At 74.7% G+C, this 54939-nt stretch carries 46 protein-coding genes; 23 read left to right on the top strand and 23 right to left on the bottom strand.

Going from position 1 to position 54939, the window contains the following annotated elements; all coding sequences use genetic code 11:
• Window positions 1–209 precede the first annotated feature (209 nt).
• Entirely contained in the window at window positions 210–827 is a 618-nt protein-coding gene (locus tag O4U47_RS21720) for an AAA family ATPase (protein ID WP_270679769.1), read from the top strand.
• A 259-nt stretch (window positions 828–1086) separates the two neighbouring features.
• Here O4U47_RS21720 and O4U47_RS21715 read toward each other — a convergent pair whose 3' ends face one another.
• Complete coding sequence (locus O4U47_RS21715) at window positions 1087–1410, bottom strand: hypothetical protein (protein WP_270679768.1); 324 nt, start codon at window positions 1408–1410, stop codon at window positions 1087–1089.
• Window positions 1411–1539: 129 nt separating this feature from the next.
• On the bottom strand, window positions 1540–3120 hold the full coding sequence (locus O4U47_RS21710; protein ID WP_270679767.1) for a molybdopterin-dependent oxidoreductase: 1581 nt from the start codon (window positions 3118–3120) through the stop codon (window positions 1540–1542).
• A 183-nt stretch (window positions 3121–3303) separates the two neighbouring features.
• Between O4U47_RS21710 and sigK the strand changes: the two genes are divergently transcribed.
• Together sigK and O4U47_RS21700 are read left to right on the top strand one after the other, a co-directional pair.
• A complete protein-coding gene (sigK, locus tag O4U47_RS21705) occupies window positions 3304–3894 on the top strand; it encodes an ECF RNA polymerase sigma factor SigK (protein WP_270679766.1) in 591 nt (196 codons plus the stop codon).
• The gene (locus O4U47_RS21700) at window positions 3891–4721 is read left to right on the top strand and encodes an anti-sigma factor (protein WP_270679765.1); all 831 of its coding nucleotides are present in this window, start codon (window positions 3891–3893) and stop codon (window positions 4719–4721) included. The genes sigK and O4U47_RS21700 overlap by 4 nt, the downstream gene beginning before the upstream one ends.
• Window positions 4722–4847: 126 nt before the next feature.
• Here O4U47_RS21700 and O4U47_RS21695 read toward each other — a convergent pair whose 3' ends face one another.
• The 7 genes from O4U47_RS21695 to O4U47_RS21665 form a co-directional block, all read right to left on the bottom strand.
• The gene (locus O4U47_RS21695) at window positions 4848–5009 is read right to left on the bottom strand and encodes a hypothetical protein (RefSeq protein ID WP_270679764.1); all 162 of its coding nucleotides are present in this window, start codon (window positions 5007–5009) and stop codon (window positions 4848–4850) included.
• Between the two features lie 270 nt (window positions 5010–5279).
• Complete coding sequence (locus O4U47_RS21690; RefSeq protein ID WP_270679763.1) at window positions 5280–7184, bottom strand: S9 family peptidase; 1905 nt, start codon at window positions 7182–7184, stop codon at window positions 5280–5282.
• 93 nt (window positions 7185–7277) lie between these two features.
• Window positions 7278–7670 (bottom strand): VOC family protein, encoded by a 393-nt coding sequence (locus tag O4U47_RS21685; protein WP_270679762.1) that lies wholly within the window; start codon window positions 7668–7670, stop codon window positions 7278–7280.
• Window positions 7671–8128: 458 nt separating this feature from the next.
• The gene (locus O4U47_RS21680) at window positions 8129–9445 is read right to left on the bottom strand and encodes a hypothetical protein (RefSeq protein WP_270679761.1); all 1317 of its coding nucleotides are present in this window, start codon (window positions 9443–9445) and stop codon (window positions 8129–8131) included.
• A complete protein-coding gene (locus O4U47_RS21675) occupies window positions 9435–11549 on the bottom strand; it encodes a hypothetical protein (RefSeq protein WP_270679760.1) in 2115 nt (704 codons plus the stop codon). Before O4U47_RS21675 ends, O4U47_RS21680 begins: the two co-directional genes overlap by 11 nt.
• A 121-nt stretch (window positions 11550–11670) precedes the next feature.
• Complete coding sequence (gene acnA / locus O4U47_RS21670) at window positions 11671–14403, bottom strand: aconitate hydratase AcnA (protein WP_270679759.1); 2733 nt, start codon at window positions 14401–14403, stop codon at window positions 11671–11673.
• A 307-nt stretch (window positions 14404–14710) separates the two neighbouring features.
• Window positions 14711–15643 carry an LLM class F420-dependent oxidoreductase gene (locus O4U47_RS21665; protein ID WP_270679758.1) on the bottom strand — a complete coding sequence of 311 codons (933 nt, stop codon included), beginning with the start codon at window positions 15641–15643 and terminating at the stop codon, window positions 14711–14713.
• A gap of 179 nt (window positions 15644–15822) precedes the next feature.
• Between O4U47_RS21665 and O4U47_RS21660 the strand changes: the two genes are divergently transcribed.
• From O4U47_RS21660 to O4U47_RS21640, 5 genes are all read left to right on the top strand, one after another.
• The gene (locus tag O4U47_RS21660; protein WP_270679757.1) at window positions 15823–16179 is read left to right on the top strand and encodes a hypothetical protein; all 357 of its coding nucleotides are present in this window, start codon (window positions 15823–15825) and stop codon (window positions 16177–16179) included.
• Between the two features lie 78 nt (window positions 16180–16257).
• Window positions 16258–16842, top strand: coding sequence for an RNA polymerase sigma factor (locus O4U47_RS21655; protein ID WP_270679756.1), 585 nt, complete (start codon window positions 16258–16260; stop codon window positions 16840–16842).
• Window positions 16839–17642 carry a zf-HC2 domain-containing protein gene (locus tag O4U47_RS21650; protein WP_270679755.1) on the top strand — a complete coding sequence of 268 codons (804 nt, stop codon included), beginning with the start codon at window positions 16839–16841 and terminating at the stop codon, window positions 17640–17642. The genes O4U47_RS21655 and O4U47_RS21650 overlap by 4 nt, the downstream gene beginning before the upstream one ends.
• Window positions 17639–18556, top strand: a complete 918-nt coding sequence (locus O4U47_RS21645; protein ID WP_270679754.1) for an ATP-binding cassette domain-containing protein — start codon at window positions 17639–17641, stop codon at window positions 18554–18556. The genes O4U47_RS21650 and O4U47_RS21645 overlap by 4 nt, the downstream gene beginning before the upstream one ends.
• Window positions 18553–20148: a hypothetical protein gene (locus tag O4U47_RS21640; protein WP_270679753.1), complete on the top strand. Its 1596-nt coding sequence runs from the start codon at window positions 18553–18555 to the stop codon at window positions 20146–20148. The genes O4U47_RS21645 and O4U47_RS21640 overlap by 4 nt, the downstream gene beginning before the upstream one ends.
• 234 nt (window positions 20149–20382) lie before the next feature.
• On the opposite strand, the gene O4U47_RS21635 is transcribed toward O4U47_RS21640, so the two are convergent.
• On the bottom strand, window positions 20383–21078 hold the full coding sequence (locus tag O4U47_RS21635; protein ID WP_270679752.1) for a potassium channel family protein: 696 nt from the start codon (window positions 21076–21078) through the stop codon (window positions 20383–20385).
• A 2-nt stretch (window positions 21079–21080) separates the two neighbouring features.
• Window positions 21081–21749 (bottom strand): potassium channel family protein, encoded by a 669-nt coding sequence (locus O4U47_RS21630; RefSeq protein WP_270679751.1) that lies wholly within the window; start codon window positions 21747–21749, stop codon window positions 21081–21083.
• Window positions 21750–21980: 231 nt separating this feature from the next.
• Between O4U47_RS21630 and O4U47_RS21625 the strand changes: the two genes are divergently transcribed.
• The 10 genes from O4U47_RS21625 to O4U47_RS21580 all read left to right on the top strand — a co-directional run bounded on the left by O4U47_RS21625 (window position 21981) and on the right by O4U47_RS21580 (window position 34328).
• Window positions 21981–23222 carry a class I SAM-dependent RNA methyltransferase gene (locus tag O4U47_RS21625; RefSeq protein WP_408639009.1) on the top strand — a complete coding sequence of 414 codons (1242 nt, stop codon included), beginning with the start codon at window positions 21981–21983 and terminating at the stop codon, window positions 23220–23222.
• A gap of 52 nt (window positions 23223–23274) precedes the next feature.
• A complete protein-coding gene (locus O4U47_RS21620; protein WP_270679750.1) occupies window positions 23275–24222 on the top strand; it encodes a GNAT family N-acetyltransferase in 948 nt (315 codons plus the stop codon).
• Window positions 24223–24513: 291 nt separating this feature from the next.
• The gene (locus O4U47_RS21615; protein ID WP_270679749.1) at window positions 24514–25512 is read left to right on the top strand and encodes a glycosyltransferase family 2 protein; all 999 of its coding nucleotides are present in this window, start codon (window positions 24514–24516) and stop codon (window positions 25510–25512) included.
• Window positions 25509–26906: an NAD(P)/FAD-dependent oxidoreductase gene (locus tag O4U47_RS21610; RefSeq protein WP_270679748.1), complete on the top strand. Its 1398-nt coding sequence runs from the start codon at window positions 25509–25511 to the stop codon at window positions 26904–26906. Before O4U47_RS21615 ends, O4U47_RS21610 begins: the two co-directional genes overlap by 4 nt.
• Window positions 26899–28353 carry an aspartate aminotransferase family protein gene (locus O4U47_RS21605; protein WP_270679747.1) on the top strand — a complete coding sequence of 485 codons (1455 nt, stop codon included), beginning with the start codon at window positions 26899–26901 and terminating at the stop codon, window positions 28351–28353. Before O4U47_RS21610 ends, O4U47_RS21605 begins: the two co-directional genes overlap by 8 nt.
• On the top strand, window positions 28350–28688 hold the full coding sequence (locus O4U47_RS21600) for a hypothetical protein (RefSeq protein ID WP_270679746.1): 339 nt from the start codon (window positions 28350–28352) through the stop codon (window positions 28686–28688). The genes O4U47_RS21605 and O4U47_RS21600 overlap by 4 nt, the downstream gene beginning before the upstream one ends.
• Window positions 28685–30172: a GMC family oxidoreductase gene (locus O4U47_RS21595; protein WP_270679745.1), complete on the top strand. Its 1488-nt coding sequence runs from the start codon at window positions 28685–28687 to the stop codon at window positions 30170–30172. The genes O4U47_RS21600 and O4U47_RS21595 overlap by 4 nt, the downstream gene beginning before the upstream one ends.
• On the top strand, window positions 30169–31359 hold the full coding sequence (locus tag O4U47_RS21590) for an MFS transporter (RefSeq protein ID WP_270679744.1): 1191 nt from the start codon (window positions 30169–30171) through the stop codon (window positions 31357–31359). The genes O4U47_RS21595 and O4U47_RS21590 overlap by 4 nt, the downstream gene beginning before the upstream one ends.
• Window positions 31360–31376: 17 nt before the next feature.
• Window positions 31377–33149, top strand: coding sequence for a glycoside hydrolase family 35 protein (locus tag O4U47_RS21585; protein ID WP_270679743.1), 1773 nt, complete (start codon window positions 31377–31379; stop codon window positions 33147–33149).
• 90 nt (window positions 33150–33239) lie between these two features.
• Entirely contained in the window at window positions 33240–34328 is a 1089-nt protein-coding gene (locus O4U47_RS21580) for a LacI family DNA-binding transcriptional regulator (protein ID WP_270679742.1), read from the top strand.
• Window positions 34329–34451: 123 nt separating this feature from the next.
• On the opposite strand, the gene O4U47_RS21575 is transcribed toward O4U47_RS21580, so the two are convergent.
• Window positions 34452–35249: a DUF3159 domain-containing protein gene (locus O4U47_RS21575; RefSeq protein WP_270679741.1), complete on the bottom strand. Its 798-nt coding sequence runs from the start codon at window positions 35247–35249 to the stop codon at window positions 34452–34454.
• A gap of 211 nt (window positions 35250–35460) precedes the next feature.
• Here O4U47_RS21575 and O4U47_RS21570 point away from each other — a divergent pair, with 211 nt between their 5' ends.
• Window positions 35461–36579, top strand: coding sequence for a serpin family protein (locus O4U47_RS21570; RefSeq protein ID WP_270679740.1), 1119 nt, complete (start codon window positions 35461–35463; stop codon window positions 36577–36579).
• 62 nt (window positions 36580–36641) lie between these two features.
• Here O4U47_RS21570 and O4U47_RS21565 read toward each other — a convergent pair whose 3' ends face one another.
• Genes O4U47_RS21565 through valS form a run of 3 tightly spaced genes read right to left on the bottom strand, consistent with a single transcriptional unit; the run spans window position 36642 to window position 40461 of the window.
• Window positions 36642–37361 (bottom strand): DUF3710 domain-containing protein, encoded by a 720-nt coding sequence (locus O4U47_RS21565; protein ID WP_270679739.1) that lies wholly within the window; start codon window positions 37359–37361, stop codon window positions 36642–36644.
• A 17-nt stretch (window positions 37362–37378) separates the two neighbouring features.
• Window positions 37379–37876 carry a dUTP diphosphatase gene (gene dut / locus O4U47_RS21560; protein ID WP_270679738.1) on the bottom strand — a complete coding sequence of 166 codons (498 nt, stop codon included), beginning with the start codon at window positions 37874–37876 and terminating at the stop codon, window positions 37379–37381.
• Between the two features lie 11 nt (window positions 37877–37887).
• Complete coding sequence (gene valS / locus O4U47_RS21555) at window positions 37888–40461, bottom strand: valine--tRNA ligase (RefSeq protein WP_270679737.1); 2574 nt, start codon at window positions 40459–40461, stop codon at window positions 37888–37890.
• A gap of 177 nt (window positions 40462–40638) precedes the next feature.
• Here valS and O4U47_RS21550 point away from each other — a divergent pair, with 177 nt between their 5' ends.
• Window positions 40639–40920: a DUF4235 domain-containing protein gene (locus tag O4U47_RS21550; protein ID WP_270679736.1), complete on the top strand. Its 282-nt coding sequence runs from the start codon at window positions 40639–40641 to the stop codon at window positions 40918–40920.
• A 57-nt stretch (window positions 40921–40977) separates the two neighbouring features.
• On the opposite strand, the gene O4U47_RS21545 is transcribed toward O4U47_RS21550, so the two are convergent.
• From O4U47_RS21545 to O4U47_RS21530, 4 genes are all read right to left on the bottom strand, one after another.
• Window positions 40978–41823, bottom strand: a complete 846-nt coding sequence (locus tag O4U47_RS21545) for a hypothetical protein (protein ID WP_270679735.1) — start codon at window positions 41821–41823, stop codon at window positions 40978–40980.
• Between the two features lie 170 nt (window positions 41824–41993).
• Entirely contained in the window at window positions 41994–42290 is a 297-nt protein-coding gene (locus tag O4U47_RS21540; RefSeq protein WP_270679734.1) for a DUF4193 domain-containing protein, read from the bottom strand.
• A gap of 438 nt (window positions 42291–42728) precedes the next feature.
• On the bottom strand, window positions 42729–43883 hold the full coding sequence (locus O4U47_RS21535) for a sensor histidine kinase (RefSeq protein ID WP_408639008.1): 1155 nt from the start codon (window positions 43881–43883) through the stop codon (window positions 42729–42731).
• A gap of 158 nt (window positions 43884–44041) precedes the next feature.
• Entirely contained in the window at window positions 44042–44695 is a 654-nt protein-coding gene (locus O4U47_RS21530; protein WP_270679733.1) for a response regulator transcription factor, read from the bottom strand.
• Between the two features lie 773 nt (window positions 44696–45468).
• On the opposite strand from O4U47_RS21530, the gene O4U47_RS21525 reads away from it, so the two are divergent.
• The gene (locus tag O4U47_RS21525; RefSeq protein ID WP_270679732.1) at window positions 45469–45636 is read left to right on the top strand and encodes a hypothetical protein; all 168 of its coding nucleotides are present in this window, start codon (window positions 45469–45471) and stop codon (window positions 45634–45636) included.
• Window positions 45637–45712: 76 nt separating this feature from the next.
• On the opposite strand, the gene O4U47_RS21520 is transcribed toward O4U47_RS21525, so the two are convergent.
• From O4U47_RS21520 to O4U47_RS21510, 3 genes are all read right to left on the bottom strand, one after another.
• The gene (locus O4U47_RS21520) at window positions 45713–46543 is read right to left on the bottom strand and encodes an inositol monophosphatase family protein (RefSeq protein ID WP_270679731.1); all 831 of its coding nucleotides are present in this window, start codon (window positions 46541–46543) and stop codon (window positions 45713–45715) included.
• 37 nt (window positions 46544–46580) lie between these two features.
• Window positions 46581–48602 carry a S9 family peptidase gene (locus O4U47_RS21515; RefSeq protein WP_270679730.1) on the bottom strand — a complete coding sequence of 674 codons (2022 nt, stop codon included), beginning with the start codon at window positions 48600–48602 and terminating at the stop codon, window positions 46581–46583.
• 167 nt (window positions 48603–48769) lie between these two features.
• Complete coding sequence (locus tag O4U47_RS21510; protein WP_270679729.1) at window positions 48770–49804, bottom strand: ferrochelatase; 1035 nt, start codon at window positions 49802–49804, stop codon at window positions 48770–48772.
• A gap of 95 nt (window positions 49805–49899) precedes the next feature.
• On the opposite strand from O4U47_RS21510, the gene O4U47_RS21505 reads away from it, so the two are divergent.
• A complete protein-coding gene (locus tag O4U47_RS21505; protein ID WP_270679770.1) occupies window positions 49900–51189 on the top strand; it encodes a D-arabinono-1,4-lactone oxidase in 1290 nt (429 codons plus the stop codon).
• Window positions 51190–51297: 108 nt separating this feature from the next.
• On the opposite strand, the gene O4U47_RS21500 is transcribed toward O4U47_RS21505, so the two are convergent.
• Window positions 51298–52455: a hypothetical protein gene (locus tag O4U47_RS21500; protein WP_270679728.1), complete on the bottom strand. Its 1158-nt coding sequence runs from the start codon at window positions 52453–52455 to the stop codon at window positions 51298–51300.
• Window positions 52456–52950: 495 nt separating this feature from the next.
• Between O4U47_RS21500 and sepH the strand changes: the two genes are divergently transcribed.
• Window positions 52951–54576, top strand: a complete 1626-nt coding sequence (gene sepH, locus O4U47_RS21495) for a septation protein SepH (RefSeq protein WP_270679727.1) — start codon at window positions 52951–52953, stop codon at window positions 54574–54576.
• Window positions 54577–54939: the final 363 nt, after the last annotated feature.

Raw genomic sequence — 54939 nt, 5'->3', positions numbered from 1 at the left:
GGGGCGGTGTCGGGGGGACGGGGTGGGGAGGTGGGGGTCTGCACGCTTTCGTCGAGCCGGTGGTCAGGCAGCTTACAAGTCGTGAACGCAGTCTCGGAGCCCGGCACCGGCGGAGAAGGGGTCCGGAAGCGGCCACCCGCCTTTCGGCTCGGCCGACCGCCGCGCCCCGCTCCCGGCCGATCACCCAGATCAGCGGTAGGCTGCCGCGCGTGCCCGAGCCCGAGTTCCCCACGCGTTCCATTTCCACACGGTCGGCCGCTTGGCGCGACCGCACCACCGACCTCCTGCAGCGCTCACCCGCACGGGCCGGGAGGTGCCGGGTGCTCGCGCTGGAGGGGCGATCGGGTGCGGGCAAGACGGCGTTGGCGGAGGCGTTGGCGGCGCGGCTGCGGTGCCCGGTGGTGCACATGGACGACCTGTATCCCGGGTGGGAGGGGTTGGAGGCGGTCGCCCCGCTGGTGCGGGAGTGGGTGCTGGAGCCGCTGGTGGAGGGGCGCGACCCGCGGTGGCGCCGCTGGGATTGGGAGAACGGCGACTGGGCTCCCGACGACGCGGGCGGCTGGGACGGCGCCGAAGTGGCCGACACGCTGGTCATCGAGGGCTGCGGCTGCGGAGCCGAGGAGCTGCGCGAGTTCCTGTCACTGCTGGTGTGGGTGGAGGCGCCGGAAGAGGTACGCCACCAGAGGTTGAACGCGCGGTGGGACGCGGAGCTCTACGCACCGTGGCGCCCGGTGTGGGCGGCCCAGGAAGAGGCCTTCGCCACCCGTCACCAGCCCAGAAAGCACGCGGATCTGGTGCTGGACAACTCGGCCGAGTCCTGGGGTTAGACGCCGGGGCGGCTCCAGGACCGTCTCCGCCTATGCGGAGCGCACGCTTTCCCGAGCTGGGCTAATGCTGGACGTTATCGGAAAGCGACCGGATTCGCATCTCCTGCGGTCCTGAAGTGTCCTCAATCAACGACCACTGGTCGCCCTGGCCCCGAGTACCCCCATGAACACAACGGTGCTCCTGAGAGCCACGAACCGCAGCGCTCAGGAGCCGCCAGGAGTCACACGCCTCCGAGAGGGCGCGAAGGAACCCAGGCCGTCAGCCCTCGTCCTCCTGCATTTCCTCGTCGCCCATCTCCTCGTCCTGCATGCCGCCCTCTTCGCCCTCCATCTCCTCGTCCATGGAGCCGCCGCTCTCCTCGCCGTCCTCCATCCCTTCGCCTTCCATGCCCTCGTCCTCCATGGAGTCGCCTTCCTCCATGTCCTCGGACATCTCGTCGCCTTCCTGCGACTCTTCCTGGCCCGTGTTCTCCGCTCCATCGCCCGAGTTGTCACAGGCGGCGGCACCGGACAGCAGCACCACCGACGCGATGCCACCGGCGGCGACCAGGCGGCGCAGAAGGCTCAGGGGACGCTCGCTCATCGTTCTCTCCTTCTCTCGATTTCTCTCGATCACTCGGTATTCCGAAGCCGATCGGTCTGATCGCTCCATCGCACGGCGCCCCGCTTCCCAGGGCGCCCGGTCTCGTGCGGGCCGGTTCCGCTCTCCCCGCTACCCCACCGAGACCGAGATCGTGTGGTGCCCGGTCGCACCGTCGGGCGCCGGGGGCGCCTCGTCGGCGGTCTGCACCTCGCCGTCCCGGCCCATCGCGCGCACGCTCACCGTGTGCTCGCCGGGTTCGGCGTCCTCCCAGTCGAAGACCCACTGGCGCCAGGTGTCCTCGGTCGCCTCCTCCGCCAAGCGCGCGTCGCGCCACTCGCCGCCGTCGATGCGCACCTGCACCCCGTCGACGCCCACGTGCTGCGCCCAGGCCACCCCGGCGATGGTCACCCCCGCACCGCCCTCGCCGACGGACGCGCCGTCGCGCGGGGTGTCGATGCGCGACTGGAGTTTGATCGGCGCCTTGGCGGCCCACCCGCGCGGCACCCAGTAGGCGTCGAACGCGTCGAACGTGGTCAGCTCGATCTCGGTGATCCACTTGCACGCCGACACGTACCCGTACAGGCCGGGCACCACCATCCGCACCGGGAAGCCGTGCTCGGGCGCCAGCGGGCGCCCGTTCATGCCCAGGGCGAGCATGGCGTCGCGCCCGTCCATGACCGTCTCGACCGGGGTGCCGATGGTCATGCCGTCGTCGGACCGGGACACGAGCTGGTCGGCCGGCCCGCCCTCGGAGGGCGGCCGCACCCCGGCCTCGCGCAGGAGCTCGGCCAGCGGCACGCCGATCCAGCGCGCGTTGCCGATGTAGCCGCCGCCGACCTGGTTGGACACGCACGCCAGGGTGACGTCGCGCTCGACGATGTCGCCCCGCTCCAGCAACTGGGGGAACGTGTACTCGCGCTCCTCCACCCCGGCGCCGTGCACGCGCAGGCGCCAGGTCGTGGCGTCGACGCGCGGGACCGACAGGGCGGTGTCGATCCGGTAGAACTCCCCGGGCGGAGTGAAGAAGGACTCCAGGCCCTCGATCTCCAGGTCGGCCCCGTCGGGGACGGGCGGCGCCGGGGATGCGGGCTTGGGCAGGGCGAAGTCCCTGCTCTGCGCCGCGCTGCCCGCGCTCGTCCTGCTGTAGACCCCGGCCCCCGTGCCGACCGCCGCCGACGCGGCTGCGGCCGCGCCCGCGATGAGGACGAAGCGCCGACGGTCGAAGCCCCGGCGTTCCGCGGTCTCCTCGGGGGCCGGTGCCTGAGGGGCGTCCGGGGCGTCGCCGGCGGCGTTCATCAGCATCACCAGCGCCACATAGGCCACCACCCCGCCGACGAGCGCGGGCAGGATGTCCAGGGGTCCGGCGTCGGGCCGGGTGAAGGCGGCCACCGCACCGACCAGCGCCAGTACCCCGGCCCCCGCGCCCGCCGCCCACCGGCGGCCGCGCGCCGCGATGCCCAGCGCCGCCGCGAACACGGCCAGCACCACACCGATGCCCACCAGCAGCACGGCCTTGTCGGCGGTGCCGAAGGCCGCCACCGCGAACTCCTTCAGCGGCCGCGGGGCCAGGTCGATCGTCGCGGCGCCCACCGCCTGCACGGGCGAGGCCCTCGGGCCGAAGGGCACCGCGGCCGCCTCCGCCGCCGCCAGTCCCGCGCCGCCGGCCACCAGGCCGCACGCCGCCGCCGCCCACCGGGGAATCTGTTTCATCGCTTCCGACACACCCCTCCTTCGGAGCGGGGCCGCCGCGGGCGACCGCCCCGTCCGAAGTTCTCCGAAGTTTTTTCCCGCACCGGTCGGCGCGGCTTTCCACAGGTGCGGCGTCGCCTCCCCGCCGCCCGCTCCGAATGGCAGGATGACGGAGCCGAAGACGTGAGGGACGGGAGAGGTCGGGTGGACGAAGCGCTGCCGTCGCGGGCATCGGGCCGCACGGGCGCCGACGGGCTCGGCGAGCTGCTGGCCAGGGCCTCGCTGGGCGATATGGAGGCGTTCGAGGGGGTGTACCGGGAGCTGGCCGGTCCCGTGTTCGGGACCGCGGCACGGGTGCTGCTCGACCACGCCCAGGCCGAGGAGGTCGCGCAGGAGGTGTTCGTGGAGGTGTGGCGCCAGGCCGCGCGGTACGACGCCGCGGCCGGGGGCGTGCGGTCGTGGGTGCTGACCATCGCCCACCGGCGGGCGGTCGACCGGGTCCGCTCGGAGCAGGCGTCGGCCGACCGGACCTCGCGCGTGGGCCGGGCCGAGCCGCAGCAGACGCCGGCCGACGAGGTGCCCGAGGCGGTCGAGCACCGCTTGGAGCGCGAGCGGGTCCGGCGGTGCCTGGGGCGGCTGACCGGCCTGCAGCGCGAGGCGGTGCGGCTGACCTACTACGCCGGGTACACCCAGCGCCAGGCGGCCGCCGCGCTGAAGGTCCCGCTGACCACGGTCAAGGGCAGGCTCCGGGACGGGCTGATCCGGCTGCGCGACTGCTTGGGGGTGGAGGCGTGAGCCCGCGGGGGTACGACGTGCACGGCCTGACGGCGGCGTACGCGCTGGACGCGCTGGAGGGCGACGAGCGGGCCGAGGTCGAGGCGCACCTGGAGGAGTGCGAGGACTGCCGCCGCGACCTGCGGGACTTCCGGGAGACGGCGGCACGGCTGGGCACCGCGGAGGCGGTCGGCCCGCCGGAGGGCCTGTGGGGGAAGGTGAAGGCGGAGGCCGCGCGCACCCGCCAGCTCCCGCCGAAGGCCGCCGAGGCCGGTTCCGAAGCCGGGACCGGCGCCCGGTCCGGCGGCAGCGCCTCCGACGGCGACGGCCGCCCCTCCGACGGAGACGGCGACGGCGGTGGCCCCGGCGCGACCGTGATCCCGTTCCGGTCCCGGGTGGTGCGCGGCCTGCCGTGGGCCGTGGCGGCCGCCGCGGTCGCGGTCGCCGTCGCGCTGGGCGCGGTCACGGTCGACCAGGCGCGGCGCATGGACGACCTTCAGGCGCACACGGCCGAGGTGGAGGCGCTGCTGGCGGCGCCGGGCACCGAGAGGATGGACCGGCCCGTCTCCGAGAGCGAGGCCAACGCCACCGTGTTCGCCTCCGGGGACCACGACACGATGATGATCATGGTCAAGGGGCTGCCGCCCGCCCCCGAAGGCAAGGCCTACCAGCTCTGGTACGTCGATGGGGACGGCATGCGCTCGGCCGGGATGCTGGAGGAGGACGGCCAGGGCATGCTGACCGGCATGGTCAAGGGGATGTCCGGCGCGACCCAGCTCGGCATCACCATGGAGCCGGACACGGGCATGCCCGAGCCCAGCAAGGAGCCGATGAAGGTCGACGTATAGGCGAGGCGGGGCCCATCGGCCCCGGGCATGCGTCGGCGAGGGCGGCCCCATGGCCGCCCTCGCCGAAGCCGTTCGACGGGAACGAAGGGGTGTCCAGGCGCGTGTGCGCCGACGGGCGCCCCTCCCTCACTTCTGGCCGCTGAACGCCTTCTTCACCGCCATCGCGCCCAGGACCACCAGGCCGACGAAGAGCACCCACTTGAACAGGCCGAGCAGTATCCCGAAGAGCCAGCTCGCCGCGAAGAAGGCCAAGAAGATCACGAGCGCGATGAGAAAGATCCGTCCCATGCCTTCACGGTATGCGCCGGAACGGCCGCCGGTAACCCGTCCCAGGGGTCGTTGGGGGAACGTTCAGGGTCGCCCCTGAGGGCGACCGCCCGGCCTCGGGGCCCGCCTGAGGGGGCGTTCCGGGCCCAGCGAGCACGAGATCGGCGGATCGAGCATCCGGCGTGGCGAAGGACCCCGAGGCCGCCAAAGGTGAGACACGGGCGGGCCGCCCGGCCTGAAGTCACACCGCTCCAGGAGGCATGCCCCGCTCCCCTGAGAGCGGGCTCCCTCTCACAGGTGGCGCTTCCACCAGTCCAGGATCGCCTCGAACCTCGCCACGCGGTGGCTGGGCAGGCCGCTTCTCGACATCTCGTGGCCCTCGCCCGGGAAGAGCAGCATCTCCACCTCGGCCCGGCGCGCCCGCAGGGCCACGAACAGGCGCTGGGCCTGCTCGACCGGGCACCGCCAGTCCTCCTCCGAGTGGATGATCAGCATCGGGATACCGATCTTGTGCGCCCGCTCCAGGGGGCTCTGCTCGGCCCAGGTCGACGGGTCGCCGTACAGCTGCTCGGCGAACACCCACCCGATGTCGCTGCTGCCGTAGTGGCTGTCGATCGCGTTGACCGCGCGCTCGCTGATCGCCGCGCGGAACCGGTCGCCGTGCTCGGCCGCCATCCAGGTGGTCATGAACCCGCCGTGGGAGCCGCCCAGCACCCCCACCCGCCCGGGGTCCAGCCCGTCGCGCTTGAGCGCCTCGTCCAGCAGGGCCAGGAGGTCGGCGGCGCTCACCCGGCCCACGTCCCCGCGGATCGCCCTGCCGTGCGCCTCACCGTATCCGGAGGACCCGCGCGGGTTGCCCATGACGACCGCGTACCCCGCCTCGGCGTACACCTGCGCCTCGTCGAAGACCTGCCACCCGTACTGGGCGAACGGCCCTCCGTGGATCATCAGCAGCACGGGGTGCGGGCCGGGCCCCTCCGGGCGCAGCAGCCAGCCGTGCACGGGGTACCCGTCCGGGGCGGTGCCGTCGACCTCCTCCATCGGGATCCACTCGCGCGTGGTGGCGAACGAGGTGAGCCGCCGCTCCCCCTCCGCGCCGAGGGCCACCAGCTCCCCCGGGCTCGCCCCGTCGCCGACCGGCAGGACGGTCACCCCGCCCGCGCGCGCCGCGGTGCCCGCCTGACGGGGCCCGTCCATGAGGACGCGGGGCTCGCCCCCGTCGTAGGGCACGAGGAGCAGGTCCACGGCGCCGCGGTTCTCGTTGCAGAACAGGACGCCGTCCTCGACGGGGGTGACCTCGGTGCCGCGCGCCATGGTGAAGCGCTCCGCGTCCGTGAGGCGCACCGGGCCCGCCGAGGCGTCGGCGGGGACCGCCCACACCCCGGTGTTCTCGGTGGTGCACCCCCGCCGATCGGGGCCCGTGTCGGAGCCCGCGTAGACCACGGTGGCCCCGTCCGGCGAGAAGCGGGCATGGACGATGCCCTCGCTGGTGCGGGTCAGCTTGCGCACGCCCGACCCGTCGGGCGCGCACACCCACACGTCCTCGGCGTAGATGCGGTCGCGGTCGGCGTGCCGCGCGGTCACGAAGCACAGCAGGTCGCCGCGCGGGCTCCAGTCCAGGCCCCAGTGGTCGAACCCGCCGTCGGTCACCTGCACCGGTTCGGGCAGCGACCCGTCGTCACCGGGCTCGGCGGCCTCGACGGTGAAGACGTGGGCGGGCCGGTCCGCGGTGAACCCGTCGCCGTCGAAGCGGTACTCGAAGGTGGTGATGCGGCGCGGCGCCTCCTTGGCGGGCTCGCCCTCGTACCGCCCCTCGTCGGGGACGCGGGAGACGAAGGCGAGCCGCCGCGAGTCGGGGCTCCAGACCGGTGCGCCCGCCCCCTGCGGGAGGTCGGTGAGCCGCCAGGGCTCCCCGCCGTCGGCGGGCATGAGGTGCAGCTGCGGGCGCCCGCCGTCGGCGGCGCGCAGGAAGGCGATGTGGCGCCCGTCCGGGGAGTAGGCGGGGGCGCTGTCGCGCCCGCCGCGGGTGAGCCGCCGCTCGGGGGCCGAACCGTCGGTGGGGACGGCCCACAGCTCGCCCCGGTAGGAGTCGGTGTCGAGGTGGGGGCGGCTGGTGGCCGCCACGGCCGTGCGCCCGTCGGGGGACGGCGCGGGGGCTCCGAGGGTGTGGAAGCGCTCAAGGTCGACTGAACTCATCCGATGACCCTAGCGCCGCGCATGTGGCCCGCACCACGGGAATCCCGCGCGCCCCCGGCGGCCGGAAGCGGCCGCCGGGAACATCGGCCGACGCTAGTTCCAGCACAGGCAGAACGGGTGGCCCGCCGGGTCGGTGAAGACCCGGAAGCCGCCGCGTCCCACCGGGCGCAGCCCTTTCGCCTCCTCTTGCGCCGAGTCCCAGTCCAGCCGGGTCGCGCCCAGGGACAGGGCCAGCGCCTCGGACGCTTCGATGTCCTCCACCTCGATGTCCAGGTGCATCTGCATCGGCGAGGCCCCGTCGGGCCAGTCGGGCGGCCGGTGCCCCGGGGCGTGCTGGAAGCTCAGGCGCGTCGTGGAGGCGTCGCCGATGTCGACCCAGTCGCCGTCCGCTCTCGTGATCTCCAGTCCCAGCAGTTCGGAGTAGAAGCGCGCCAGCGCGTGCGGTTCGCGGGCCTCCAGCACGACCGTTTGCAAGCGGTTGCCCATGCTCTCCTCCTCACCGGATCTCCTCCATGGAGCATGCGGCACCGATGATGCCGCACGGGTACGACACGATCGATTGAATCCTCCCCCAGCTGAAGCAGGGGGATTCCTGGCTCAGGAAGCCCCGCAGGTCAGCGACCTGAAAGGTCTTACTCCCTCAACACCAGCCGGGTTGAAACCAGCCCGGGGTCCTGAAGCAGGATCGTTGGTGCGCTGTCCTGGTTCTCGACCAGCGCGTGTGCGGAGCTTGGTTCTCGCACCGCACGCCGGGCAGCCTACCCGGTTACCCGATCGTGTGGGCGCCCTTTCGCCCTGGGGGCGAAACCCCGTTCCTGCCCTGCTCCGCAGCGGTTCGATCCCTCCCCCGGCTGAAGCCGGGGCATCCTCGAAGGAGACCCGGTGACACCGCCGTCGCCGTCGGCTCCGCTTCTGCCATCACCGTCCGAGGCCCGCGACGGCGCTCAGCCGCCCCTCGTGTGCTCACCCCGCTGGACCCTCGCGACCAGGTCGCCGGTCAGCGTCCCGAAGCCGGTCGCGGCCCAGACGCTCTCCTCGGCGGGGACGTCGTAGTACGGCACGGTCCGGCCCTCGTGCTCCACCAGCAGGGGGTCCGGCCGCATCCGGGTGCGCACCGACTTGGCGCACGCCTTGCACAGGGGCACGCGCACCGTCCGGTCGGCGCCCATCGCCCGCCAGTCGGTGTCGGCGGTCGCCGTGCCGTGCAGCGGATTGGCGTAGCAGTGGCGGCGCTCCCGGCCCCGGCCCCCGGCTCCGGCGCGCGCCATCGCGTCCTCGGCCTTGTCCAGCAGGACGAGGACCCCTGCCAGGTCGGCGAGGCCCGCGTCGCCCTCGGGCGCCGAGTCCAGCACCGACCGGGCCGCCGCGTGCGCGTCCAGGGCCGTCGCCATCGCCGTGGCCGAGTCCTCCCCCGGGCCGGCCTCCTGGCCGCTGATCCGCTCGCCGACCTCGACGAGCTCGCGCTCGGCGCGCTCCTGCAGGACTTCGCGGCGGGCCCGGTCCACGTTGTCGAAGGCGGCGTGCCGCGGGGGCTCGGGCAGGCGCCGGGGGCGGTACAGCAGGTAGGCGCCGCCGCCCGCGGCCAGAAGCAGGACCGCGGCCCCCGCCGCCCACGGCCACACCCCGGGCCCACCGCCGCCGGACGGCGCCTCTGCGGAGCCCCCGTCGGCGGAGCCGTCCGACGTGTCCGCTCCCCCGCCGCCGGAGCCGGGAACGTCCGCGGCCTCCTTCTGCTCGTTGAAGACGGCCTCGGGGTCGTCCGCCAAGGCGAACTCCACCGCCTTCTCCGCCTGCTCGGCCATGGGCGCCGAGAAGTCGGTGGCGTAGGACGCCGCCAGCGCGGCGTGGAAGGCACGGCTCCCCTCGCCCTCGCCGGAGCCCGGCGGCGGGTAGTCGACGCCGTCGGGCCCGTCGTCGTCGATGACGAGGAAGTGCCCCGGCTCCCCCATGCGGTCGTGGACCGCGGCCGCCAGGGCCTGGGAGTCGCCGCCCCACTGGTCCCCTTCCACCAGCGGCACCACGACGACCTTCAGGGGGATGCCGCTCTCCTCGATGTCCGCCTCCAGCCCGCTGCGCACCTCCTGGGGCAGCGCGCTGTCGAAGGCCGGGTCCACGTAGACCGGGGACTCCTCCAGTCCGGCGGCGATGGTCTGGGCCGGGCTGGACTCCTGCACGGCGGCACCGGCGGCAGGGGCCGGTCCCAGCGCGGCCGCGCAGGCGGCGAGCAGGGCGGTCAGGGCGGCCCCGGTCTCAACGCGCACGGGCTTCCTCCTCCAGAGGATCGTCGGGAATGGGCTGGGCGCCGTATTCGCGGCGGACCCAGATGCGGTCGAGGGCCAGGTGCGGCACGCGCGCTCCGCCCGTGCCGGTGCGCACCCGCAGGGGGTACAGCCGGGAGCCGCTCCGGTCCAGGCAGTCCTGGCACATGGGGAGCGCGGCCTTCACCCCCTTGGGCTTCTTCTCGTCCCCCTGGCCCGTGCTCCGCCCCAGCGTGGAGCGGCCGAGTCCGGCCGAGGGCCCGTGGAGGGGGTTGACCATGCACACCTTCCGGTCCGCGGTGTCCGCGGTGGCCGGATCGAGCCTGAGGGCCGCGCGCCGGGCGAGGACGACCGCGGCGGCCAGGTCGAGTTCGTCGGCGCGCCCGTCGCGCAGCACCCGCAGGGCGATGTCGGCCTCGCGTGTGGCGTCGGCGACCTCGGGGCCGTCCGACGCGGCCTCCTCCAGGGCCTTCAGCGCGCGCTGGACTTCGCGGTGGGCCATCGGGCGCAGGCGCCTCCCGGGGGCAGCGGCCATGACCTGCACCCAGAACCGTCCGACGCGTCCGAGGTAGACGACGGCGAAGTACAGCAGGGCGCCGAGGACGGGCCCGACCACCAGCAGACCGGGGAAGAACCCCTCGGCGAAGAAGGCGGCGGTGCGGGACTCCTCGCTCTCCGCCTCCTCGTCCATCTGCAGCGACCGGAAGGCCCACGGCACGCTGTCCTCTGCCTCGGGGGCGAGTGCGGCCTCCTGCGCCGCATCGACGGCGGGCGCCAGGAGCTCGGCCACGGACGCCTCCGTCTGGGCCTCGTCCCCCGCCGCCTCTTGCACGCCCTCCGTCAAGTCCGACCGTGCGCTCGTCGGCAGCTCAACGCCGCGTGTGGCGAACCCGGGCCTGGACAGCCGGGGGTCGACGACCACGTACAGGCCGTCCTCGCCCACGGTGTGCGCCAAGGCGTGCGCGAGCACCTCAGTGTCGCCCCCGGACTCGTCGTGGCTGTCGGTGAGGACCGACGCCATGTACACCGGCACCGGGGCCCGGGCGGCCCGCTCCTGGAGACCGGCGAGGTCGCCGCGCTCACCGGGCCAGAGCGGGTCGACGGGGATGCTCCCGTCCTCCATCTCGGCGGCGACCCGGTCCACCCGGTCGGTCTCGGCGACGTACGGCGGCGCCGCCAGGGCCTCCTCCGGCGGTACCTCCTCGCGGGCCTGGGCCGGGTCCCCGGATCCGGTGCCGGACGCCTCCGGCGGCGTTTCCGAGGGCGGCTCCGGGTTCGTCGCGGCGTAGCCCGCCCCCGCTCCCAGCACGAGGACGGCCCCGGTCAGGTAGGCGACCGCGGTCAGGACGGGCCGTCCCTTGCCGCGGCGCCGAAAGGCCGCGACGCCGCCCGCGCCGAGGAGCGCCCCGGCCGCGGTCGCCGATACGAATCCCAGGTTGCCCAGGCCGACCGTGTCGTCCGGCCGCATCTCGTCCAGGAATTCCGAGAAAGCGGACTCCTCGTCGGAGTCCGAACCGTCCTCGACCGGATCCCCGGACTCTCCGTAGTCCTCCCGGACGTCCTCGGCCTTGCGCTCGATCTCCGGGTCGAGCAGGGCGTCGACGTAGTGCTCCGCGATCAGCGCCGGCGAGGAGTCGTAATCCAGGCCCGTGTCACCGAGCATGGCGGTGTCGGCATCGTCCATCGGCAGGCGCACGCCGGGGGTGGCCGCAGTGGAGGGTGTGGTCCTTCCGGCCTCCAGGTGGACGTACAGCCCTTCCTCACCGATGCGGTCCCGCAGGGCGGCGACGAGGTCGTCGCCGTCGAGCGCCCCCGGCACCGGCGGGGTGACGACGGCGTAGAAGGGGGTGTCGGTGCGGGAGAACTCCGCGCGCACCTGCTCGGCGAGCGCATCGGTGTCGTAGGCGCCCGCGAGCAGGTCGCTGACCACGACCGCCTCCCCTGCGGGTTCTTCCTCCAGTAGCCCGGCCAGGTAGGCCGCGGGGCTGGGCGGGTCGGCGGGCTCGGCCGCGGCCGCGGCGGGCGCCGCGAGGGCGGCGGCCGCGGCGAGGAGGCACGCCGCCAGGGATCTCAGCGGCCCGGAACGGCGTCGGGGGAGGTCACGCATGGGGAAGAGGGTATCGGTGGTGCGGATCGCCCGGTTCACGAGGTCTCGGCCCCGCACACCGCCGAAAAGGCCGCCGCCGTCCAGGAGACGGCGGCGGCCTTCACCTCTGGTGCGGTGCGGACTACTTCGCGATGAGCTGGCGCAGCACGAACTGCAGGATGCCGCCGTTGCGGTAGTAGTCGGCCTCCCCGGGGGTGTCGATGCGCACCACGGCGTCGAACTCGACACCGGTGTCGGTGGTCACCTTCACCGTGGCCGGGATGCGGCCCTCGTTGAGCTCGGTGACGCCGGAGATGGAGAAGCTCTCCTCACCGGTCAGGCCCAGCGAGTCGGCGGACTGGCCCTCGGGGAACTGCAGCGGCAGCACGCCCATGCCGATCAGGTTGGAGCGGTGGATGCGCTCGAACGACTCGGCGATGACCGACTGCACGCCCAGCAGGCGGGTGCCCTTGGCGGCCCAGTCCCGGGACGACCCCGAGCCGTACTCCTTGCCGCCCAGCACCACCAGCGGGGTGCCCTGCGCCGCGTAGTTCTGCGCGGCGTCGTAGATGAACGTCACCGGCGCGTCGGCGGCGTTCTCGGCCTGGGTGAAGTCGCGGGTGTAGCCGCCCTCGGTGCCCGGCGCGATCTGGTTGCGCAGGCGGATGTTGGCGAACGTGCCGCGGATCATCACCTCGTGGTTGCCGCGGCGCGACCCGTAGGAGTTGAAGTCCTTGCGCTCGACCCCGTTGGCCTCCAGGTACTGCGCGGCCGGGGTGCCCGGCTTGATGGCGCCGGCCGGGGAGATGTGGTCGGTGGTGACCGAGTCGCCCAGCTTGGCCAGCACGCGCGCGCCGGAGATGTCGCCGACCGGCTCCGGCACGGTGCCCATGCCCTCGAAGTACGGGGGCTTGCGCACGTAGGTGGAGGCGTCCTCCCACTCGAAGGTGCTGCCGGTCGGGGTGGGCAGGGAGCGCCACCGGTCGTCGCCGGCGAACACGTCGGAGTAGGCCGAGGTGTACATGTCCGAGGCGATCGCCGAGTCGATGACCTCCTGGATCTCCTCGGGCGAGGGCCAGATCTCGCTGAGGTACACCGGCTTGCCCCCGCTGTCGGTGCCCAGCGGCTCGGTGGTGATGTCCACGTCCATGGACCCGGCCAGGGCGTAGGCCACCACCAGCGGCGGGGAGGCCAGGTAGTTCATCTTGACGTCGGGGTTGATGCGGCCCTCGAAGTTGCGGTTGCCCGAGAGCACCGAGGTGACCGCCAGGTCCCCGTCCTGCACCGCCTTGGAGATCTCCTCCGGCAGCGGGCCGGAGTTGCCGATGCAGGTGGTGCAGCCGTAGCCGACCAGGTTGAACCCGAGCTTGTCGAGGTAGGGCGTCAGGCCCGAGCGCTCGAAGTAGTCGGTGACGACCTTGGAGCCGGGCGCCAGCGACGTCTTGACCCAGGGCTTGCGGTTCAGGCCGCGCTCCACCGCCTTCTTGGCCAGCAGGGCGGCGCCCAGCATGACCGAGGGGTTGGAGGTGTTGGTGCAGGAGGTGATCGCGGCGATCACCACGGCGCCGTGGTCGACCTCGGTCTCGGTGCCGTCGGCCATGGTGACCTTGACCGGGCGGTGCGGGCGGCCGTTGGCGGCCTGCGCCGGGGCGTCGGAGGCCGGGAAGGACTCCTCGCCCGCCTCGTCGGTGGCGTCCTGGACGAAGTTCTGCACGTCGCGGCGCCAGGTGGGCTTGGCCTTCGACAGCGAGATGCGGTCCTGCGGGCGCTTGGGGCCGGCGATGGACGGCACGACGTCGCCCAGGTCCAGCTCCAGGTACTCGGAGAACTCCGGCTCGTGCGCCGGGTCCAGCCACAGCCCCTGCTCCTTGGCGTAGGCCTCGACCAGCGCGGTCTGGGCCTCGGGGCGGCCGGTGAGCCGCATGTAGCGGATGGTCTCGGCGTCGATGGGGAAGATCGCCGCGGTGGAGCCGAACTCCGGGCTCATGTTGCCGATGGTGGCGCGGTTGGCCAGCGGCACCGAGGCCACGCCCTCGCCGTAGAACTCGACGAACTTGCCGACCACCCCGTGCTCGCGGAGCATCTCGGTGATGGTGAGCACCAGGTCGGTGGCGGTGGTGCCGGGGTTGAGGCGCCCGGTGAGCTTGAAGCCGACCACGCGCGGGATGAGCATGGAGATCGGCTGGCCGAGCATGGCGGCCTCGGCCTCGATGCCGCCGACGCCCCACCCCAGGATGCCCAGGCCGTTCTGCATCGTGGTGTGGGAGTCGGTGCCCACGCAGGTGTCCGGGTAGGCCTGGCCGTTGCGGTTCATCGTGACGCGGGCCAGGTGCTCGATGTTGGCCTGGTGCACGATGCCGGTGCCGGGCGGGACGACCTTGAACTCGTCGAAGGCGGTCTGGCCCCAGCGCAGGAACTTGTAGCGCTCGCCGTTGCGCTGGTACTCGATCTCGACGTTGCGCTCGAAGGCGTCGGGACGCCCGAACAGGTCGACGACGACGGAGTGGTCGATCACCAGCTCGGCCGGGGCCAGCGGGTTGATCTTGTCGGTGTCGCCGCCCATCTCCTTGACGGCCTCGCGCATGGTGGCCAGGTCGACGACGCAGGGCACGCCGGTGAAGTCCTGCATGATCACCCGCGCGGGGGTGAACTGGATCTCCTGGCTCGGCTTGGCCTTGGGGTCCCACTCGCCGAGCGCGCGGATGTGCTCGGCCGTGACGTTGGCCCCGTCCTCGGTGCGCAGGAGGTTCTCCAGGAGAACCTTCAGGCTGTAGGGGAGCCGCCCGGAGCCCTTGACGGCGTCCAGACGGAAGATCTCGTACGACTCGCCGCCGACACTGAGCGTGTCACGGCTGCCGAAGCTGTTCGCGGACACGGATTCTGCCTCCTGATCTCGCCACTTTCTCCCGCCCATCCTCCCGCACGGGAGGGCCGGGAGATCACTGAGGCCGCCCCCGGCTCCGCGCCCCTGGTGCGGAGGCGTATTCGCCGTGGGCCCCTCCGAGACACACCGTCCCACCGGCGCCGACACCCCGGCCCGCTCCCCCGCCGGCGGGCGCGGCCCCCGCGCGCCGCCGCGGCTCGGATGCGACGGTTATCTCGACGTCAAGGTATCGAACGGTTATCTCGATATCAAGTTACCTGGGCGGGGCGCCGCCCTCGCGGACCGCCCCGCCCCCCGCTCAGGCCACCTGCGGGGCGACCTTCGCGGCCACCAGCTCCAGGTGGTCCAGGTCGGACAGGTCCAGGACCTGAAGGTACATCCGCTCGGCGCCGATCCCGGCGAACCGGCCGAGCTTCTCGACGACCTCCTCCGGGGTCCCGGCCAGCCCGTTGGCCTTCAGCTCGTCCACGTCCCGCCCGATCGCCCCGGCGCGCCGCGCCACCTCGGCGTCGTCCCGGCCGCAGCACAGCACCTGCGCCGCGGAGTAGACCATCGGCGCGGTGCGCCCGGAGGCCGCGACCGCGTCCCGGGTGCGCCCGAACGCCGCCGCCGTGTCCTCCACCGAGTTGAACGGCACGTTGTACTCGTCGGCGTGCGCCGCCGCCAGGCGCGGCGTGCGCTTGGGGCCGGTGCCGCCGATCAGCACCGGCGGGCGCGGCGCCTGCATCGGCTTGGGCAGCGCCGGGCCCTCGGTGAGCCGGTAGTGGCGCCCCTCATAGCGGAAGGACTCCCCCGGAGGGGTGGCCCACAGCCCGGTGATGACGTCGAGCTGCTCCTCGTACCGGTCGAAGCGCTCGCGCGCCGAGGCCGGGAACGGGATGCCGTAGGCGGAGTGCTCGGCCTCGTACCACCCGGCGCCGAAACCGAACTCCACCCGGCCGCCGCTCATCCGGTCGACCTGCGCCACGCTGATCGCCAGCGGGCCGGGGTGGCGGAACGTCGCCGCCGTCATCAGCGTGCCCAAGCGGATCCGGGAGGTCTCCCGGGCCAGTCCGGCCAGGGTGATCCAGGCGTCCGTGGGGCCGGGCAGGCCGTCCACGTCGCCCATCTTCAGGTAATGGTCGGAGCGGAAAAAAGCGTCGAACCGAAGCTCCTCGGCCGCCTTGGCGACCGTGAGCAGGGTGTCGTAGGAGGCCCCCTGCTGCGGCTCGGTGAAGATCCTCAAGCGCATACGCCCTATTGTTCCCCCCTTGTGGTCCCCCGAGTAACGCGCCGCGCGCCGCACCGGGTTCTCATCTGCCGTTCTCCTGGCCGTACCCGGCCACCCGCGGGCCCCCCGGAAACCCCCCGGCGCGCGAAGGGCGATAGCGGCGGAGAACACACCCCTACCCCTGACCGGGAGGACCACTGATGACTCTCACCCGACGACTCGTCTCCGCCGCCTCGGTGGCGGCGGCCTCGGCGGCCGTCCTGCTGTCCGCGGGCGGCGCCGCGGGCGGCGCCGCCCCGTCGCAGGCCCCGGAGGCCTGCGACGGCTTCCTCCGCATCGCGGAGGCCCCGGGGCCGGACGGGACCGCGGCCCCCGACGAGGACGCCCTCCGGCTCGTCGCCTGCGAGACCGAAGCGGCGCTCTCCGTGGACGGGGCCGACGGCACCGCCGAGTACGACTGCGTCGTGTTCACGGAGCCGACGGCGGAGCGCGCACCGGACGAGGGCGCCCTGGAAGCCCTCGAGGACCGCTGCGCGGAGCTCCAGCCCGCCGGGTAGCGCCCGGTCCGGTGCCGGGCGGTAGCCTCTCCCCGCCGAGGCCGAACCACCCGGCGCCCCGGCCGCGATAGGACCACCGTGAAGCTGTTCAGACGCGCGAAACACCCGCCCTCCTTCGACCCCGACGGCAGCGACGCCGCCCTCCTCGCGGCCGTCGCCGACGGGGCCACCGGAGCCCTGGAGGCCCTGCACCGCAGGCACGCCCCCTGGCTGCGGGCGCGGCTGCGCTACCGGTCCGCCGACCCGGACCTGGTCGACGCCGCGCTGCAGGAGACCTTCCTCGCGGTCTGGAAGAACGCCGGGGCCTTCACCCCCCGCAACGACGACGGGGACGCGGCCGCCTGGCTCTGGACCATCGCCATCCGCCAGCTCATCTCCCAGCTCCGGCGGCGCGCCAACCAGTGGATCGCCGACACCGACCCCGCCCCCTACGAGACCATCGGCGACGCTTCGGCGGAGGACCTGGTGCTCACCCGGGTCGAGCACGGCCCCCTCGGCCAGGCGCTCGACTCCCTCTCCCCCGAGCTGCGCACGGCCATACAGGCCACCGTGCTGGACGGGCTCACCGTGCGCGAGGCCGCCCAGCTCCTCGGCGTGCCCGAGGGCACCGTCAAGACCCGCGTCATGCGGGCCAAGGCCCGACTCCGGGAGCAGCTCGTATGACCTGGCACCTGACCCCGAGCCAACTGGACGCCTACGCACGCGGGCGCGCCGACGACATCGCCGTCATGTCGGCCGAGGCGCACCTGGTGCACTGCCCCGCCTGCCGGTCCGCGCTGCCCGCCGACGAGGCCTGGCTCCAGGCGAGCTGGGCCGAGCTGCTCGACGTCGTCGACCGGCCCCGCCGCGGCCCGCTGGAACAGGTGCTGACCGCCGCGGGCGTGGCCGAGGACAAGGCGCGCCTGCTGGCCGCCACCCCGCGGCTGTACCGGGCCTGGCTGGCGGCCACCGTCGCCGTCCTGGTCTGTGCCCTGTTCGCGGCGCACACCGTGCGCGGCGGCGCCCTGCTCTTCCTGTACCTGGCGCCGGTGCTGCCGCTGGCCGGGGTCGCCCTGGCCTACGGGCGCCGCGTGGACCCGGCGCACGCCTTCACCTCCACCACCCCCATGGGCGGCCAGCGGCTGCTGTTCCTGCGCTCGCTGGCGGTCCTGGTCCCGGCGGTGGCCCTGTGCGCGGGCGCGGCGCTGCTGCTCCCCTCCTTCGGCCCGGCCTGGGCGCCCGCCTCCTGGCTGCTGCCCTCGCTCACCCTGGTGGCCGCGTCGCTGGCGCTGACCCGGTGGATCCCGCTGGGCGCGTCCAGCGCCCTGCTCACCGGGGGCTGGATGGCCGCGCTCGCCGGGGCCGAGCTGGTGCGGACCTGGAACACGGTGCACCTGTTCGGGCCCACGGCCCAACTGCTGTGGGCGGTGGCCCTGGCCGCCCTGCTGGCCGCCCGCCCCTTGCTGCGGGGGGTGCGGGCATGACCGCGGCGGCGGACCGTCCGGACACGGCGGCGCGGACCGGCGACGGCACCGGCGGCCTGGTGAGCGCGCGCGGCCTGACCAAACGCTACGGGCTGCGCAGCGCGCTGGCCGGGATCGACCTGGACATCGGTCCGGGCGTGACCGGGCTGCTGGGCCGCAACGGCGCGGGCAAGACCACCCTGCTGCGCTGCCTGGCCACCGACCTGGACCCGGGCGGCGGGGAACTGGAGGTGCTGGGGTCCACCCCGCTGACCTCCGCCGGGCGCACCCGCATCCGGCGCGGCATCGGGCACCTGCCGCAGAACCCCGTGCTGTACCCGCACTTCACCGCCTTCTCCCTGGTCGACTACATCGCGGTGCTCAAGGAGCTGGGCGGGCGCCGGGCACGGCACGACGAGGTGCGCCGGGTGCTGGACGCGGTGGGCCTGTACGCCCGGCGGCACAGCCGGGTGCGGCGCCTGTCCGGGGGCATGCGCCAGCGCCTGGCGCTGGCCTGCGCCCTGTTGGGCGAGCCCCGGCTGCTGCTGCTCGACGAGCCCACCATCGGGCTCGACCCCGAGCAGCGCATCCGGTTCCGCGACCTGGTCTCGGAGTTCACCCGGGACCGCGGCGCCGTGCTGTCCACCCACCAGATCGAGGACGTGGGCGCGCTGTGCTCCCGGGTCCTGGTGCTGGACGCCGGGCGGCTGGTCTTCGACGGCTCCCCCGACGAGCTGACCGGGCACGCCCGCGGCCGCGTCTGGTCCGCGGCCAAGCGGCCCCGCGACGCCGCCACCGCCTGGCGCGGACCCGACGGGCGGTACCGGGTGCTCACCCCCGAGGCGGCCGACCCGCCCGCGGACGCGGGCGAGGCCCACCCGGTCGAGCCCACCCTGGAGGACGGCTACCTGCTGTTCACCGCGGAGCGCGCGTGAGGGCCCGGGCCGTCGCCGCGCTCACGCGGCTGGAGTTCTGGCGGATGCTGCGCAACCCGGTGCTGCTGGTCGCCGTGGGCTACGGCGCCTGGGAGCAGTGGTCGAGCCAGACCACCGCGGTCATGATGGACTGGGGCGCGGTCGTCGACAGCATGATCGACAACGCCCCCTACGCGGCGGCGGGCGCGTTCCTGGCCGCCTTCTTCCCCGGGTCGCGGGAGCGGCGCTACGGGGCCGACTCGGCCCTGCCCCTCTCCCCCCGGCTGCGGCTGGCCGCGCTGCTGGCGGCGGCGGTGGCCGTGGGCGCGCTCGCCCTGGTGCCGACCGGGGTGCTGGCGGCGCGCCCGTGGTCGGAGGCGGAGATCGCCGGGGTGCTCGACCCCGCGGCGCTGGCCATCCCGCCCGGGGTGGGGGCGGCGGCCGCGGCGGGCGGTGTGGCCGTGGGGATGTGGTTCCCCTCGTGGGCACTTCCGGCGCTGCTCATCGCCGTCGTGCCGGTGTACCGGCTGACCTGGGCGCTGGCGATCGAGCTGCCCGCGGTCCCGGGCCGGACCATGGTCGAGGGGGTGTTCCTGGTCGGCTGGGAGATGCTGATGCCCACCGGCTCCTACTCCCCGGGCCTGTGGAGCATGGTCCCCGGGCACCTGGGCTTCCTGGCGCTGCTGGCCTCCGTCGGGTGCGGGCTGGCCCTGATCCGCGCCGAGCGGCGCCGCAGCCGCGCGCGCCTGGCCGCCGTGGCGGCGACCGCGCTGTTCACCACCGGGGCGCTGGGCACCTACACCCTCATCGAGCGGATGGAGACCCGCGTCCGCGACACCCTGCTGGGCGGCGAGTGGACGGCCGCGGTCGGGCCGGTGCCCGACCGGGTGTGCGAGGAGCTCATCCTGGAGTACTGCGGGTACGCCACCTACGAGTCGTGGTTCCCCGTCTGGCAGCGGGCCGCCGAACCGGTAGCCGCGGCACTGCCCGAACGGGTGCGCGCGGACCTGCCGACCGTCCAGCAGAGCACCTACGCCGGTGAGACCACGGTCGGGCACGACGCGCAGATGCTGGAGAACGGCGTCGCCTACACGCCCGCGGCCTGGGAGACGGACGCGGAATGGGCCCGCACCGGGCTGGCCGAGGCCATCGCCCTGGCCGCGGTCGGCGCCCCCGAGCGCCTCCAGCGGGAGGAGTGCACCCTGGACGGGCAGGCGCGCCACCCGGTGGCGCTGTGGCTGATCGTGCAGGGCGCCGACGACGAGAAGGCGTCACTGGAGGAGTACCTGTCGCTGAGCCTCACCCGCCCTTCGGCCCGGGACGTGGCGACCGCCCTGGCCCTGCTGGAGCGCCCGGACGGCGCGGTCTCCGAGGCGCTCGCCCGGAACTGGGAGGAGCTGGTGGACCCGGCCACCCCGGTGGAGCGGGCGGGCGCCCTGCTGGGCGTCGAGGTGGCGCCGCGGCACATGGCCGAGGCGTCGGACATGGCGGGCAGGTCGTGGTTCGCGTTCGAGGAGGGCGGGGAGGCCGACGCGTGGGTCATGACCGAAGCGGTGCCGGAGTCCGGATCGGAGTTGGAGGTCGAGCTCATCCGGCCCGCCTCCTGCACGTGACCGTGGGCCCGCACCGGTGACCCGGCGCCGCGGATCCGCGGTCATCCGGTCACCGGTGACGGGCCGCCTGCCGTCCGCGTCGGCCCCCTCGCCGGACGTCACAAGGACCACCGCCCGGTTGGGGCCCCATTAGGAGGCCGCGCGTCTTCGGGAGGGCCGGGCCCACCGGACAAGGGTCGAGCGCACGCCCACCGGGGCGGGGATGGAACTCCGGACCGCGCGGGGTCAGGCCCCTCAGCCCGGGGCCAGCAGCTCGTCCAGTGCCGCCACCGTCGGGGCGCTGCTCAGGAAGACCAGCTCGTCCCCCGCGCGCAGCTCCGTCTCCGGGGACGGCGGGACCACCGCCCCCGCGCGCACCACCGCCACCAGGACGATGCCCTCGGGCAGGCGCGGCATCAGCGCGCCCGCCTGCCCGCCGACGAACGCCGACCCCTCCTCCAGGGTGAGCTCCAGCAGGTCCGTCTCCCCCGACGCCTGGGAGAACGCCTCCGCCCCGTCCGCGTCGCCGCCGTCCGCGCCGGGGCCGCCCGCGCCGTCCGCGGGCCCTTCGAGGAGCGACACCATCAGCCGCGGCGTGGACACCGCGGCGTCCACGCCCCAGGCGCCGGTGAACAGCCACTCGTCCCGCGGGTCGTTCACCCGGGCGATCACCCGCGGGACCCCGAACTCGGTCTTGGCCAGCAGCGAGAACACCAGGTTCACCTTGTCGTCGCCGCTGGCGGCGACCGCGGCGTCGAACTCGTCCAGCCGCGCGCTGTCCAGCGACGCCAGCTCGCACGCGTCGGCCAGCAGCCATTCGGCCCCCGGCAGGGCGTCCACGTCGATGGCCCGGGCGCTGCGGTCGATGAGCAGCACCTCGTGGCCCCCCGCGCACATCTCGGCGGCGATGGAGCGCCCCACCGCGCCCGCGCCCGCGATCGCGATCCGCATCCTCAGGACTCCTCTCCCGACAGGCGCTCCTGCACCGATTCGAGGTCGCCCACCCGCGCCAGCACGTGCAGCACGTCCCCGGCGTCCAGCGTCTCGTCCCCGCGGGGCAGCACCAGCTCCCCGCCGCGCACCAGGTAGGCCACGCGCAGCGGCAGGGCCGACTCCAGCTGCTCCACCCGTTTGCCGTACCAGCCGTGGGGCAGCGGCGCCTCGGTCATGGCCAGCGTGCCCGACGGGTCGCGCCACAGCGGCCCCAGGTCCAGGCCGTCGGAGCCGGGGACCAGCCGCCGCAGCACCGTCTCGGCCGTCCAGTGCACGGTTCCCACCGTGGGGATGCCCAACCGCTGGTAGACCTGCGCGCGCCGGGGGTCGTAGATGCGGGCCACCACGTGCCGCACGCCGAAGGTCTCCAGGGCCACGCGCGCGGCGATGATGTTGGAGTTGTCACCGCTGCTGACCGCGGCGAACGCCGAGGCGTCCTCGATGCCGGCCTTCACCAGCACGTCGCGGTCGTGCCCCAGGCCCTCCACGGCCGCGCCCGCCGTCCCGGGGCGCAGCCGCCGGAAGGCCTCGGGGTCGCGGTCGATCACGGCGACCGTGTGGCCCATGTCCTCCAGTGTGTGGGCGAGGGTGGACCCCACCCGCCCGCATCCCAGAATCACGATGTGCATGCCGGTGCCCTCTCCTGGCCTCGGTCCGGACGGGACTCAGGCGACGCTACACCCGCGCGGCCCGCGGTCTCGCGCGGCGCGCTCCCCGCGCCCGGTCGGCTAGAGTTGCCGCAGATGGGCGGTGGCTCCGATCCGGTCACCCGCGCGATGCCCGTACGATCCCCGCTCCCCGGAGGTGCCCTTACCGTGCCCGTTTCCGAAACCCGCAGCCGCGTCGGCTCCCGCATCCGCGTGCGCCTGGACGGCGGCGTCGCCCACGGCGGGTGGTGCGTGGGCCGCCACGACGAGCTGGTGGTCTTCGTGCGGCACGCGCTTCCCGGCGAGCTCGTGGTCGCCCGGGTCACCGAGGAGACCAAGCGGTTCCTGCGCGCCGAGGCGGTCGAGGTGCTGGAGGCCTCGCCGGACCGGGTGCAGGCGCCCTGCCCGTACGCCGGGCCGGGGCTGTGCGGCGGGTGCGACTGGCAGCACGCCTCGCTGGAGGCCCAGCGCCGGCTCAAGGGGCAGGTGGTCTCCGACCAGCTGCGCCGCATCGCCGGGATCGAGCGCGAGGTCACCGTGGAGGAGCTGCCCGGCGCGCCGGACGGCCTGGGCTGGCGCACCCGCGTGCGCTACGCGGTCGACGCGCAGGGCCGCGCGGGGCTGCGCCGCCACCGCTCCCACGAGATCGAGCCGATCGACTCCTGCCGCATCGCCCACCCCGAGGTGGAGGCGCTGGGCGTGACCCGGCTGCCCTGGCCCGGGGTGTCCGAGGTGGAGGCGGTGGCCTCCACGGGCGGCAACCGCGCCGTGATCGCGGCCCCGAGCGCCTCCCGCCTGCCCGAGCCGCCCCGCCCCGAGGCGTCGGCGGCGGTGCTGCGCCGTCTCAAGGGCGGCCGCACCCAGGCGATCCGCGGCAAGAAGGGCCTGCGCGAGGAGGCGGCCGGGCGCCAGTGGCGGGTGTCGGCGGGCGGCTTCTGGCAGGTGCACCCCGCGGCCGCCGACGCGCTGGTGGAGGCCGTGCTCGGGGCGCTGGAGCCCCAGGAGGGGCAGACCGCGCTGGACCTGTACTGCGGCGCGGGGCTGTTCGCCGGGGCGCTGGGCGAGGCGGTCGGCCTGGAGGGCCGCGTTCTCGGCGTCGAGGGCGGCCGCGAGGCGGTCCGGGACGCCCAGTACAACCTGCAGGACCTGCCGCACGTGCGCATCGAGGGCGGCGACGTCGAGGGCCGCCTGCGCGAGTGGGCCGACCTGCGCGCCGACATCGCCGTCCTGGACCCGCCGCGCGCGGGGGCCGGGCGCGACGTGGTGGAGGCGCTGGCGTCGATGCGCCTGGAGCGCGTGGCGTACGTGTCCTGCGACCCGGCCACCCTGGCGCGGGACCTGGCGACCTTCGAGCAGAACGGCTTCGAGTTGAAGGACCTGCGGGCCTTCGACGCCTTCCCCATGACCCACCACGTGGAGTGCATGGCGGTGCTGACCCGCAAGAGCAAGAAGTAGGCCCCGAAAAACGGATCGACGGGCGGGTGCCGCCCTGCAAGGGTGGGGCACCATGGCGCCCTCCACTCCGATTCCCCCGGCGGACCTGAGCCTGATGCAGCGGCTCGCCCAGCGGGTCACCGCCGTCCGGCCCGACCTCGTCAACAGCGACGCGTCCTACGGTGAGCTGGCCTGGAACCAGGCGGCACCGAACCCCGACGGCGCCCACCGGCACCGCGTCTGGTCCTCGGGAGGCGAACCGGTGGCCTGGGGCTGGGCCCGCCTGCCGCGCCGGGTCCGGTTGAGCGACGGGTCGGTGCGGGACGTCACCGGCGCCTCGCTCGCCTACCAGGTCCATCCCGACCACCCCGAACTGGTCGACGAGGTGGCCGAGTGGTTCGAGGGAACCGCGGCGGGCCTGGAGCGCTCGGTGGTGCCCGGCGCCGCCGACGGGTTCGCCCTGGAGCGGTGGGCCGCGCACGGCTACGGGACCGACCCGGCCGCGCTGGGCGACGCCGGGTCCTGGACGCAGCTCAACGAACGGGACCTCACCGGCGGCGTCGAACGGCCGCGCCTGCCGGACGGCCACCGGTTCCGCACCGCCGACGAGGCCGGCCCCGAGGCGGCCGTCCGGGCCCACGTGGACGCGTGGGCGCCCTCGGCGTACACGCTGGAGGCCTACGAGCGCGTCCGGAGCACCCCGGCCTACCGGGGCGACCTGCACGTCCTGGTGGAGGCGCCGGACGGGACGATGGCGGCCTCGGCGGTCATGTGGCTCGACGAGGCCAACGCCACCGCCGAGTTCGAGCCGGTCGGAACGCACCCGGCCTACCGGCGCAGAGGGCTGGGGCGGGCGGTGCTCCTGCACGGGATGCACCTGGCGCGGGCGGCGGGGGCCGAGCACATGACGGTCGCCTGCCTGGGCGCCCCCGGCCACCCGGCGGCGCGCGAACTGTACTACGGCGTCGGCTTCCGGCCCCTGTCCCGGGACGCACCGCTGCTCAAGCCCGCGGCCGGCTGAGCGGGACACCGGTAGGAAGACCACCGGGGTGCGGGGGTAGGCGACATCACATCCCTCCGCCGGAGACCGCCCCCGGCAGGTCCCGGGCGTCCCCGTCTCCACGGGCGCCGCCGCCGGGTCCGCCGCGGGCCCGGGGACCGTTGACGCCCTGTTGAGTTACCGGTAACAATCTCCGGGGTCCGGGCAGTGCCCCCGCTTCTCCTCTCCGTGCCCCCAGGGCTGCGCAGTGCCGCGCACCGACGCCACCGATCCACCGCGCCCTCACGCGAAAGGCCAGCCGTGCCGCGGGACATGCGTTCTCCCCACGACCGCCGCCCCCTCATCAGCGCCGTCCTCCCCTGCTACAACGAGGCCGACGTCCTGGACCGCACCCACGTGCGGCTCACCTCCGTCCTCTCCCGGCTCCTCTCCTACGACCACGAGATCGTCTACGTGGACGACGGCAGCACGGACGGCACGTGGGAGACCATGAGCCGCCTCGCCGAGCGGTCCCCCTCGGTCCGCGCCGTCAAGCTCAGCCGCAACTTCGGCCACCAGGCCGCCTGCCTGGCCGGGCTGCGCACGGCGGCGGGCGACGCGGTCGTGCTCATCGACGCCGACCTGCAGGACCCGCCCGAACTCATCCCGGAGATGGCCGCGCTGTGGCGGGAGGGCTGGTCCGTCGTCTCGGCCCGGCGCCGCAGCCGCGACGGCGAGACCGCCTTCAAGAAGGCGTCCGCCTACGCCTTCTACCGCCTGCTCAGCGCCGTGTCCGAGCACGACCCCGCCCTGGACACCGGCGACTTCCGCCTGCTCGACCGCCGGGTCGTCGCGCTGCTCACCGCCTCCCCCGACAAGAACCTCTACCTGCGCGGCCGCATCAGCGCCTACGGTCTGCCCGAGGCCCACCTGTCCTACGACCGGGACGCCCGCCAGGCCGGATCCACCAAGTACACCCTCCGCAAGATGGTCGCGCTGGCCCGGAGCGGCCTGCTCACCGGCTCCGCCGCCCCGCTGCGGCTGACCACCTGGCTGGGGGCGGCGGCGCTGGCCGGGGGCCTGGCCGCGGCGGCGGTCCGGCGCGACCCGCGGGTGCTGGCGCGCTCCGGCGCCTTCGGCGCCCAGGCCCTGGCCCTCGGGCTCGTCGGCGAGTACCTGCACGCGGTGCTCCGTCAGGTCCAGGACCGGCCCGACTACGTGGTCGAGCGGACGCTCGGCGGGAGCGCTCCCCCGGCCGCCGTCCTCCCCGGACACCCCCTCGGCGACCCCGGTACCGCCAAGCGGGCGGCGAACGGGGGTGCGGCGCTGTGACCGAGCTGGAGACCGCGTTCCGGCCCGCAGGGGAGCGCGCCGCCGACCCCGTGGACACCGTCATCGTCGGCGGCGGCTTCACCGGCCTGTCCGCCGCGCTCGAACTCGCCCTGCGCGGCCGCTCCGTGCGCGTCCTGGAGCGCGAGGAGCAGGTCGGCGGGCTCGCCGCGAGCTTCGACGTCGGGGACGGCCGGCGCCTGGAGCGCTTCTACCACCACTGGTTCTCCTCCGACACCGAGATGATCCGCCTGTGCGAGGGCCTGGGCATCGCCGGCCGCCTCGAAGCCCACGAGACGCGGACGGGCATGTACTACGCCAACTCCGTGTACCGGCTGTCCGCCCCGCTGGACGTGCTGCGCTTCGCCCCGCTGCCCCTGGCCGACCGCTTCCGGCTGGGGCTGCTCGCCCTGCGCGCCCGGCGCGTGCGCGACTGGCGCGAGCTGGAGTCGCGCACCGCCGAGGAGTGGCTGGTGGCGCTGGGCGGGCGGCGCGTCTACGAGGTCGTGTGGCGCCCGCTGCTGGAGGGCAAGTTCGGCGCCTACGCCGACCGGGTGGGCGCGACCTGGATGTGGACGAAGCTGAACCTGCGCGGCGGCAGCCGCACCCGCTCCGGCAAGGAGACCCTCTACTACATCCGGGGCGGCAGCGACGCGGTCCTCACCGCCCTGCGGCGGCGCCTGGAGAACCTCGGCGCCGACGTGCGCACCGGCACGACCGCCGACGCGGTCCGCATCCGGGAGGGGCGGGTCCGCGGGGTGAGCGCGGGCGGGGTGTTCCACCCGGCCCAGCATGTCCTGGCCACCACCGCGCCCGCACTGGCCGCGCGGCTGCTGGACCACCCCGGCGCCGACCACCCGGCCGTGCCCGAGCTGCTGCGGCGCTGGTCGGCCGTGGACTACCTGGGCAACATCTGCCTGGTCCTGGAGAACAACCGCCGCCTGTCCGAGACCTACTGGCTGAACGTCAACGACCCGGGCTTCCCCTACGTGGGGGTCATCGAGCACACCAACCTCGACCGGCCCGAGCGCTACGGCGGACGGCACGTCGTCTACCTGTCCAAGTACCTGCCGACCGACGCCGACCTGTACCGCATGGACGACGCGGAGGTCTTCGAGTACAGCCTCCCGCACATCCGGCGCATGTTCCCCGCCTTCGACCGGGACTGGGTGGACCGGTTCCACGTGTGGCGGGCCGACCACGCCCAGCCGGTGATCACCCCCGGCTACGGCCGCACCGCGCCCGCCGTGGAGTCGGCCGTGCCGGGGCTGTACCTGTGCGGCATGGCCCAGGTCTTCCCCGAGGACCGCGGCACCAACTACGCCGTCCGCGACGGCCGCCGGGCCGGACGCCTGATCGCCGACCGCCTCGCCACATCCGGGAGCGACGATGACTGAACCGACGACGTCCGCCCCGCCCCTGCCCTCCGCCTCGGAGCTGATCACCGTGGAACAGGCCGAGGCGATGGACACCGCGCGGGTGCACGAGCTGTACCGGGCCCACGTCAGCCGCAGCCAGGTCTCCCTCATCGGCACCTTCGGCTTCGGCCGCGACCTGGTCGACCACGCCGAGGGCGCCTGGATCCACCTGCGCGACGGCCGCCGCGTCCTCGACTTCACCGGCGGCGTGGGCGTGCTCAACCACGGCCACAACCACCCGCGCATCCTCGCGGCGCGCCGCCGGTTCCAGGAGCGGCGCCGCATGGAGGTGCACAAGAACTACCTGTCCCCCTACGTGGCCGCGCTCGGCCACAACCTCGCCGCGCTGCTCCCGGGCGACCTCAATGTCTGCTACTTCCCGAACTCCGGCGCCGAGGCCGTGGAGGGGGCCGTCAAGCTCGCCTACAAGTACCACGGCGGCCGCCGGGGGACGGTCCTGCACAGCGACATCGCCTTCCACGGCAAGCTCTTGGGCGCCGGAAGCCTGACCGCCTCGCCGGAGGTGCACTTCCCCTACCCGAGGATCCCCGGCACCGACGCCTTCGCCTACGGCGACACCGCCTCCTTCCTCACCGCCCTGGAGCGGCACACCGGCCCCCGCGGCGAGAGCGACGTCTACGCCGTCGTCTTGGAGCCGTTCAGCGCCTCCTCCCTGCGCGAGTGCTCCCCGGAGTTCCTGCACGAGGTGCGCAGCGCCTGCACCGAGCGCGGCATCGTGCTGGTCTTCGACGAGGTGTACACCGGCTGGGGCAAGACCGGGGCCCTCTTCCACTTCATGCACCACCCCGGGCTGGTGCCCGACGTCGTGGCGACCTCCAAGTCCTTCGGCGGCGGCAAGTCGTCGATCTCCGGGTACATCGCCCGTGAGCCGGTGTTCCGGGCCGCCTACGACAACCTCGCCGACGCCACCCTGCACAGCACCACCTACTACGGGTTCGGCGAGGAGACCGCCACCGCGATGGAGGCCGTCGCCGTCGCCGTGGAGGAGGACTTCCCCGGCCGGGCCCGCGAGCTCGGCGCGCGCCTGGAGTCCGGGCTCGCCCGGATCGCCCGGCGCCACCCCCGCCTCGTCCGCCGCGTCGCCGGGCGCGGCGCGCTGCACGGCGTGTTCCTCACGCCCGGTCCGCGCGTCCCCGACGCCTGGAGGCAGGTGCTGCCGTCGGCCGCCGGGGACCCCCAGGCGGTGTCGAAGCTGCTGACCGGCGCCGTGGTCGCGGCCCTGTACCGGGACCACGGCGTGCTCACCTTCTTCGGGTCCAACCGGCGCATCGCGCTGATCGTGTCCCCGCCCCTGGTGGCCGAGCCCGACGAGGCGGACCTGTTCCTCGGCGCCCTGGACGAGGTCCTGGCCCGGGGCCCCGCCCGCCTGCTGGCCGGGCTCGTCCGGGAGAAGGCCTCCTCGTGAGGGCCGCCCGGACCCTGGCCGCCTCCGGCCTCCCGGCCTGCTGGGGGCGCGTGTACGCGGCGATGCGGGACCGCCCGGCGCTGCGCAGGGCGGTCGTCCACACCGGCGGCAGCCTCGACCGCATGCCCCGCGCCTACCGGTGGGGGACCGCGGCGGCGCTGGCGGCGTTCCCCGCCGCGTTCTTCGCCGCGACCGGCCGCGGCCCGCGCCGGGCCACGCCCGAACAGACCCGTTCGGGCCTGCGCCGGCTGCGGTCGGTGCCCGGGTACGGGCAGGTGCTTCGGGCGACCACGGCGCTGGCGCTCTACGGGGCCTTGGACGGGGGCGCCCCGTGACGCGGCTCGGACGGGCCCCCCGCCCCGCGGCCGAGGTCGACTGCGACGCGCTGGTCGTGGGGTCGGGCGCGGGCGGCAGCGTGGCGGCGCTGGAACTCGCGCGGGCCGGCCGGTCGGTGACCGTCCTGGAGGAGGGGCCGCGGGTGGGCACGCGGGAGCTGGCCGAGGCGGACCCCGCCGCGTCGATGCGCCGCCTCTACCGGAACGCGGGCGCCACCGCCGTGTTCGGCACCCCCACCATCGCCTTCGGCGAGGCCTGCGCGGTCGGCGGGACCACCGTGGTGAACGGCGGCCTGCTGTGGGCGCCGCCGGACGCGGTCCTGCACCGGTGGGCCGCCCGGTCCGGCTACGGCGGCAACGGCCCCGCCGCCGTCGCCGCCCGGTTCGACGAGGTCCGCACCCGCTTGGGCATGACCGTCCAGGGGCACGGCGACGGAAACCGGGACTCGCGCCTGCTCGCCGAGGCCGCCGAGTCCCTGGGGTGGCGGTGGCAGCACCCCCAGAGGGCGGTCCGCGGGTGCCTGCACCGCAACCAGTGCGCCACCGGCTGCCCCACCGGGGCCAAGCAGAGCACCGCGCTGACCTACCTGCCGCAGGCCGAGGCCGAGGGGGCGCGGATCGTCCCGGGGACCCGCGCGGTGCGCATCGGGCACAGGGGGAGACGGGTGCGCTCCGTCGAGGCCGTCGAGGCCGCCACCGGCCGCCGTGTCCGCTACCGCCCCCGCACCGTGTTCCTCGCGGCGGGCCCCATCGGCACCCCCGTGCTGCTGCGGCGCAGCGGCATCCACACGCGCACCGCGGGCCGCCGCATCGAACTGCACCTCAACCTGCGCACCATCGCCCGGTTCCCCGACACCGTGGACGCCGCGCGCGGCACCATGTTCACCGCGCAGGTCCACGAGCACAGCGGTCTGGGCGTCCTGGTCATGCCGTCCAACCTGACGCCCGGAGGCCTGGGCGCGGCCCTGGCCTCCCGCGACCCGCGCCAGGTCGACGCCCTGCTCGCGGCGCAGGACCGGCTGGCCGTGTTCACCACGCAGGTCCGCATGCAGGGGCCCGCGGGCATCGTCTCGGCGGTCGGCGGGAGCCCGCTGCTCCGCCACGGGATGACCCGGGCCGACCACCACATGCTGCGGCTGGCCTTCCGCCGCACCGCGCGCCTGCTGTTCGCCGCGGGCGCCGTCGAACTGCTGCCGCCCACCGGCTCGGCGGGGCCGCTGAGGTCGGCGGCGGACGCCGAGGCGTACTGCGCGCGCGTGCGCCCGGGCGACTGGGAGCTGGTGTCCGTCCACGCCACGTCCGGGTGCCCGATGGCCCGGCCGGAGCGCGGCGGGGTGTGCGACGAGGCGGGCCGCGTCCACGGATGGAGCGGTCTGCACCTGTGCGACGCGAGCGTCCTGCCGGGAGCCCCGGGCGTCAGCCCGCAGGGCACGATCATGTCCTTCGCCCACGGGATCGTGGGCCGTCACCTGGAGGCGCGATGAGCGAACCCGCCACCCGCCCGCCGCGGCCGTCCGCCGCGGCGCGGCCCCTGTTCAGCCCGGCGGCCGTGGTCGCCTCCTGTGCCGGGTTCGTCCTCATCGGGGCCCTCCAGGCCCTGTACGGGCCGGCGATCCCGGGCCTCCGCCGCGAGTTCGACCTGGGGCCCGCGGCGGCCGGTCTGGGGCTGAGCGCGCACTTCGTCGGAGGCGTCGCCGGGGTGCTGCTGTTCGACGCGCTGCACCTGCGCCAGGGCAACCGGCGGGTGCTGGCGGTGTCCTACCTGCTGATGGCGGTGGGCGCCGCCGGGTTCGCCTGGGCGCCGACCTGGCCCGCCGCGCTGGCCATGGCGCTGCTGGCCGGGCTCGGCTTCGGCGGCGTCGACTACGGGCTGAACCGGCTGTTCACCGTCGGGTTCGGCGAGCGGTCCACGGCGATGCTCAACGTCCTCAACGCCCACTTCGGCATCGGCGCCATCCTCGGCCCGGCGGTGATCGGCGCGGTCGGCGCCGACCGCTACCCGGTCGTCTTCCTGGCGTTCGCGGCGGCCAACCTGCCGCTGCTGCTGTTCCTGCGCGGGGTCGGCGACCACGCGCCCGCACCCCCGGAGGCGGAGGCCGACGACGCGCGCGCCCGGGCCCGGCGGCGCAGCCTGGCGTCGGTGGTCGCGGTCTTCGTCGCGCTGTACGTGCTGCACGTGGGCATCGAGGCCGGGGTCGGCGGGTGGGAGCCCACGCATCTGGAGGCGGTCGGCTACACCGCCACCGCGGCGGCCACCGCCACCTCGGTGTACTGGCTGACGATGACGGTGGGCCGGTTCCTGGTGGCGCCGCTGGCCCTGCGCTTCACCCCGCAGGCCATCATCGGCTGGTCGTGCGCGGGGATGACGGTGTGCCTGCTGGCCGCGGCGGTGCCCGCGCTGGCCCCGTTCGCCTACGCCGGGGTGGGGCTGTTCATCGCGCCGATCTTCCCGACCGGCCTGACCTGGCTGTACAAGGCGGCGCCGCAGGCGCGGCGGGCCGGCGCCCTGGTGATCGCGGCGTCCATGGCCGGCGGCGTCGCCGCCGGGCCGACCCTGGGCCGGGCCATCGAGTGGTCCGGAGTGCAGGCCGTCCCGCTGATCCTCGGCGCGGTGTCCGGCCTGTGCCTGGCCGCCACGTTCTGGCTCCTGCGCGCCACCCGGCCCACGTGAGACGAGAGGACCCCCTCATGCCCGCGCTGACCACGACGGCCGACGGATTCCTCCTCCGCGGGGACCCGTTCCGGATCATCTCCGGTGCGCTCCACTACTTCCGCGTCCACCCGGACCAGTGGGCCGACCGCCTGCACAAGGCGCGGCTCATGGGTCTGAACACGGTCGAGACCTACATCCCCTGGAACCTCCACCAGCCCCGGTCCGGCGCGCCGCTCGGCCTCGACGGCATCCTCGACCTGCCGCGCTTCCTGCGGCTGGCCGCCGCCGAGGGCCTGCACGTGCTGCTCCGCCCCGGCCCCTACATCTGCGCCGAGTGGGACGGCGGCGGCCTGCCCGCCTGGCTGACCGCGGACGACGGCATCCGGCCGCGCAGCACCGACCCGCGCTTCACCGCCGCCGTCGACGCCTACCTCGACCTCCTCCTTCCCCCGCTGCTGCCGCACATGGCCGAGGCGGGCGGCCCCGTGATCGCGGTCCAGGTGGAGAACGAGTACGGCGCCTACGGCGAAGACACGGCCTATCTGGAGCACCTGGAGAAGGCGCTGCGCGGCCGCGGCGTCCGGGAACTGCTGTTCACCTGCGACCAGGCCGACCCCCGGCACCTGGCCGCCGGGGCCCTGCCCGGAGCCCTCGCCACCGGCACCTTCGGCGGCGGGGTCGAACGGGCCCTGGCCCGGATGCGCGACCACCGCGCCGAGGGCCCGCTGATGTGCGCCGAATTCTGGATCGGGTGGTTCGACCACTGGGGCGGCCCCCACCACGTACGGGACGCGGCCGACGCGGCGGCCGACCTCGACCGCCTGCTGTCGGCCGGGGCGTCGGTGAACATCTACATGTTCCACGGCGGAACCAACTTCGGCCTCACCAACGGGGCCAACCACGACCACGCCTATGCGGCCACCGTCACCTCCTACGACTACGACGCCCCGCTGACCGAGCACGGGGACCCCGGGCCCAAGTACCACGCCTTCCGCGAGGTGATCGCCCGCCACGCCCCTGTCCCGGACGGGCCCGCACCGGGACCCGCCGCCAAGCTCGCCCCCCGCGACGTCGTCCTGGACCGGTGCGCCCCGCTGTTCTCCGGGACCGCGTCGGCGGCGCCCTCCACCACCGTCGCGGCCGACCGCGCCCCCCTGCCGATGGACCGGCTGGACCCTCCTTCCGGGTTCGCGCTCTACCGGTCCGCGCTCCCGGCGGCGGGCGACGGGGTGCTCCGCTTCTCCGGAGGCGTCGGCGACCGCGCCCAGGTGTTCGTGGACGGCGCCCCTGCGGGGGTGCTGGAGCGCGAACGCGGCGAGGAGGCGCTGACCGTGTGGGTCCCCCGTGCCGGGGCCGCCCTGGACGTGCTGGTGGAGGACTTGGGCGGGACCAACTACGGGCCGCGCATCGGGGACCGCAAGGGCCTGCTCGGCCCCGTCGCGTTCGAGGGCGCACCCGTGGGGCCCTGGACCTGCCGCGCCCTGCCGCCGGACGTCCCGGAGCCGTCGGCCTTCGCGCCGACGGGGCGCACCACGGGCGTCGGCCCCGCCTTCCACCGCGGGACCTTCGAGGTGGAGGCCCCCGCCGACGCCTTCCTCGCCCTCCCGTCATGGACCAAGGGGCTGGCGTGGGTCAACGGGTTCGCGCTGGGCCGGTACTGGCGGCGTGGGCCCCAGCGGACCCTGTACGTCCCGGGCCCGGTGCTGCGGACCGGCGCGAACGACCTCGTCCTCTTCGAACTGCACGGCTCTGCCGGCCTGACGGCCCGCCTCACCGACGCCCCGGATCTCGGGCCGGAGGCGCACTGACGCACCGGCGGGCCCCGTGACCTCCCCTATCCTGTGGACTCGTGCCCCGGCGACCGCCGCCGGGGCCCTGAGGAGGAGGACGCACCCGCGATGACCGGAAGCGCGGCCGCCGGAACCCCCGCGCCCAAGGGGCGCAGCAGGCGCAGTTTCGCCGGGGCCCGGCCCCTCATGGACGACGTCGCGCGCATGGCCGGTGTGTCGAAGCAGACGGTCTCCCGCGTCCTCAACGGGAACCCCGCCGTGCGCCCGTCGACGCGCGAGGCCGTCACCGACGCCATCCGCACCCTCGGGTACCGGCCCAGCCGCAGCGCCCGCTCCCTGGCCAGCGGCAGGACCCGGATGCTCGGCGTGATCTCCTTCGACGCCGCGCGCTTCGGCCCGGCGTCGATCCTGGCCGCCGTCAACGCCGGCGCCCAAGAGGAGGGCTACCTCGTCAGCTCCATCGCCCTGGACTCCTCCGACACCGGCACCGTGGCCCGTACCGCCGGCCGGCTGGCGTCCGAGGGGGCCGAAGGGGTGATCGTGATCGCTCCCCAGGAGGAGGTCGGCGGCGCCCTCGGCCGGGCCGGTCTGGACGGGCCGGTCGTCGCCGTCGACAGCGACCCGGGGGACGGCGGTCCGTGGGTGATGGCGGATTCGGTGAGCGGCGCGCGCCTGGCGACCGAGCACCTGCTCGGGCTGGGGCACCGGACCGTCCACCACATCGCGGGGCCGACCGGGTGGGCCGCGGCCGAGCGGAGGGCCGCCGGATGGCGGGCGGCCCTGGAGGAGGCGGGGGCGCCGGTCCCCCCGCCGACGGCCGGGGACTGGAGCGCGGACTCCGGCTACGCGCTGGGGCGCCGCATCGCCGAGGACCCGGAGGCCACCGCCGTCTTCGCCTCCAACGACCAGATGGCGCTGGGGCTGCTGCGCGCCCTGTACGAGGCCGGCCGCCGGGTCCCGGAGGACGTCAGCGTGGTGGGCTGCGACGACATCCCCGAGGCCGCCCACTTCCTGCCGCCGTTGACGACGGTGCGCACGGACTTCGACGCCCTCGGCGCACGGGCTCTGCGCCTGCTCACGGAGCGCATCGACGGTGCCGACGGTGCCGACGGCTCAGACGGGCGGGCCGTGGGCCCCGTGGTGCTCCCGGTCGAGCTCGTCGTCCGCAGCAGCTCGGGGCGGCCCCGGACACGCTAGGCCCGCCCGGAGTTCCCACTCACCTGGCCACTCCCGTTGTTGATCTCGGGGAACTCGGGGTTAAAACGGACACCATAAGCCCGACTCTCCCGAGATCAACGGGAATCCGCGGTGCGCGGGGGGTCAGTCCCGCGTTGTTCGGCCGTCGGCGGGGCCCAGGCCCATGCCGTCCTCCATCGGGGTGCGGCCCCGGGCCAGGAGCCACACCATGGCGGCGAGCGCCGCGACCTGCAGCGGCCACCCCATGGCCACCTTCGCGATCCCCAGGAACGCGAACGTGTTCGCCACCTCGTACTTCTCGGCCGCCCACAGCGGCAGCTGCACCGCCACCCGGACCACGCACGGCAGCACCAGCAGCCACGTCAGGCGGGAGCTGAGGCGCACCACCGCGGCGTTGGCCCGCCACCCGGTCGGGTCACCGGTGACCGCGCCGATCAGCAGGCCCACCGCGGGCCAGCGGATCACGATGGTCAGCATCAGCACCGCCGCGTAGACCGCGTTGTAGATGATCCCCGGCAGCGCGAAGTCCTCGGCGTCCCCGCTGCGCAGGGCGAACACGGCGGCGATGGCGATGCCGAAGACGCTGTTGAAGACGAACTGGACCGACGAGCGCTGCGCCAGCCGCACCGCCCCCAGCACCAGGGCGGCGCCGATGCCCAGCCCCAGGGCGAGCTTCAGCTCCTGGGAGGCCAGGTAGGCGACGGTGAAGGTGAGGGTGGGGACCGCCGCCTCCACCATCCCGCGCTTGCCTCCGAGCGCCTTGGACAGCTGGGCGCGGACGACGGCCTCGACGGTGCCCTCGGAGACCGCGCCCTCGGAGACCGCGCCCTCGGAGCCCCCGGAGGCCTTCGGGGCGCCGGGCGGCCCCTCGCCGTCCCGGTCCTGCCCGGTGTCGTCAACCGCCCGGTGCTGCTCGGTCATACGGCTCCCGCCCGTCCAGCGAAACTCCTGCTCGTCGCCACCCCACCCTAGGGCAACGCGCGGCGCGAACGCCCGGGTTCCCGAACCCGATTCCCCCGGATCCCGCGTTCCCGGCCCCGCCCGCCGCACCCGCCGTCCCGGTGACAGCGGGCCGCCCGCCGCCTACTGTGGGCCGCAGACCACGTCCCGGCCGCCCTCCTGGAGGCAGCGCATGGCCCGCCGCGCCCCGCTCCACCCCGACCACCTCTCCTTCGCCCTCGCCCTCGACGCCCGCCTGCGCGGCACCTCGCGCGTCTGGTCCCCCTTCTCCGTCGGCGAGGCGCTGGGGACGGTGGCCACCGGGGCGCGCGGCCGCACCCGCTCGGAGCTGGAGGCGCTGCTGGGCAAGGGGCTCACCGCGCACCTGGACGCGCTGGTCGAGGCGCTGGAACCCGGCGCCGCCGGCACACCGGAGCTGGAGTCGGCCACCTCGCTGTGGGTGCGCGAGGAGCTCCGGGTCGACCCCGCCTTCGCCGAGCGCCTGGCCGGGCGCCGCTCGTCCTCGGTGCGCACCGCCGACTTCTCCGGGGACCCCGAGGGCGTGCGCAAGGCCGCCAACACCGAGGTCGCCGACCTCACCCGCGGCCTGATCCCCGAGCTGCTCCAGCCGGGCGACGTGCAGGCCTCGACCCAGGCCATGCTGCTCAACGCCCTGTGGACCCGCGTGGTCTGGGCGGAGCCGTTCGACCCCGGGAAGACCGCGCCCGCCCCCTTCCACGCACCGCGGGGCGCCTTCGACACCGCCATGATGCACCGCAGCGCCGACATGCCCTTCGCCCGCTCGGACGGTTGGGCCATGGCCACCCTGGCCGGCGGCGAGGAGCTGTTCCTGGACCTGCTGCTGCCCCCCGAGGACGCCGACGACGCCGACCAGGCGCCACTGCCCCCGATCCGCATCCTGGAACGCCTCTACGGCACGGCCAAGGACGCCCGGGTCCGGCTCGCCCTGCCGCGCTTCGAGATCACCGGGCGGGCCCTGCTGTCCTCGCCGCTGTCGGCGGCGGGCGCGCCGACCGTCTTCACCCCGGACAGCGACCTGTCGGGCATCGTCGACCGCCGCCTGCTCATCGACGAGGTGGTGCACCAGGCGCGCCTGCGCGTGGACGAGAAGGGCGCCGAGGGCGCCGCCGCGACGGCGGTCGTGATGCGGGTGGCCTCGTTGGCGCCGCCGCCCCGGCCCGAGGAGTTCACCGCCGACCGGCCCTTCTCCTTCGTCCTGCGCCGCCGCGGCGCGGCCCTGTTCATGGGCGGCATCACCAGCCCCGAGGACCCCGGCCCCGCCGAGGGCTGAGCCGGGCCTCGGCGGGAACGGAAGAGGCGCCCCGAGGGGCGCCTCTCCACGTCCGACGGAGCCTAGGCCTTGCGGGCCGCCCCGTCGGGCGCCGCCTTCTCGGCGCGCTTGGCCTGCTGGGCCTTGATCTGCTCCTGGATCTCCTTGGGCACGGTGATCCTCAGCATCTCCCGCGGCGGCACCGGGTCGTCGCCGCGCACCACCACGATCTTCTGGAAGACCTCTTCCACCTGGGCCATGACCTCGGGCTTGACCGCGCCCTCGCCGCGGATCACCCCGCGCAGCACCCACCGGGGACCGTCCACCCCGATGAACCGCATGGGCTGGCCGAGCTGGCGGCCCTCCTCGTCCTTCTTGCCCTGCACCGGCACGACCGCGCGCAGCTCCGGGCCGAACGCGCCGTCGAACGGCTCGACCTTGCCGCCCTGCTTGGTGATCTGCTCGACGAGCTCCTCGCGCATCTCGTCCCACAGGCCGCTGGTCTTGGGCGCGGCGAACGCCTGCACCTGCACCATGGAGGGGCCGTCGATCAGGCTCACCCCGATGATCCGGTTCTCCGGCGTCATGTCGAAGCGGATCTGGGTGCGCTCGCCCACCGGCACCCGCAGGCACCCCAGGTCGACCCTGGGGTACTCGGGCACGTCCTCAGAGGGGTCCCAGGGCCCGAGCACGCGGTGCCGGTCGGCCTCCTTCTCCGGCTCGTCGGCGGGAGCCGCACCCGCGGGGGACTCCTCCACCGCGTCGGCGCCGGTCTTCTCGCTCTTCTTGCGGCGTCCGAACACGCCTCACACCTCTCCCGTCATCTGTCCCCGGCCGCGAAACCGCCGGTGGACCCGAACCCGCCCCGGCCGCGCCGGGAGTCGGGAAGCTCGTCCGCCTCGGCGAACACCGCACGCTCGACCCGCTGCACCACCAGCTGCGCGATCCGGTCGCCGCGGGACAGCTTGACCGGTTCGCCCAGGTCGGTGTTGATCAGCGTCACCTTGATCTCGCCGCGGTACCCGGCGTCCACCGTGCCGGGGGCGTTGACCAGGGTGACACCGCACCGGGCGGCCAGCCCCGAGCGGGGGTGCACGAACGCGGCGTAGCCGTCCGGCAGCGCCAGGGCGATCCCGGTGCGCACGGTGGCGCGCTCACCGGGGCCGAGCCGCACGTCCTCGGCGCTGACCAGGTCGGCGCCGGCGTCGCCCGGATGGGCGTAGGAGGGCAGCGGGAGGTCGGGGTCGAGGCGGCGGACGGACACCGTCAGGGGTGCCCGTCCGCCGCGGCCGTCGGTCGTGGGGTCCTCGTTGCTCACATCCGCCGAGCCTACTCCGCGGCCGGGGGGAGGGTCACCTCCACGGAGAGCTCCTCGGCGTCGCTCTCCTCGAAGTCCAGGGCGGCGGCCCGACCCGCGGCGCGGATGTCGCCCTCGGCGACCCGGGCGCGGGCGACGTGCTTGCCGCGCACGGCCACCCGCTCCACCTCGGCGCGCATCGACAGCTTCGCCTCGGACTTGGACTTGCGCACCGCGCGCAGCACGGCGGAGGCGGCCTCCAGCACGGCCGGGTCGCCGTCGGCCGCGGCGGCGCGCACCCCGGCGGCCTGCGGCCACTCGGCGGCGTGCACCGAGCCCTCGCGCCACCAGGACCACACCTCTTCGGCGGTGAACGGCAGGAACGGCGCGAACAGGCGCTGGATCACCGACAGGGCCTGGAGCAGGGCGGCGCGGGCCGAGGCGCTCTCGGCGGTGCCCTCCTCGTAGGCGCGGGCCTTGACCAGCTCCAGGTAGTCGTCGCAGAACTCCCAGAAGAACCGCTCGGCCCGCTCCAGGGCCCGGGTGTGGTCGTAGGCCTCGAACGCGGCGGTGGCGTCCTCGACGACCTCGGCCAGCGCCGCCAGCATGGCCCGGTCCAGCGGCTGCGTGACCGCCTCGGGCCGGTCGGCGGCGTCCTCCCCGGCGACCGACAGCGCGAACTTGGTCGCGTTGAGGATCTTGATGCTCAGCCGGCGCCCGACCTTCATCTGCCCCTCGTCCAGGGCGGTGTCGGTGCCCAGGCGGCCGCTGGCCGCCCAGTACCGGATGGCGTCGGAGCTGTAGCGCTCCAGCAGGTCGAGCGGGGTGACGACGTTGCCCTTGGACTTGGACATCTTCTTGCGGTCCGGGTCGAGGATCCACCCGGAGATCGCCGCGGTGCGCCAGGGCAGGCACCCGTTCTCGAAGTCGGCCCGCACCACCGTGGAGAACAGCCAGGTGCGGATGATGTCCTGCCCCTGCGGGCGCAGGTCCATCGGGAAGACGCGGGAGAACAGGTCCTCGTCGCGCTCCCAGCCCCCGGCGATCTGCGGCGACAGCGACGAGGTGGCCCAGGTGTCCATGATGTCGGGGTCGCCGGTGAACCCGCCGGGCGCGTCGCGCTGCTCCTCGGTGTACCCGGCCGGGGCCTCGGAGCTGGGGTCGACCGGCAGGGCCGCCTCGTCCGGGACGAGGGGCGCGTCGTAGCGCGGGTTGCCGTCGCCGTCGAGCGGATACCAGACGGGGAAGGGCACGCCGAAGAACCGCTGGCGGCTGATGAGCCAGTCGCCGTTGAGGCCCTCGACCCAGTGCTCGTAGCGCGAGCGCATGTGGTCGGGGTGCCACTGCAGCTCCCGGCCGCGCGCCAGCAGGCGGTCGCGCACGTCGGCGTCGCGCCCGCCGTTGCGGATGTACCACTGGCGGGTGGTGACGACCTCGAGGGGCTTGTCGCCCTTCTCGTAGAACTTCACCGGCCGGGTGGTGGGGGTCGGCTCGCCGACCAGGTCGCCGGAGGCGCGCAGCATCTCCACCATGCGCTCGCGGGCGGTGTGCACCGTGGCCCCGGCCAGGCGGGCGTAGGCCTCGCGGGCGGCCGCGGAGTCGAGGCCCGGGGGCGGGTCGGAGATGATGCGCCCGTCCCATCCGACGATCGGCCGGGTCGCGAGCTGCAGCTCGCGCCACCAGGTGACGTCGGTGGTGTCGCCGAAGGTACAGATCATGGCGATGCCGGAGCCCTTGTCGGGCTCGGCCAGCCAGTGCGACTCCACCGGCACCTCCACCCCGAACACCGGGGAGGTGACGGTGCCGCCGAACAGGTCCTGGTAGCGCTCGTCGTCGGGGTGGGCGACCAGGGCGACGCAGGCCGCGATCAGCTCGGGGCGGGTGGTCTCGATGTGCACCGGGGTGCCGTCGGGGCGGTGGAAGGCCACCTTGTGGTAGGCGCCGGTGCGCTCCCGGTCCTCCAGCTCGGCCTGGGCGACGGCGGTGCGGAAGGTGACGTCCCACAGCGTGGGCGCCTCGGCCATGTAGGCCTCGCCGCGGGCGAGGTTGCGCAGGAACGCCCGCTGCGCGGCGGCGCGGGAGCCGTCGTCGATGGTGGCGTAGGTGTGGCTCCAGTCGACGCTCAGGCCCATGCGGCGCCACACGCCTTCGAAGACCTTCTCGTCCTCGGCGGTGAGCCGCTCGCACAGCTCGATGAAGTTGCGGCGGGAGACGGGGACCTGGCGCTTGGGGTCGGGCTTGGCCGGCGGGGTGAAGTCCGGGTCGTACGGGATCGACGGGTCGCAGCGCACGCCGTAGTAGTTCTGCACCCGGCGCTCGGTGGGCAGGCCGTTGTCGTCCCAGCCCATCGGGTAGAAGACCGACTTGCCGCGCATCCGCTGGTAGCGGGCGACCAGGTCGGTGTGGGTGTAGGAGAAGGCGTGGCCGATGTGCAGGGAACCCGAGACCGTCGGCGGAGGGGTGTCGATCGAGAAGATCTCGTCGCGGCTCTTGGTGCGGTCGAAGCGGTAGACGCCGGACTCGTCCCAGGCGTCTACCCACTTCGCCTCGATACCGTCGAGCGAGGGCTTGTCAGGCACGCGGAAGGAACGAGAGCGGTTGGTCATGGGGCAATGGTATTGGTTCTGCGGCCCTGCTCGCTCCCGGTTTCCGGTGCCCCGGAGGCGATGTGGGGCGACCCGCCCCCGCCCGGCGGCGGCGGCCGGGCGGCGCGTGGAAGGATGGGCCCCGAGGACGGTGTCCAGCCGCACCGAAACGACCGATGGAGAGCGACCGGTACCCATATGGCTAAGAAAGACGGTGACATCCCGGCGCAGATCGTCGGCGGCGTCGCGGCGCTCGCGGCCGGCTTCGCCGCCCGCAAGGCGCTGACCTTCGCCTGGACCCAGGCGACCGGCAAGGAGCCGCCGACCGACCCCGAGTCCCTCGACGTCGGCCTGGGCGAGGCCCTGGGCTGGGCGGTGCTGACCGGCGTCGGCATGGAGGTGGCCCGCGTCCTGGCGGTGCGCGCCACCCACAAGCGGATGATGCCCCGCGAGGCCCGTGAGGCCCTCGAGGGGGCGTGACCGGCAGGGATCAGAGAGGCGCTCCCGCCTGCTCCGGCGGCGGGGCCCTCTACTCCGCTACTCCCCTCGGCCCAGGGCCCGCTCGTCCCCCGCGACGGCCCCGGACCCGCGCCCCGTCCCCACGGCGGTCCGCGCCAGGTCCTTGCGGACCGCCCTGCCCAGGGCCCGGGTCGCCGCACGGTTGAGGGTCCCGCCCGCGACGGCGCCGGTCAGGTACGGGCCGAGCGTGGTCAGGTGCCGCCCCAGCACCCGCATGAGCCGCTTGCGCAGCGCCACCTTGGCCGCCGCGCCCAGGGCCGCGGTGACGGACTCCCCGGCCGACATCGGGTCGATGCCCCGGCGGTAGGCCCAGGCCTGCACGTACCCGGCGTGGCGCCGCACCGCTCCCCCGTCGGCGCGCGCCCCGTACACCTCGTGCAGTTCACCGATCAGCTTCACCTCGACCGCGGCGACCACCACCGTCTCGGCCACCAGTTGGGCGGGGGCGGTCAGCAGCAGCGGCGGGGCGGTGAACTGGGCGGCGGCCAGCGCCCCGCCGGCCGCACCGACCGCGGTGGTGGTGTTGGCGGCGTTGCGCACCAGCGCGTCGGCCAGCTCCTCGCCGGTCAGGCCCTTGTGGTGGCGGGCCAGGGTCTCCAGGTCGCGCACGGGGATGCGGGGGGCGATCTCGTCGGCGAAGACGTCGGCCAGCCAGCGACCGCCCGCCGCGCCGCGCACCCCGGCCGCGCGCGCCCCCTGCCCCAGGGTGCGGGCCAGGCGGGCGATCAGCCCGGCCCGGCGGCGCGGATCGGCGCCGTCGTCGGCGATGATGGCGCCGACGAGCTCACCCGCGTCCTCGCGTCCCGCGGGCACCAGGTCGGTGCCGGGGCCCTGCTCCGGCTCCGGGGTCGGACCGGCGGCCATGGGCGTCCTCCTCGGCCTCGCAGCGTTCCTCAGAGGGGGCCAACGATCCGGCGGCGGCCGGAATTCCCCCGCGGCGCCCCAGACAAGGCGATGCGCCCCCTGGGCGGGGACGCATCGGCGGTATCGCTGCCCTTCGGCCGGCGAGGCGCCGAGGAGGGGGAGTGGCCGTTTCAGACGCACTCCTTGCAGACGAGCTGCCCCTTCCGCTCCTCGGCGAGCTGGCTGCGGTGGTGCACCAGGAAGCAGCGCGAGCAGGTGAACTCGTCGGCCTGGCGCGGGAGCACGCGGACCGCGAGCTCCTCACCGGACAGGTCGGCGCCGGGCAGTTCCATGCCCTCGGCGACCTCGTCGGGGTCGACGTCGATGGTGCTGGTGCCCTTGTCGACCCGCCGGGCCTGCAGCTCCTGCAGGCTGTCCTCGCTCATGTCCTCTTCGGTCTTGCGCGGGCTGTCGTAGTCGGTGGCCATTCTGGTTGCTCCATCCCCCTCAGTTCTCTGCCTCGTCGCGCGGGTGTAACGCTTGAGACCCGAATCTTGTGCCCGGTTCAGCCGGAAAATTCCGGCGGCGTAAGAGGACTGTGACCCCTCCCGGGTGCCCTCACACCGGATGGCGACAGAGGTTGGCCGGACCCGGCCGCGCGCGGCGCGCCCCGGTACGGCCTCCTGACTGTGCTACCCAACGCCCGAACGTTTCCGACCCATTCCCGCGGCCGCTTCCGGCGCGTGCACGGCAGCGGGTCGAACCGCGCATCGCACGAGGTAGCGGCGGCAATCCCACGCGGGGCGGAGTTCCCCGCGTGTTCACGCCCGGGGAAGCTTACCCACCGCTGCAAGCCGCTCGGACCCGGGGTGGTCGTGTCGTCGGACACGTATAGATATCACGCCGCCGGGAGGGGTCGCAGCCGGTTACACACCCGGCTGTTCGCGGCCCGCGGCGGGGAAGGAGACGGTGACGACCAGGCCGCCGCCGGCGCGGGGCCACACGCTGACGCTGCCGCCGTGGGCGCGCACCACCGAGCGGACGATGGACAGCCCCAGCCCGGCGCTCTTGCCGGAGGCCACCCGGTTGCCGGTGGAGCGGCGGAAGGGCTCGAACAGGCCCTCGATCTCGTAGGCGGGCACCACCGGGCCGGAGTTCTCCACCTGGATGGCGGGGAAGCCCTCGTACATGCCGCTGCGGACGGTGATCTCGCCGTCCTCGGTGTTGTACCGCAGGGCGTTCTCCACGAGGTTGCCCGCCAGGCGCTCCAGCAGCACCGGGTCGCCGGTGACGCGCGCCTGGCGCAGGTCGGTGCGCACCTGCAGGCCGGAGTCGTCCAGGTCGCCGGAGAGCTGGCTGAGCACCGACTCGGTCAGCTCGCCCATGTCGACCAGGGTGCGCACCTCCAGCTCCCGGTCGCTCTTGGCGAGGAAGAGCAGCCCGTCGATGAGGCGCTCGTGCCGGGAGTTGGTCTCCAGCAGGGTGCGCCCGACGGTCTTGAGGTCGGCGGAGGCCTCGGGGTCGCTGAGGGCGACCTCCAGCAGGGTGCGGTTGATCGCCAGCGGGGTGCGCAGCTCGTGGGAGGCGTTGGCGACGAAGCGGCGCTGCCCGTCGAAGGCGCGGTCCAGCCGCTCCAGCATCGCGTCGAAGGTGTCGGCGAGCTCGCGGATCTCGTCGTCGGGCCCGCCCAGGGCGATGCGCTCGTGCAGGGACCGCTCGGACAGGCGGCGCGCGGTGCGGGTGATCTTCTGCAGCGGCGACAGGGCCCGCCCGGCCACCGCGTACCCCAGGCCCACCGCGAGCAGGCCGACCACCACCAGCGCCAGCACCGACCAGCGGGTGAGCGAGGCCAGCACCGCCTCGATGAAGCTGTTCTTCATCGCCTCGGCCTGGGCGAGGCTGATGTCGTCGGCCGGCGTGAAGGTGAGCCCGCCCAGCACCCCGGCGACGATGATGTAGTTCAGCAGCACCAGCAGCGACCCGGCGGCGAAGAACAGCATCCCGTAGATGAGGGTGAGCCGGGCCCGCAGGCTCATGTTGTCGGTGAAGCGGTGCAGCCCCTCGGTGACCTGCCCGCCCAGGTTGTTCCCGGCGGGCGGGGTCGGCGGGGACGCGGGCTGGGGGTTGAGCCGCCGCCAGGTGCCGGTCTCGCCGGGCGGGGTGGCCGGGACCTCGCCCTCGGGGACCGCGGTCACCGGGTCGGTCGCGGGCCCGTGCCGTCCGGCGTCGCCGCCGCTGCTCACAGCCGGTACCCCGCGCCGGGGACGGTGTGCACGATGGCGGGCTCGCCGAGCTTCTTGCGCAGGGTCATCACGGTGACCCGCACGACGTTGGTGAAGGGGTCGGCGTTCTCGTCCCAGGCCTTCTCCAACAGGCCCTCGGCGCTGACCACGGTGCCGTTGGCGCGCATGAGCACCTCCAGCACGGCGAACTCCTTGGGGGTGAGCGGGATGTCCCGGCCGTCGCGCTCGACGGTGTGGTTGGCCGGGTCCAGGACGATGCCGTTGCGCTTGAGGACCGGGGGCAGCGGAGGGGCGGCGCGGCGGCCCAGCGCCCGCACGCGCGCCACCAGTTCGGCGAAGGCGAAGGGCTTGGCCATGTAGTCGTCGGCGCCCAGGCTGAGCCCCTCGACCTTGTCCTCCAGCTGGCCGGAGGCGGTGAGCATGAGGATGCGGCCGTTGTAGCTCTTGTCCACCAGGGCGCGGGCGACGTCGTCGCCGTGCACGCCGGGCAGGTCGCGGTCGAGGATGACCACGTCGTAGTCGTTGACTCCGGCGTGCTCCAATGCGCTGTCGCCGTCGTAGGCGACGTCCACCGCCATGGACTCGCGGCGCAGGCCCACGGCGATGGTGTCAGCGAGGACCTGCTCGTCCTCGACCACAAGTACGCGCACAGCCGTCCTTCTCCTCGCGGCACCGATAAAAAGGGCCGCTGCCGGCGCATCCCCCAACACACCGGCAGCGGCGTCTGTGGTCCCCGGCCGCGCTCTGCCGTTATCGCACGGCCCGGATAAGGGCGGGGTAAGCCCCGCCCGCCGCCAACGTAGGGGCGGCTCGGCCGTGCGGCAACCTGCGGCTGCCGCCGGGGAACGGAGTACGGGGCCCGGCCCCGTCCCCCAACGGGACCGGACCACCGATTTTCCCCCTGTACGGGAGCCCTTGCCGGCGCATCCCCCAACCGCCGGCAAGGGCTGTTCACCCCGCACATCTCGAATCTGACACATACAGAATAAGAAACAAGTAAGCGGTGGCGCGAACGGGCCGATGTGCTATAGGACACCCGCCGCGCCCGAATCCCCTGGTGGCGGGCGTTCGCGCCGCCGGGCGCGGCCGCGGGGCCGTCCGGCGGCCCACACGGGGGTGACGCGAAAGGGGTACCCGGGTGCGGGGCCTCACACACCCCTGGGATGATCGATCAGGAGGCGGGGCCCCGGGGTCCGACGGCCGCCGGCACCTTCCATCACGGATCGATCACGCCCCACAGTGGGGGTTTCACCGGACCGGAGGGGCGGGTATGGCCTGAAGCCGCAGGCGCCCGCCATCCCCGAGAGGCGGGACGCCGTTCCGCCACCGCGTTCCGACCCGCGCCGCGGGCCGGGGCGCATCCGCCGTGTCACAGCGCAGTGACCCGGAGCAACACCGGACGTGCTTTTAGAGTGAGGTGAACATGGGCGAGTTCCTCGCGGAGATCAACGGCCGTATTACGGAGACCTACACGTCTCTTCAAGCGGCCCGCGCGGCCGGCGACGAGTTCCTGGCCGAGATGCACTCCTCCGAGCTCGAAGACCTCAAGCGCATCGCCGCCCGGAACGGTGTCAACGCCGACTGCGCCTGACCCGATCCCCCAGGTCCGCACGGCCGGCCGCGGAATCCCCGCGGCCGGCCGCCGCGCGTCCGGGGCCGGGTCCCGGCTAATCCGGGCCGTCGGTGTCGGCGCCCAGGGGCTCCAGCATCGCGTGCAGGCTCTCGAACAGGCCGGGGCCCGCGACGATGGTCATGGCGTCGCCGGGCGGCGCCCCGCGCAGGCCCTCCACCCGCAGTCCCGCCTCCCGGGCCACCAGCCCGGCCGCCGCCCAGTCCCACCAGTTGAGGCCGCGCTCGTAGTAGGCGTCGGCGCGGCCGCGCGCCAGCGAGCAGATGTCGATCGCCGCCGACCCGCCGCGGCGGATGTCGCGCACCCGGGGCAGCACCGACCGCAGCACCTCGGCCTGGTGGGCGCGGCGCCGCGGGTCGTAGCCGAACCCGGTCGCCACCAGCGCCAGCGCCGGTTCGGGCGCGGGGCCCACACGCAGCGGCGCGCCGTTGCAGAACGACCCGGCGCCCAGGACGGCGGTGTAGGTGTCGCCCAGGCGGGGGGCGACCACCGCGCCGGCGACGATCCGCCCCTCCGCCTCGGCGGCGATGCTCACCGCCCACTCCTCGCGCCCGTACAGATAGTTGACCGTGCCGTCGATGGGGTCGACGATCCAGCGCACCCCGCCGTCCGCCCCGGCCTCCTCGCCGCCCTCCTCGCCGAGCACCGCGTCCCCGGGACGGGCCTCCAGCAGGCGCTTGCGGACCAGCTCCTCGACCCGCCGGTCCATCTCGGTGACCACGTCGGTCGGGGTGCTCTTGGTGTCGAGCACCCCGATGCCCTCCTGCCCGCCGGCGGCGACCCGGCCCGCCTCGGCGGCGGTGCGCTCGGCCAGCGCGGCCAGCGCGTGCGGGTCGGCCGCGGACGCGGCGCCCTCCTCGGCTGCCATGCACGTCCCCCCAGTTCCGTCGTACTCCGCCCGGCCCCTACAGGTGCTCGGGCCGCTTCCACTCCTTGCCCAGCACGTGGTGGTCGAGGAACGCGAACACCGTCTCGTACCAGACCGCGATGTTGCCGGGCGTGAGGATCCAGTGGTTCTCCGTCGGGAAGTAGAGGAACTTGGCGTCCACCTCCCGGCGCATCAGGTCCCACCAGAGCTGTAGGCCCTGGCCGATGGGCACCCGGTAGTCCTTGTCGCCGTGGATGACGAGCACGGGCGTGCGCACGCCGTCGGCCGAGCGGTGCGGGGAGGCGGCCCGGTAGCGCTCCGGCGAGGTGTCGGGGTCGCCGAACTCGGCGGTCCAGGCGGGCGGCATGTCGGTGGAGGAGCTGAAGGACTCCAGGTCCCACAGCGAGGCGTGGGTGACGACCGCCCGGAAACGGTCGGTGTGCCCGGCCACCCAGTTGGCCATGTAGCCGCCGAAGGAGCCGCCCATCGCGGCGGTGCGCTCGCCGTCCACGTCGTCGCGGGCCGCCGCGGCGTCCACGGCCGCCATCAGGTCGGCGAAGGTGCGCGGCCCCCAGGTCCCCCAGGCGCGGCGGAGCATGTCCTGGCCGTAGCCGGTGGACAGGGCGGGGTCGGGCAGCAGGACGGCGTAGCCGCGGGCGGCCGCCAGCCACGGGTTCCACCGCCAGGACCAGCCGTTGAAGCTCATGTAGGGGCCGCCGTGGATCCACAGCAGCAGCGGCGCCGGGGAGGCGGCGGAGGCCTCCTCGGGCAGCACCAGCCAGGACCGCACGCGGGTGCCGTCGTCGGCCCGGGCCTCCACCTCGGTGAGCCGCCCGGGCACCTCCAGCGGCAGGTCGGGGGCGGGCAGGCGGACGGGGCGCCCGTCCTCGGCGGCCGGGTCCAGGCGCACCGGTGTGGGCGGCTCGTCCCAGGAGTCGCGCAGGGCGTAGAGCGCGGCGCCGTCGCGGGCGGGCTGCAGGGAGCTGTAGGCGCCGTCGTCGCCGGTCACCCGGGTCAGGCGGGAGGTGTCCAGGTCGAGGCGGAAGACGGGGCGGCGGCCGTTCTCGTCGGCGATGAAGAACAGCGACCGCGCGTCCGCCGACCAGGCCGCCTCGCGCGGCCACAGCTCCGCGTCGGCCAGCACGTCGCGGCCCTCGCCGGTCGCGGCGTCGACGACCCACAGGGTGGCGTCGCGGGGCTCGCCCCCGGGCGCGCCGTCGTAGGAGCGGATCGCGGCGACGGAGCGGCCGTCCGGGGAGAAGGAGGGCGAGGAGAAGTCGCGGTCGGGGTCCTCGGCCAGGACGCGGGCGGCGCCGGTCGCGGTGTCCAGGACCGCCAGGCGGGTGCGCGGCTGGGCGGCCGGGCCGACGACCGTCCAGGCGGCGACCGCGGTGGCGCCGTCGGGGGCGACGTCGAAGTCGGTGTCCAGCAGCGCCTTGCCGGGGGCCGGGGTCAGGTCGGCGGGCTCGCCCAGCCCGCCGGAGGCGTCCCCGGGCGGCGCGGCGGCGAACAGGCGGGGCTCGCCGGGGCCCAGATCATGGTCCCAGTGCCGGACCGGGAAGGACTCGTGCAGGAGCGCGGTGACCCCGGCGTCCTTGCGGGCCTTGCGGGCCTCCTCGTCCTCTTCGGCGCCGGTGGTGCCGGGCAGGGTGTCGGAGGCGAAGACCACGGTCCCGGCGTCGCGGGCCACGGCCGCCGCGCCGATGCCGCCGGGGCGCGCGGCGACGCGGCGGGCCTCGCCGCCGTCGGCGGGCAGCAGCCACAGGGCGGGCTTGTCGCCGTCCTCCTTGGACTCGGCGTCGGGGCGCTTGGAGGAGAAGAGCAGGGACCCGTCGGGCAGGAAGGCGGGCGCGGCCTCGCCTTCGACCGACCGGGTGATGCGGCGCGGCTCGGCGCGCCCCTCGGGGTCGATCTCCCACAGGGAGGTGCCGAAGGAGGTGCCGTCGGACTTGAGGCCGCTCACCGGTGCCACCAGCCTGCGCCCGTCCGGCGAGAGGCGCAGGCCGCCCACCCGCTTGAGAGTGACGTAGTCGGACAGCTCGTACCAGGAGCGGACCATGCGCTTCCTCCCTCAACACCGGGGTCGGACGCCACGACCCTATCCGGTATGCGGAATCGCCGACGAGACCGGGGTTCCGCACCGATTTCGGGCGGCCGGAGAGCCGTGGTCCTCCGGAGGGCGGGCGGTTCCGGTGCCGGGGCCGGCACCGGTGCGCACCGGGCCGATCAGCGCTTCTGCGGGCAGCAGTCGGCCACGCACTCATGACAGAGGGGAAGACCGCTGAGGCCCATCGGCTCGGCGCCCTCGGCGCGCTCCTGCACCAGCTCGCGCACCATCTGCACGAAGCGCGGGTGGGTTCCGGGGCTGAGCGCGCGCTCGAAGGCGATGCCGAGCCCGGCCGCGGTCTCGCGTGCCTCGTGGTCGAGGTCGAACTTGACCTCCATGTGGTCGGAGACGAACCCGTGCGGCACCACGACGACGGCCTCGGCGCCCTCCTTGGAGAGCTCCTCCAGGCGGTCGTTGACGTCCGGCTCCAGCCACGGCTGGCTCGGCGGGCCGCTGCGGCTCTGGTAGACGACCTCGTAGGGGTGGCCGCCGCCGACCCGCTCGGCCACCATGCGGGCCACCTCCTCCAGCTGGGCGGCGTAGGCGCCGCCAGAGCCGTACCCCTGGCCCGGGGCGCCGCTGGCGTCGGCCATGGCGGTGGGGATGGAGTGGGCGGAGAAGAGCAGGCGGGCACCGGTGCGCTTGTCGTCGGGCAGCCGGTCCAGGGCCTGGCGGGTGTGCTCGACCAGCGGCTCGATGAACCCGGGGTGGTCGAAGAAGGGGCGGATCAGCTCGATCTCGGGGGCCTCCGGCCCGACGGCCTCGCGCGCGGCGGCGATGTCGTTCAGGTAGGCGCGGTGGCTGGAGTAGTTGCTGTAGGCCGACGTGGCCATGGCCACCACCCGGCGCACGCCGTCCCGGGCCATCTGCCGGACGGTGTCGGTGAGCATCGGCGCCCAGAACCGGTTGCCCCAGTAGACCGGCAGGTCCACACCGTTGGCCGAGAAGTCGGCGCGGACCTCGGCGATCAGGTCGCGGCACTGCTGGTTGATCGGACTGACCCCGTCGAAGAGGAAGTAGTGCTCGCCGACCTCGGCGAGCCGCTCCCGGGGGATGCCGCGGCCGCGGGTGACGTTCTCCAGGAACGGGATCACCTCGTCCTCGGCCTCGGGACCTCCGAAGGAGACGAGAAGGAACGCGTCGTAGGGCCTCATGACTCCATGAAACCAGCACTTCGGCGGGGTTTCGGCCACCCCCCGCGTAACGGGCGTCACCCTCGCCGGTAGCCTCCCGGACCATGACGAACGTGATGTGGCGCACATGGTCCGGCACGCACGAGGCCCTCCCGACCACCACGGCCACCCCCAACGGGGCCGCCGACGTCGCCGGCGCGGTGCGCTCGGCCGCCGGGCGGGGCCTGCCGGTGCGGATGGTCGGCGCCGGGCACTCCTTCACCGACGCCGCCGTCACCGACGGGGTGATGCTCTCCCCCACCGCGCTGAACCGGCTGCGCGCGGTCGACCTGGAGGCGGGCACCGGCGAGGCGGACGCGGGCATGGTGCTCAGCGACCTGAACACCGCGCTGGCGGGGCACGGGGCGGCGCTGGCCAACATGGGCGACATCGCGGTGCAGACCCTGGCCGGGGCGATCCAGACCGGGACGCACGGCACCGGGCGCACCACCGGCGGGCTCGCCTCACAGGTGGTCGGCATGGAGCTGGTGCGCGCCGACGGGGAGGCGGTGCGCTGCTCGGCGGCCGACGACCCGGACCTGTTCGGCGCGGCGCGGGTCGGCCTGGGGGCGTTCGGCGTCGTCACCGCGATGACCATGGCGGTGCGCCCCTCGTTCCTGCTGCACGCGCGCGAGGAGCCGATGCGCGTGGACGAGGTGCTCGACCGGCTGCCGGAGCTGCGGGCCGGGAACGAGCACTTCGAGTTCTTCTGGTTCCCGCACACCGGGATGGCCAACACCAAACGCAACAACCCGGTGGAGGGGCCGGCCCGGCCGCTGGCGCCGTTCAAGGCGTGGCTGGACGACGAGTTCCTGTCCAACACGCTGTTCGAGCGGGTCAACCGGGCGGGCCGGGCGCTGCCGTCGGCGATCCCGGCCATCAACCAGGTGAGCGCGCGGGCGCTTTCGGCGCGGGAGTACACGGACACCTCGTACAAGGTGTTCGCGTCGCCGCGGCGGGTGAAGTTCGTGGAGATGGAGTACGCGGTCCCGGCGCAGGAGCTGCCGGGGGTGCTGCGGGAGCTGCGGTCGCTGGTGGACCGGGGCGGCCACCGGATCAGCTTCCCCGTGGAGGTGCGCTTCGCGCCCGCCGATGACGTGTGGCTGTCGACGGCGTACGGGCGGGAGACCGCGTACGTGGCGGTGCACGTGTACAAGGGGGCGCCGTACCAGCGCTACTTCGCCGACGCCGAGGCGGTGTTCACGGCCGCGGAGGGGCGGCCGCACTGGGGGAAGATGCACACGAAGGACCGGTCGTACCTGGAGCGGGTGTACCCGAGGTTCGGGGACGCGATGGAGGTCCGCGAGCGGATGGACCCCGAGCGCCGGTTCGCCAACGCCTATACGGAGCGCGTGTTCGGGCCCTGAGGGGCGGTCGTCGGGCGCGGGTGAGGCCCCGCCCGGACCTCTCGGTCCGGGCGGGGCCTCATGCGTGCTCGGGTCGGCGATGAGGGGCTCGCCTGTGGGTGCGGCGCGTCAGGGCGAGGCGCCGCTCTCGGGCACCGACCGCTGCGGGTCCTGCTGCTGGTCGCCGGTGCCGCTCTGGCCCGAGCCTCCGGATCCGCCGACGGAGCCGCCGTCTTCCGAGCCGGTGCCGTCTCCGGTGCCGCCGCCGGTGTCCGACCCGTCCTCGGTACCGCTGCCGGTGTCGCCGCCGGTGTCGCCACCGGTGCCGGTGTCACCGCCGGTCCCTTCATCGGTGCCGTTCTCGGTGCCGTCGCCGCCGGTCTGGCCGTCGGACCCGTCGGACCCGTCGGTGCCCTCGGTGCCGGGCGTGGGCTCGACCCCGTCGGTCCCGTCCGGGCCGCCGGTCTCCTGCTGCCCGCCCTCGCCGGTGCCGGGCGTCGGCTGCACGGTCCCGTCGGGCTCCTGCTGGGACTGGGAGGCGCCGCCGAGGAGGGTCGGCGACGAGTGGTCGGTGCGGCCGTGCACGGTGTCGCTCAGGCTCCGGCCGGTCAGCAGTTCGAAGACCAGGATCACCAGCATGACGCCGACGAACACGACGGCGGCCGGGATGATCAGCATCTTGTACCGCTGCCACCAGCCGCGCTCGTCCTCGGCCCCGCCGCCGTCCTCACCGTCGAGCGTGTCGCCGGAAAGGCTGGGAAGGGCGCGGGTGGCGTCGGGGTCTCCGACACCGCCGAACGCCTGTGTGGGCGCGTCGGGACCATCGGTCGCGTCGGGCGCGCCCTCGGGGCCGTCCGCCGGTCGGTGGCCGGATCCGGCCGCGGCCGTCCGGGAGGCGCCCCCGCGGCCCCCGGCGGCCGCGCGGGCCGCGCCCTGCATGCGTGCGCCGTGCAGGGTCATCCCGGCGCGGGCCGCCGCCTCCTTGGCCTTGTCCTGGCTGCGCTCCAGCCAGTGCTGGGCGATGGCGGTGCCCGCGGTGCTGAGCACACTCATGACGGCGGCGCCGAAGATCGTGCCGTAGACGCCGATGAACGACGCGGCGGTGGCGGCCGTCAGGGTGGCCACACCGCCCGCGACCACCTGCGGCATGCTCAGGTTGAGGCGGCGGCCGCCGTCGGCCCCGCCCTCGGGGTCCGTGGTGCCGTTCGTGTCACTGTCGCCGCCGCCCCCATCGGCGGCGGCACGCATGCGCGCGCCATGGCGCGCGCCCTCATCGGGCTCGGCCATCCTCCCCCCTCTGTACGCCGCGCACGGCGGCGCTCCCCCGTCGGATCGCTGGGTCCGGGCCGGTCGGCGCCGCCCCCTGCGGCGCCCGACTCCCGACCCATATCCGGACAACCTACGCGAATCCCATCTAAGCTCTTGTTAAGGCGCGGCATTGAATACATCACCCTGCGGTCACGGTGCGCGTGTCGGTTTGGCGTGCGCACCGCCCGGCCGTGCCGACACCCGGCGCCGGTCGCATGGTCCGCAGAGGGCGCGCGGGTTAGCATCACCCGCAGGAGGACGCCGACCGACGACCGGAGCGCACCCGCCGCACGCCCCCTCCCACATGCCAAGATTGGCTCTGGGCACGCCCGGGCGCCGGTGGCCGGCGCACGGAGGCCCACGGTTCGGACATGCCGGGCGGGGTACTGGCCGAACACCCGGATGCCGAACAGACTGGGAACGCGGGGGATGGCCGAGGACCCACCCTCGACGGGAAGCGCGAAAGGGAGGGCGATGCAGGAGCTTCGCCTCGTGGCCGTGAGCGAGGACGGCACCTACCTGGTGCTGGCGAGCGCCGGCCGCGGTACCCGCTTCACGCTGCCCGTCGACGACCGTCTCCGCGCCGCCGTCCGCGGCCAGTTCTCCCGGCTCGGCCAGTACGAGATCGAAGTGGAGAATCCGTTGCGCCCCAAGGAAATCCAGGCCCGGATCCGCTCCGGAGAGACGGCGGAGGCGATCGCCGAGCTCGCTGGCATCCCCATCGAGCGCGTCCGCTGGTTCGAAGGCCCGGTCCTGCAGGAGCGCGAGTTCATGGCGCAGCAGGCGCAGCGGGCCTCCGTACGCGGTCCCGGGGACACCGCGCCCGGCCCCGCGCTGGGCGACCTGGTCTCCGAACGGGTGGGGCCGCACCAGCTGGAGACCGGCGAGGCGGTCTGGGACGCCTGGAAGCGCGAGGACGGAAGCTGGCACGTGAAGCTGGCCTTCCTGCTGGACGGGCAGGAGCGCCTGGCGCACTGGGTGTTCGAGCCGCGGCGGCGCACGGTCGTCCCGGTCGACGACGAGGCGGCGCGCTTCTCCGACCCGTCCGCGGGCGGGGTGTCCGGGGACGGCGGGGCGACGGTCACCCCGTTCGTGCCGCGCCGCCAGGGGGCGCCCGAGCCCGCCGCCCGGGCCGACGGGCCGCTGGCCAGACCCGGGGCCGAGGAGCCCGCCCCGCAGCGTTCCGCGCAGGCCCCGGCCGACCCCCCGCAGCACCCGGCCCCGCCCCCGGCGGAGGCGCCCCCGGCCGCCGACCGGGAGGACGCGGCCCCGGCCGGACCCGCCGAGCGGCCTGCGGCCCGGGCCCACACGGCACCGGCCGAGCGCGCACTGACCGAGACCGAGCGGGCCTTCAGCCGGACCGGCCGCGACCGCGCGGCCCCGGAGGCCGATCCGGCCTTCCCCGGCGCCCCGTCCCCGCGCCCGGGACGTGAGCGCCCGGCCCAGGAGCCCGAACGGGTGCCCCAGGAAGCCGAGCGCGCCTACCCCGGCGCCGACCCGGGCGCTCCGGGTACCGACCGGGCGGTCCCGCGGGGAGAGCCCGCGGCCGAGCACATGCATGAGCGAGCAGCCGAGCGCATGCATGACCGCACGGCGGAACGCATGCCCGAGCGCACAGCCGAGCGCACGGAGCGGGGTGGCCCAGAGGACGACGTCCTCCCCTCCACCCCCGCCCGCCGGGGCGCCCCCGCAGCGGAGGCACCCCGGCACGAGCGGCCCGAACGGGCTGACCTGGACGACCGGCCCGAGCGGGGCGAGCGCCCCGACCGGGGAGACCGGCTTGAGCGGGGCGAGCGCCCCGACCGGCCCGAACGCGGCGAGCGGACGGCGCGCCCGCGCCCGTCGATGGGGCCCGCCGTCCCGGACGCAGGGCCGCGCAGACCCGCCGAACGGCCCCAGGAGCCGCGCGGCCGCACCCCGGTGACGGCACGGGCGACCGACCAGGACGACCAGAAGGGCCGCGGGGCCGAGGACTCGGTCTCGGCTGCCGCGGCCGCCGGAGGCGGGGCAGCCCAGCCAGCCCGGAAGAAGGGGCGAGGCCGCCGCGCATCGGTCCCGTCGTGGGACGAGATCATGTTCGGATCCAAGAAGCCGGAGTAGGGGTAGTGAATCCCTGAAGGGGAGTCACCGCCCACCCAGGTGCGGGGCCGCCGATGGCGGTCCCACATTCGTATATCGGGGGCAAAGGCGCAAGCGGGGACGTTTTCCCAGGGCCGCCCGCCACCAGTCCACCCCCTCCCGAGCCGGGTTCGGCAGGCCCCCACTCACGGACATCAGCCGAGCGGCGGGCGTGTAGGTGGTGACGGTGTGGTCGGCAAGGACATAAGGCTGACGCTCCTCCTGCAGCGCTGTCGGCCGCCCGGCGCGTGCGTGGTCACCGTGAATGGCGGCGACGGAGTGAGCGGGGTGGTTCCCCGGGCCTGCCTGCCGTCCGGCGGGCCCCTCGCGGTCCGGGCGGGTAGG

Source organism: Nocardiopsis suaedae, assembly GCF_027706745.1.
Taxonomy (GTDB): domain Bacteria; phylum Actinomycetota; class Actinomycetes; order Streptosporangiales; family Streptosporangiaceae; genus Nocardiopsis_A; species Nocardiopsis_A suaedae.
The sequence above is the reverse complement of the archived record's forward strand: the minus strand, read 5'-3'. Positions and strand labels throughout refer to the sequence as shown.

What these genes read in the sequence shown, in the direction of transcription:
- O4U47_RS21500 (WP_270679728.1), bottom strand. Translation starts at nt 52,455, where the DNA reads ATGGCCGAGCCCGATGAGGGCGCGCGCCATGGCGCGCGCATGCGTGCC.
- O4U47_RS21585 (WP_270679743.1), top strand. Translation starts at nt 31,377, where the DNA reads ATGCCCGCGCTGACCACGACGGCCGACGGATTCCTCCTCCGCGGGGAC.
- sepH (WP_270679727.1), top strand. Translation starts at nt 52,951, where the DNA reads ATGCAGGAGCTTCGCCTCGTGGCCGTGAGCGAGGACGGCACCTACCTG.
- O4U47_RS21690 (WP_270679763.1), bottom strand. Translation starts at nt 7,184, where the DNA reads ATGAGTTCAGTCGACCTTGAGCGCTTCCACACCCTCGGAGCCCCCGCG.
- O4U47_RS21685 (WP_270679762.1), bottom strand. Translation starts at nt 7,670, where the DNA reads ATGGGCAACCGCTTGCAAACGGTCGTGCTGGAGGCCCGCGAACCGCAC.
- O4U47_RS21605 (WP_270679747.1), top strand. Translation starts at nt 26,899, where the DNA reads ATGACTGAACCGACGACGTCCGCCCCGCCCCTGCCCTCCGCCTCGGAG.
- O4U47_RS21590 (WP_270679744.1), top strand. Translation starts at nt 30,169, where the DNA reads ATGAGCGAACCCGCCACCCGCCCGCCGCGGCCGTCCGCCGCGGCGCGG.
- O4U47_RS21620 (WP_270679750.1), top strand. Translation starts at nt 23,275, where the DNA reads ATGGCGCCCTCCACTCCGATTCCCCCGGCGGACCTGAGCCTGATGCAG.
- O4U47_RS21665 (WP_270679758.1), bottom strand. Translation starts at nt 15,643, where the DNA reads ATGCGCTTGAGGATCTTCACCGAGCCGCAGCAGGGGGCCTCCTACGAC.
- O4U47_RS21525 (WP_270679732.1), top strand. Translation starts at nt 45,469, where the DNA reads ATGGGCGAGTTCCTCGCGGAGATCAACGGCCGTATTACGGAGACCTAC.
- O4U47_RS21650 (WP_270679755.1), top strand. Translation starts at nt 16,839, where the DNA reads ATGACCTGGCACCTGACCCCGAGCCAACTGGACGCCTACGCACGCGGG.
- O4U47_RS21660 (WP_270679757.1), top strand. Translation starts at nt 15,823, where the DNA reads ATGACTCTCACCCGACGACTCGTCTCCGCCGCCTCGGTGGCGGCGGCC.
- O4U47_RS21505 (WP_270679770.1), top strand. Translation starts at nt 49,900, where the DNA reads ATGTGGCGCACATGGTCCGGCACGCACGAGGCCCTCCCGACCACCACG.
- O4U47_RS21675 (WP_270679760.1), bottom strand. Translation starts at nt 11,549, where the DNA reads ATGCGTGACCTCCCCCGACGCCGTTCCGGGCCGCTGAGATCCCTGGCG.
- O4U47_RS21715 (WP_270679768.1), bottom strand. Translation starts at nt 1,410, where the DNA reads ATGAGCGAGCGTCCCCTGAGCCTTCTGCGCCGCCTGGTCGCCGCCGGT.
- O4U47_RS21510 (WP_270679729.1), bottom strand. Translation starts at nt 49,804, where the DNA reads ATGAGGCCCTACGACGCGTTCCTTCTCGTCTCCTTCGGAGGTCCCGAG.
- O4U47_RS21645 (WP_270679754.1), top strand. Translation starts at nt 17,639, where the DNA reads ATGACCGCGGCGGCGGACCGTCCGGACACGGCGGCGCGGACCGGCGAC.
- O4U47_RS21615 (WP_270679749.1), top strand. Translation starts at nt 24,514, where the DNA reads ATGCGTTCTCCCCACGACCGCCGCCCCCTCATCAGCGCCGTCCTCCCC.
- O4U47_RS21695 (WP_270679764.1), bottom strand. Translation starts at nt 5,009, where the DNA reads ATGGGACGGATCTTTCTCATCGCGCTCGTGATCTTCTTGGCCTTCTTC.
- O4U47_RS21580 (WP_270679742.1), top strand. Translation starts at nt 33,240, where the DNA reads ATGACCGGAAGCGCGGCCGCCGGAACCCCCGCGCCCAAGGGGCGCAGC.
- O4U47_RS21630 (WP_270679751.1), bottom strand. Translation starts at nt 21,749, where the DNA reads ATGCACATCGTGATTCTGGGATGCGGGCGGGTGGGGTCCACCCTCGCC.
- O4U47_RS21540 (WP_270679734.1), bottom strand. Translation starts at nt 42,290, where the DNA reads ATGGCCACCGACTACGACAGCCCGCGCAAGACCGAAGAGGACATGAGC.
- O4U47_RS21635 (WP_270679752.1), bottom strand. Translation starts at nt 21,078, where the DNA reads ATGCGGATCGCGATCGCGGGCGCGGGCGCGGTGGGGCGCTCCATCGCC.
- valS (WP_270679737.1), bottom strand. Translation starts at nt 40,461, where the DNA reads ATGACCAACCGCTCTCGTTCCTTCCGCGTGCCTGACAAGCCCTCGCTC.
- O4U47_RS21570 (WP_270679740.1), top strand. Translation starts at nt 35,461, where the DNA reads ATGGCCCGCCGCGCCCCGCTCCACCCCGACCACCTCTCCTTCGCCCTC.
- O4U47_RS21545 (WP_270679735.1), bottom strand. Translation starts at nt 41,823, where the DNA reads ATGGCCGCCGGTCCGACCCCGGAGCCGGAGCAGGGCCCCGGCACCGAC.
- O4U47_RS21520 (WP_270679731.1), bottom strand. Translation starts at nt 46,543, where the DNA reads ATGGCAGCCGAGGAGGGCGCCGCGTCCGCGGCCGACCCGCACGCGCTG.
- O4U47_RS21550 (WP_270679736.1), top strand. Translation starts at nt 40,639, where the DNA reads ATGGCTAAGAAAGACGGTGACATCCCGGCGCAGATCGTCGGCGGCGTC.
- O4U47_RS21515 (WP_270679730.1), bottom strand. Translation starts at nt 48,602, where the DNA reads ATGGTCCGCTCCTGGTACGAGCTGTCCGACTACGTCACTCTCAAGCGG.
- O4U47_RS21575 (WP_270679741.1), bottom strand. Translation starts at nt 35,249, where the DNA reads ATGACCGAGCAGCACCGGGCGGTTGACGACACCGGGCAGGACCGGGAC.
- O4U47_RS21710 (WP_270679767.1), bottom strand. Translation starts at nt 3,120, where the DNA reads ATGAAACAGATTCCCCGGTGGGCGGCGGCGGCGTGCGGCCTGGTGGCC.